The organism is Plantactinospora sp. CA-290183 (assembly GCF_050936375.1).
Taxonomy (GTDB): Bacteria; Actinomycetota; Actinomycetes; order Mycobacteriales; family Micromonosporaceae; genus Plantactinospora.
The window spans coordinates 1-53,013 of record NZ_JBNJMX010000025.1 but is presented as its reverse complement, the minus strand read 5'-3'; the positions used below and the strand labels follow the sequence as shown (position 1 = coordinate 53,013).

At 67.9% G+C, this 53,013-nt stretch carries 42 protein-coding genes and 3 pseudogenes; 18 read left to right on the top strand and 27 right to left on the bottom strand.

The features are described from left to right. Nucleotides 1-393: 393 nt before the first annotated feature. From ACQEUR_RS22575 to ACQEUR_RS22565, 3 genes are read right to left on the bottom strand one after another with little or no spacing between them, the layout of a single operon-like run. On the bottom strand, nt 394-927 hold the full coding sequence (locus ACQEUR_RS22575; protein WP_433034540.1) for a nuclear transport factor 2 family protein: 534 nt from the start codon (nt 925-927) through the stop codon (nt 394-396). Continuing rightward, nucleotides 924-1,397, bottom strand: coding sequence for an Atu4866 domain-containing protein (locus ACQEUR_RS22570; protein WP_433034538.1), 474 nt, complete (start codon nt 1,395-1,397; stop codon nt 924-926). The genes ACQEUR_RS22575 and ACQEUR_RS22570 overlap by 4 nt, the downstream gene beginning before the upstream one ends. Further along, entirely contained in the window at nt 1,394-2,248 is an 855-nt protein-coding gene (locus tag ACQEUR_RS22565; RefSeq protein WP_433034536.1) for a helix-turn-helix transcriptional regulator, read from the bottom strand. Before ACQEUR_RS22565 ends, ACQEUR_RS22570 begins: the two co-directional genes overlap by 4 nt. A 403-nt stretch (nt 2,249-2,651) precedes the next feature. Here ACQEUR_RS22565 and ACQEUR_RS22560 point away from each other — a divergent pair, with 403 nt between their 5' ends. Next, entirely contained in the window at nt 2,652-3,524 is an 873-nt protein-coding gene (locus tag ACQEUR_RS22560; protein ID WP_433034534.1) for a hypothetical protein, read from the top strand. Here ACQEUR_RS22560 and ACQEUR_RS22555 read toward each other — a convergent pair. The 5 genes from ACQEUR_RS22555 to ACQEUR_RS22535 all read right to left on the bottom strand — a co-directional run bounded on the left by ACQEUR_RS22555 (nt 3,440) and on the right by ACQEUR_RS22535 (nt 7,350). Then, on the bottom strand, nt 3,440-4,798 hold the full coding sequence (locus tag ACQEUR_RS22555) for a serine hydrolase domain-containing protein (protein WP_433034533.1): 1,359 nt from the start codon (nt 4,796-4,798) through the stop codon (nt 3,440-3,442). The two genes, ACQEUR_RS22560 and ACQEUR_RS22555, sit on opposite strands and share 85 nt — an antisense overlap. Nucleotides 4,799-5,068: 270 nt before the next feature. Further along, nucleotides 5,069-5,830, bottom strand: a complete 762-nt coding sequence (locus ACQEUR_RS22550; protein ID WP_433034531.1) for an ABC transporter permease — start codon at nt 5,828-5,830, stop codon at nt 5,069-5,071. Nucleotides 5,831-5,840: 10 nt separating this feature from the next. Next, the gene (locus tag ACQEUR_RS22545) at nt 5,841-6,647 is read right to left on the bottom strand and encodes an ABC transporter ATP-binding protein (RefSeq protein WP_433034529.1); all 807 of its coding nucleotides are present in this window, start codon (nt 6,645-6,647) and stop codon (nt 5,841-5,843) included. After that, the gene (locus ACQEUR_RS22540; RefSeq protein ID WP_433034527.1) at nt 6,647-7,018 is read right to left on the bottom strand and encodes a DUF1048 domain-containing protein; all 372 of its coding nucleotides are present in this window, start codon (nt 7,016-7,018) and stop codon (nt 6,647-6,649) included. Before ACQEUR_RS22540 ends, ACQEUR_RS22545 begins: the two co-directional genes overlap by 1 nt. Nucleotides 7,019-7,020: 2 nt before the next feature. After that, on the bottom strand, nt 7,021-7,350 hold the full coding sequence (locus tag ACQEUR_RS22535) for a PadR family transcriptional regulator (protein WP_433034525.1): 330 nt from the start codon (nt 7,348-7,350) through the stop codon (nt 7,021-7,023). Between the two features lie 173 nt (nt 7,351-7,523). Between ACQEUR_RS22535 and ACQEUR_RS22530 the strand changes: the two genes are divergently transcribed. The 5 genes and pseudogenes from ACQEUR_RS22530 to ACQEUR_RS22510 form a co-directional block, all read left to right on the top strand. Then, nucleotides 7,524-8,099, top strand: coding sequence for an EXLDI protein (locus ACQEUR_RS22530; RefSeq protein WP_433034523.1), 576 nt, complete (start codon nt 7,524-7,526; stop codon nt 8,097-8,099). Between the two features lie 256 nt (nt 8,100-8,355). Next, nucleotides 8,356-8,682 (top strand): PadR family transcriptional regulator, encoded by a 327-nt coding sequence (locus tag ACQEUR_RS22525; protein ID WP_433034521.1) that lies wholly within the window; start codon nt 8,356-8,358, stop codon nt 8,680-8,682. After that, nucleotides 8,679-9,035 carry a DUF1048 domain-containing protein gene (locus tag ACQEUR_RS22520; protein ID WP_433034519.1) on the top strand — a complete coding sequence of 119 codons (357 nt, stop codon included), beginning with the start codon at nt 8,679-8,681 and terminating at the stop codon, nt 9,033-9,035. Before ACQEUR_RS22525 ends, ACQEUR_RS22520 begins: the two co-directional genes overlap by 4 nt. 1 nt (nt 9,036) lies before the next feature. Then, on the top strand, nt 9,037-9,363 hold the full coding sequence (locus ACQEUR_RS22515) for a DUF1048 domain-containing protein (RefSeq protein ID WP_433034517.1): 327 nt from the start codon (nt 9,037-9,039) through the stop codon (nt 9,361-9,363). 919 nt (nt 9,364-10,282) lie between these two features. After that, nucleotides 10,283-11,117 (top strand): annotated as a pseudogene (locus ACQEUR_RS22510) (helix-turn-helix domain-containing protein); the annotation flags it as partial. A gap of 262 nt (nt 11,118-11,379) precedes the next feature. Here the strand turns inward: ACQEUR_RS22510 and ACQEUR_RS22505 are convergent. From ACQEUR_RS22505 to ACQEUR_RS22495, 3 genes are all read right to left on the bottom strand, one after another. Then, nucleotides 11,380-11,991, bottom strand: coding sequence for a TetR/AcrR family transcriptional regulator (locus tag ACQEUR_RS22505; RefSeq protein WP_433034515.1), 612 nt, complete (start codon nt 11,989-11,991; stop codon nt 11,380-11,382). Continuing rightward, nucleotides 11,988-12,899, bottom strand: a complete 912-nt coding sequence (locus ACQEUR_RS22500) for an alpha/beta fold hydrolase (protein WP_433034513.1) — start codon at nt 12,897-12,899, stop codon at nt 11,988-11,990. The genes ACQEUR_RS22505 and ACQEUR_RS22500 overlap by 4 nt, the downstream gene beginning before the upstream one ends. Nucleotides 12,900-13,318: 419 nt before the next feature. Beyond that, nucleotides 13,319-13,699 carry a PPOX class F420-dependent oxidoreductase gene (locus tag ACQEUR_RS22495; RefSeq protein ID WP_433034511.1) on the bottom strand — a complete coding sequence of 127 codons (381 nt, stop codon included), beginning with the start codon at nt 13,697-13,699 and terminating at the stop codon, nt 13,319-13,321. Nucleotides 13,700-13,797: 98 nt separating this feature from the next. Here ACQEUR_RS22495 and ACQEUR_RS22490 point away from each other — a divergent pair, with 98 nt between their 5' ends. Further along, nucleotides 13,798-14,256 (top strand): hypothetical protein, encoded by a 459-nt coding sequence (locus ACQEUR_RS22490; RefSeq protein ID WP_433034510.1) that lies wholly within the window; start codon nt 13,798-13,800, stop codon nt 14,254-14,256. A 195-nt stretch (nt 14,257-14,451) separates the two neighbouring features. Here the strand turns inward: ACQEUR_RS22490 and ACQEUR_RS22485 are convergent, their stop codons facing one another. Continuing rightward, nucleotides 14,452-14,913 (bottom strand): hypothetical protein, encoded by a 462-nt coding sequence (locus tag ACQEUR_RS22485; RefSeq protein ID WP_433034508.1) that lies wholly within the window; start codon nt 14,911-14,913, stop codon nt 14,452-14,454. Between the two features lie 236 nt (nt 14,914-15,149). Here ACQEUR_RS22485 and ACQEUR_RS22480 point away from each other — a divergent pair, with 236 nt between their 5' ends. The 6 genes from ACQEUR_RS22480 to ACQEUR_RS22455 all read left to right on the top strand — a co-directional run bounded on the left by ACQEUR_RS22480 (nt 15,150) and on the right by ACQEUR_RS22455 (nt 28,879). Beyond that, nucleotides 15,150-17,978: a BTAD domain-containing putative transcriptional regulator gene (locus ACQEUR_RS22480; RefSeq protein WP_433034506.1), complete on the top strand. Its 2,829-nt coding sequence runs from the start codon at nt 15,150-15,152 to the stop codon at nt 17,976-17,978. 418 nt (nt 17,979-18,396) lie between these two features. Next, a complete protein-coding gene (locus ACQEUR_RS22475; RefSeq protein ID WP_433034505.1) occupies nt 18,397-21,999 on the top strand; it encodes a phosphatidylinositol-specific phospholipase C domain-containing protein in 3,603 nt (1,200 codons plus the stop codon). Between the two features lie 1,462 nt (nt 22,000-23,461). Beyond that, a complete protein-coding gene (locus ACQEUR_RS22470) occupies nt 23,462-23,830 on the top strand; it encodes a hypothetical protein (RefSeq protein ID WP_433034503.1) in 369 nt (122 codons plus the stop codon). Nucleotides 23,831-23,892: 62 nt separating this feature from the next. Continuing rightward, a complete protein-coding gene (locus ACQEUR_RS22465; protein ID WP_433034501.1) occupies nt 23,893-24,567 on the top strand; it encodes an ABC transporter ATP-binding protein in 675 nt (224 codons plus the stop codon). Then, nucleotides 24,564-27,104 carry an FtsX-like permease family protein gene (locus ACQEUR_RS22460; protein WP_433034499.1) on the top strand — a complete coding sequence of 847 codons (2,541 nt, stop codon included), beginning with the start codon at nt 24,564-24,566 and terminating at the stop codon, nt 27,102-27,104. Before ACQEUR_RS22465 ends, ACQEUR_RS22460 begins: the two co-directional genes overlap by 4 nt. A gap of 734 nt (nt 27,105-27,838) precedes the next feature. After that, nucleotides 27,839-28,879, top strand: coding sequence for a helix-turn-helix domain-containing protein (locus ACQEUR_RS22455; RefSeq protein ID WP_433034497.1), 1,041 nt, complete (start codon nt 27,839-27,841; stop codon nt 28,877-28,879). 334 nt (nt 28,880-29,213) lie between these two features. Here ACQEUR_RS22455 and ACQEUR_RS22450 read toward each other — a convergent pair whose 3' ends face one another. From ACQEUR_RS22450 to ACQEUR_RS22410, 9 genes are all read right to left on the bottom strand, one after another. After that, entirely contained in the window at nt 29,214-30,128 is a 915-nt protein-coding gene (locus tag ACQEUR_RS22450) for an IS3 family transposase (protein WP_433034495.1), read from the bottom strand. Beyond that, complete coding sequence (locus ACQEUR_RS22445; protein WP_433024480.1) at nt 30,125-30,424, bottom strand: transposase; 300 nt, start codon at nt 30,422-30,424, stop codon at nt 30,125-30,127. The genes ACQEUR_RS22450 and ACQEUR_RS22445 overlap by 4 nt, the downstream gene beginning before the upstream one ends. A gap of 118 nt (nt 30,425-30,542) precedes the next feature. Then, the gene (locus tag ACQEUR_RS22440; protein WP_433034493.1) at nt 30,543-33,128 is read right to left on the bottom strand and encodes a hypothetical protein; all 2,586 of its coding nucleotides are present in this window, start codon (nt 33,126-33,128) and stop codon (nt 30,543-30,545) included. Between the two features lie 4 nt (nt 33,129-33,132). Next, complete coding sequence (locus ACQEUR_RS22435) at nt 33,133-34,047, bottom strand: carbohydrate ABC transporter permease (protein WP_433034491.1); 915 nt, start codon at nt 34,045-34,047, stop codon at nt 33,133-33,135. 12 nt (nt 34,048-34,059) lie between these two features. After that, a complete protein-coding gene (locus ACQEUR_RS22430) occupies nt 34,060-35,052 on the bottom strand; it encodes an ABC transporter permease (protein WP_433034489.1) in 993 nt (330 codons plus the stop codon). A 59-nt stretch (nt 35,053-35,111) separates the two neighbouring features. Further along, nucleotides 35,112-36,383 carry an extracellular solute-binding protein gene (locus ACQEUR_RS22425; protein ID WP_433034487.1) on the bottom strand — a complete coding sequence of 424 codons (1,272 nt, stop codon included), beginning with the start codon at nt 36,381-36,383 and terminating at the stop codon, nt 35,112-35,114. Nucleotides 36,384-36,678: 295 nt separating this feature from the next. Then, complete coding sequence (locus ACQEUR_RS22420; RefSeq protein WP_433034485.1) at nt 36,679-37,359, bottom strand: DUF624 domain-containing protein; 681 nt, start codon at nt 37,357-37,359, stop codon at nt 36,679-36,681. A gap of 188 nt (nt 37,360-37,547) precedes the next feature. Beyond that, the gene (locus ACQEUR_RS22415) at nt 37,548-38,069 is read right to left on the bottom strand and encodes a hypothetical protein (protein ID WP_433034483.1); all 522 of its coding nucleotides are present in this window, start codon (nt 38,067-38,069) and stop codon (nt 37,548-37,550) included. A 7-nt stretch (nt 38,070-38,076) separates the two neighbouring features. Continuing rightward, nucleotides 38,077-38,784, bottom strand: coding sequence for a DUF899 family protein (locus ACQEUR_RS22410; protein ID WP_433034481.1), 708 nt, complete (start codon nt 38,782-38,784; stop codon nt 38,077-38,079). Between the two features lie 134 nt (nt 38,785-38,918). Between ACQEUR_RS22410 and ACQEUR_RS22405 the strand changes: the two genes are divergently transcribed. Next, complete coding sequence (locus ACQEUR_RS22405) at nt 38,919-39,839, top strand: RNA polymerase subunit sigma-70 (protein WP_433034480.1); 921 nt, start codon at nt 38,919-38,921, stop codon at nt 39,837-39,839. A 17-nt stretch (nt 39,840-39,856) separates the two neighbouring features. Here ACQEUR_RS22405 and ACQEUR_RS22400 read toward each other — a convergent pair. After that, nucleotides 39,857-40,390: pseudogene (locus ACQEUR_RS22400) on the bottom strand (IS701 family transposase); the annotation flags it as partial. A 354-nt stretch (nt 40,391-40,744) separates the two neighbouring features. Continuing rightward, a complete protein-coding gene (locus ACQEUR_RS22395; protein WP_433034478.1) occupies nt 40,745-40,954 on the bottom strand; it encodes a hypothetical protein in 210 nt (69 codons plus the stop codon). A 347-nt stretch (nt 40,955-41,301) separates the two neighbouring features. On the opposite strand from ACQEUR_RS22395, the gene ACQEUR_RS22390 reads away from it, so the two are divergent. Beyond that, on the top strand, nt 41,302-42,594 hold the full coding sequence (locus ACQEUR_RS22390; protein WP_433034476.1) for a serpin family protein: 1,293 nt from the start codon (nt 41,302-41,304) through the stop codon (nt 42,592-42,594). A 188-nt stretch (nt 42,595-42,782) separates the two neighbouring features. Here ACQEUR_RS22390 and ACQEUR_RS22385 read toward each other — a convergent pair whose 3' ends face one another. Both ACQEUR_RS22385 and ACQEUR_RS22380 read right to left on the bottom strand, forming a co-directional pair. After that, nucleotides 42,783-43,418, bottom strand: coding sequence for a LuxR C-terminal-related transcriptional regulator (locus ACQEUR_RS22385; protein ID WP_433034542.1), 636 nt, complete (start codon nt 43,416-43,418; stop codon nt 42,783-42,785). 420 nt (nt 43,419-43,838) lie between these two features. Next, nucleotides 43,839-44,606: pseudogene (locus ACQEUR_RS22380) on the bottom strand (sensor domain-containing protein); the annotation flags it as partial. A gap of 180 nt (nt 44,607-44,786) precedes the next feature. Between ACQEUR_RS22380 and ACQEUR_RS22375 the strand changes: the two are divergent. Then, nucleotides 44,787-45,818, top strand: coding sequence for a fatty acid desaturase family protein (locus tag ACQEUR_RS22375; protein WP_433034474.1), 1,032 nt, complete (start codon nt 44,787-44,789; stop codon nt 45,816-45,818). Nucleotides 45,819-46,055: 237 nt separating this feature from the next. On the opposite strand, the gene ACQEUR_RS22370 is transcribed toward ACQEUR_RS22375, so the two are convergent. Next, complete coding sequence (locus ACQEUR_RS22370; RefSeq protein WP_433034472.1) at nt 46,056-49,292, bottom strand: BTAD domain-containing putative transcriptional regulator; 3,237 nt, start codon at nt 49,290-49,292, stop codon at nt 46,056-46,058. A gap of 699 nt (nt 49,293-49,991) precedes the next feature. Here ACQEUR_RS22370 and ACQEUR_RS22365 point away from each other — a divergent pair. Further along, nucleotides 49,992-50,315: a peptidoglycan-binding domain-containing protein gene (locus ACQEUR_RS22365; RefSeq protein WP_433034470.1), complete on the top strand. Its 324-nt coding sequence runs from the start codon at nt 49,992-49,994 to the stop codon at nt 50,313-50,315. Nucleotides 50,316-50,425: 110 nt separating this feature from the next. Continuing rightward, the gene (locus tag ACQEUR_RS22360; RefSeq protein ID WP_433034468.1) at nt 50,426-51,322 is read left to right on the top strand and encodes a C40 family peptidase; all 897 of its coding nucleotides are present in this window, start codon (nt 50,426-50,428) and stop codon (nt 51,320-51,322) included. 455 nt (nt 51,323-51,777) lie between these two features. On the opposite strand, the gene ACQEUR_RS22355 is transcribed toward ACQEUR_RS22360, so the two are convergent. Next, on the bottom strand, nt 51,778-52,674 hold the full coding sequence (locus ACQEUR_RS22355; protein WP_433034466.1) for a hypothetical protein: 897 nt from the start codon (nt 52,672-52,674) through the stop codon (nt 51,778-51,780). Nucleotides 52,675-53,013: the final 339 nt, after the last annotated feature.

The window sequence follows — 53,013 nt, the reverse complement described above, 5'->3', positions numbered from 1 at the left end:
CGGCGCCCGCCAGCGGCATCGCGAGCGTTGCCAGGACCAGCACCACGGCACTGAGCACGCTCAGAAGCCTGTGGCGAGCCTGGCGCCACCCACCAGGCGCCTTCGGGGGCGGACGCCGGCTGATACTGATCTGGTCGGCCTTCAAGCCATCTCCGTCCGTTGAGGTCCGTCGGGTAACGGTGCCGATCGTGGAACCTGAGTCTGCAACCGGAACAGCCCGGCGTCCTCGGAGCCGGGTGCCGACGTGATGGCGCTGGGGGCCTGGAGGGTTCACCGCCCCTCCCTCCCCGGGAGGAGGCGCGCTGGCATCGTGGTGGGAACCATCGGCACAGGTGGCGACCGAGTCGGGAACCGGAACCGCATCCCGATCCGACCACAACCGTCCCGACGCAGTCAGTCCAGATCGACGCGCTCGACCAGCTCCCGTACGGCGAGCATGTCCAGGAACGCATGGCAGCGCACAACCTGGCCGCCCCGCAGCTGCCAGACCCAGCAGTACTCGTTGTGGTACGGGATGCCGTCGATCGCCGTCGCGTCGCCCACGAAGCGGACGATCACGATGTCACCCTCGGTCCACAGATCCTGAACGGTCATCACGAGCGGCGGCACCAGCCGGTCCATGACCGGTGCCGATCCCTCGGCGAGGAACTCGGCCTTCGACGTGTAGGTGCGCCCGTTGACGATCGTCCAGTCGATGTCGTCGTGGAGGATTTCGTAGAGGTCGCCGCCCGCGTTCTGCTGCGCGAACGCCCGGAGCACGGCCGCCTTGTTCCGGCGTTCCCGGGCCGACCGGCCGGAAGCCGGCCCGCCGCCATCCTCGCGCGGTCCCGCCGAGGCGGGAGCGGTTCCGGCCAGCATCGTCAGCCCGCCGGTCAGCGCTGCCGTCATGAGTACCCGCCGGCTCTGCCCCGAAGTGCCGCTCGTCATCGTCGTCCCTCTTCCGCTCGTCGGTGCGCACCGCTGCCCTCGCGGTAGAAGACGTAACCCCCGTGGTGCAGGATGTCTCCGTCGAAGGTTCCGTCCGCGGTAAATCCGGTGTCGTCGATGTAATCGATCCTGTCGCCGATGATCCGGTAGGAACCCGTGTAGGCGCTCTGCCGGTCTCCGCGGGCCTCGTCGTAGCGGCCGCTCGGGAGTAGCTCCTGACGGATGTGCCCGTCGGAGGTCACCCACATTCCGAGGTACGGATGCGGTGACGCCCCCGCGGCCTCGGTCTGCGCTGTCCCCGGGGTCGGCGTGGGTGGTGTTCCGTTCGCGGGTGGCGCGGGATCCTGCTGCTGAGGCTGCGCGGCGTCGTCAGGAACGGCGGGTCGTCCGCTGCCCGGCCCCACGGAGCACGCGGCGAGGAGCACGGCGGCGCACGCGCCGCTGAGCACGACTCCGAGGCGGCCCCTCATGAGATCCTCCCGCGCGAGCCAGCACGGCGTTCGGGTGCCGGCGCCGCGAGCGAGCCGAGCAGGCGCAGCGCGTCGGCGGTCCGGGTGCCCTCCTGGGCGTGGTACACGACCAGTTGCTGCCCTGGCGCGGAACGCACGTCGAAGGTCTGCATGCGGAGGGTGAGTTCGCCGACCTCGGGATGCAGCAGGACCTTTGCCGCGTCGGACTTGCCTCGGGCGTCCCGTCGCCGCCACAGGTCGGTGAACTCGCGGCTGTGCTCCGTGGCCGTCCGCAGCACCTCCTGGATCCGGGGATCGCGGGGCCAGGCACCCTCGAGGAACCGCAATGCGGCGACCGCGTTCGCCGCGGCCTTTTCCCAGTCCAGGTAGAACGAGCGGGTGGACGGGTCGAGGAACACCGCAAGCAGCAGGTTCGCGCCGGGTTCGAGGTGATGGAACACCGCACGCCCCAACGTGTTCGCGGCCAGGACGTCGTAGGCCCGCCCCAGGATCAGGGCCGGCGTACGGTCCCACAGCTCAGCCATCGCCAGCAGGTGGGGGTCCGCGCGTTCGTTACTTCCCGCGCCGCGGGGCAGCGGAGTCAGCGCCGCGATCCGGTACAGGTGCAGCCGGCCGTCGTCGTCGAGCAGCAACGCGTCGCTCAGGGCGTCCAGGACCTGCGGCGACGGCCGCCGCTCCCGGCCCTGCTCCAGCCGCAGGTAGTAGTCGACGCTGATCCGGGCCAGCATCGCGACCTCTTCCCGGCGTAGTCCGGAGACGCGTCGCCGCCCACCCTCGGGCAGCCCGACGTCGCGTGGCTGCATCTGTTCGCGTCGGCCCCGCAGGTAGTCGCCCAGTTTCGAAGTGGCCATGACGACCAGGCTAGGTCTCCGGCCCGCCGCGAGCCTGGTCCCAGCGCTCCCAGGCAGACCGAGGCCCGTCGTTCACACCGGCCCGAGCAACCCTCTGCTCCCCGCGCCGAACAGGCTCGGGCGCCGTTGGGCCCGAGCAACTGGTCGAGCCTGCGCGACGAGAGCAGTGGTCTGGTGGCCCATCGCATCCTCGACCTCTGCTGGCTGCCGCAGCGCCCGCCGACGGGTGCGTCGACAGCAGGCGCCGTGGCGAGACGATCGACCTCACCGCCGCCCGAGTAACCCCCGCCGCACCTGCCGGCGACCGGAAACCGACCGTGGCATAGCCGAAGCATCCGAGGGCCGTGGGCCGCCAACACTGGCGGCTCACGGCCCCTTTTTCTTCTCCGGAAGGGCCTAACCCGTGAACACCAGCCTCGTACTCGCCCGCATCGTCTCCACGCTCGCTCCCGCGCCCGCACCGTCCTCCACGCCGCCGGTACCGTCGGCGCCGCCGTTGCCCGGACCGTCGCAGTGGCTCCTCGACACCGCCACCGCCGCCGGCGGCTGGTGCCGGGACCGGCCGTGGCTCGCGCTCGTCGGCCTGCTCATCGCCGCCGGCGGCTACGCCGCACGCACCGTCGTGGCCCGCCGCCGAAACGCCCGGATGACCCGGCACGCGCAGCTGATCACCATCAGCCCGCCGCCGGAGGTCGACCCGGACGGCGCCGCCACCTTCTGGGCCACCCTCGCCGAGATCCTGCACACCGGCTGGCGCCGCAGCCTGCGCGACGGCCGCGCGCGCCTCGCCGTGGAGTACCGGTGGAGCGGCCGGGAACTGACCATCGCGGTCTGGGCGCCGGCCACCATTGCGCACGGCTCGATCCAGGCCGCGATCCGCGGCGCCTGGCCCGGCGCGGCGTGCACCATCACCGACGCCGACCCGTCGCTGCCCCTGGACGCCCTCGACGTCGGCGGCGCGCTCGCCCCTACCCTGCCGGCCTGGTACCCGTTACAGACCGATCACGACAACGACCCGGTCAGGAGCAGCGTGTCGGCGTCATCGCGACGCCGGACACGCTGTTCAGGTTTGCGATGCCGGCGGCCTCGGCCTCGATCCGTCCGTCCTCGGCGACGCCCACCCCGGGGCCGGGATGCCGCTGCGGCCCACTCCCGCACCGTCTCCTGCGGTTCCGTCACGCCAGTTCCCCGTCATCCGAGGCAGGCTCGGACGGCCTTGGCCAGGTTCGACGCCCGTGGGTCGTCGGGCCGGAAGTTCCAGAGGTTCGTGACGTAGCCGAAGCCGACACCGGCGTCGGGGTCGGCGAAGCCGATTGATCCGCCGGAGCCCGGGTGGCCGAACGACCTGGGCCCGACCATCGGCATCGGCGGGCAGGCTCGCATGAATCCGAGCGACATGTAGAAGGAGCGGTCAGCTGGGATGATCAGCCCAGGGGGCAGTCCGTGCATCGGCGTTTCATCGGTTTGGACGGCTGTCATTCTCCTGACCGTTGACGGATTCAGCAGCCGGACTCCGTCGACGGTGCTGACCGTGGCGGCGTACATCCGGGCCAGCGAGTGTGCGTCCGCGACCATGTTCGCGGCCGGGAACTCAGCCGCCCGCCAGGCACGCGTGGTGAAGTACTCGGACGTGTTGTCCAGGGCGCCGCCGAGTTCACCGGCGCGGGCTTGGACCGATCCCGGCGCCCACATGGCGTTGACCCACGCGGTGACCGTGTCCGCGTCGAGCCCGGTCAACTCGATCATCCCGGCGATCAGCTCTTCCAGGCTGAACGGAGCGGCGTAGTGCAGCGGGGACACCCGTGCCTCGTGTTGCTGGGGCAGCCCGATCCAGGCGCTCAGTCCGAGCGGACGGGCGACCTCGTCGGCGAAGAACGTGCCGAGTGACTTGCCGGTGATCCGACGCACGACCTCTCCGACCAGGAACCCGTAAGTCACGGCGTGGTAGACGTGCTCCGTGCCGGGCCGCCACAGCGGCTTCTGTGCCTCGAGCGCACGGATGACCGGGTCCCAGGCGCACGCCTGCGCGAACGTCAGCGGTCCGTCGACGATCGGCAGACCGGCCTGGTGGGACAGCAGCCAGCGCACCGGTATCCGCTCCTTGCCGGCGGCGCCGAACTCCGGCCAGTACCGGACCACCGGGGCGTCCAGATCCAGCTCACCGCGTTGGGCCAGCAAGTGGGCGCAGATCGCGGTCGCGCCTTTCGTCGTGGACGCCACCTGCGCGACGGTGTCCCTGCGCCACGGTCGGTTCGCCGCGCGATCGGCGAGGCCGCGCCACAGGTTGACTACGGGTCGGCCGTCCACGTAGACACTGCACGCCGCGCCGACCTCGCCGGGGCTTCCCTCGAAGTTCGCGCGGAACGCGTCGGCGACCTTTCCCCAGCCGTGCTCGACACAGTCACCACCACCACGGTCGGCGGCGTTCGCGGAGGCGACACCGCCGCTGGGGAGGCCAGCGAGCGCGCCGGCTCCCAGTACGCCCGCCGCTAACACGGTCCGGCGCCGAACGTGTCCTTGTTCGGGTGTCCCGTTCGCCGTGCCTGCCATGTCGTGGTCCCTTCTGGAAATTCGAAATATCTGAAGAGGCGCGCTCATACCGACCGAAAAGCCTGTTACTGGATTGGTGTGTGCGGCAGCGGTGGTGTAATCGCGGCGGGGACTTTCGCAGCCGCGGGGAACGACGCTGAGCGGGCAGGCAACTGCGCACCGACCCTTCGTGTTCCCGGCGTCCACCCGGACGGCGAACGCCTCGCGCTGTGTGTTCCGGCCTGCTGATGACGCCACCGTGACCTGCCCAGCGGGCAGGTCACGGTGGCATTAGGAAATCTTGCGGCGGTAGATGGCCGTGGCGGAGACGTAGGTGACGATGAGAATGCCGACGCACCAGGCGAGGGCGATCCAGATGTCGCTGTCGACTGGCTGCTGCGTGAGCAGGTCGCGGATCGCGTTGACGATGGCCGTCACGGGCTGGTGCTCGGCGAAGGCGCGTACCGGGCCGGGCATGGTGTCGGTGGGTACGAATGCCGAGCTGATGAACGGCAGGAAGATGAGTGGGTAGGAGAACCCGCTCGCGCCGTCCACGGACTTCGCGGTGAGACCGGGGATGACGGCGAGCCAGGTCAGCGCGAGGGTGAACAGGGTCAGGATGCCGGCGACCGCGAGCCAGGCGAGTACTCCCGCTCCCGAGCGGAAGCCCATGAGGAGGGCGACTCCGACGACGACCACGAGGGAGATCAGGTTGGCGACCAGCGAGGTCAGCACGTGTGCCCACAGGACGGCCGACCGGGCGATCGGCATGGACTGGAATCGTTCGAAGATGCCGCCCTTCATGTCCAGGAAGAGCCGGAACGCGGTGTAGGCGATGCCGGAGGCGATCGTGATGAGCAGGATGCCGGGCAGCAAATAGTTCACGTACGAGTCTGTTCCCGTGTTGATCGCGCCGCCGAGCACGTAGACGAACAGCAGCATCATGGCGATCGGCGTGATCGCGGTCGTGATGATGGTGTCGACGCTGCGGGTGACGTGCGTCAGGGATCGTCCCAGTAGGACGGCGGTGTCGCCGAAGAAATGCTTGGTCATCATCGTTCCTTTACTTGTCCGCGCCGACGTTGCGATCCTTGGCCGCGCCGCTGGTGCCGTCGGCGCCGACGATGGCGAAGAAGACGTCCTCGAGGGTCGGCTGCTTCTCGACGTACTCGACCTTGGCGGGCGGAAGCAGTTGCTTGAGTTCGGTGAGGGTGCCGTTCACGATGATCCGACCCTCGTGGAGGATCGCGATCCGGTCGGCGAGTTGTTCGGCTTCGTCCAGGTACTGCGTCGTGAGCAGCACCGTCGTACCCTGGTTGGCAAGGTGTTTGACGGCCTGCCACACCTCGATACGTGCCTGGGGGTCGAGCCCGGTCGTCGGCTCGTCGAGGAAGATGACCGGCGGGTTCCCGATGAGGCTCATCGCGATGTCGAGGCGGCGGCGCATACCACCCGAATACGTCGACACCCTCCGCGCCCCGGCGTCGGTCAGCGCGAAACGGGCGAGCAGGTCGTCCGCGATCTTGCCCGGGTTCTTGAGGTGCCGCAGGCGGGCGACCAGGACGAGGTTCTCCCGCCCGGTGAGGATGTCGTCAACGGCCGCGAACTGCCCGGTGAGGCTGATGGACTCCCGCACGTCCGCCGACTTCGTGGCGACATCGAAACCGTTGACGCTAGCGGTCCCCGCGTCGGCCTTGAGCAGCGTGGAGAGGATCTTCACGACCGTGGTCTTGCCCGCCCCGTTCGAGCCGAGCAGGGCGAAGATGGCACCCCGCTGCACGTCGAAGTCCACACCACGCAGCACCCGCAACTGCTTGTACGACTTTTCCAGACCCTTGACGTGGATCGCCGGGGGTTGCTGTGTCGTCATCAGACTGCCCTCTCCTCTTCGGCGCGCGCGATGGCGTCGGTAAGCCGCTTCCGCGAACGGGCGGGGACGTAGCCGCCCTCCGTGTAGTTCTGGACGAACGTCTCGGCGAACTCGACGGGGTTCTCCCCGACGACCGCGCGGATCGGCGTGCCGTCCGCTGCCGCCTGCTCGAACAGGTCGGCGAGGTCCTCGAACATCGACGCAGCGCTGTCGCCGTCGGCCGGCACGAAGTGCATCAGGTACCGCTCGATCCCGTCGACCGCCGTGCGGTAGTTCGGCGGAAGCTGCTTCACCCGCGCCTTGTACTCCCGCCACCGCCGCTTGGGGCCGATCAGCTTCGAGATGAAGCCGCCCTTTTCGACATCCGACATGACTATCTGTCTCCTTCGTGGAGTTGTTCGAGCCGTTCGGTGAGGAAGCTCCAGGTCCTCCAGAACTCTTCGAGGTACTCCCGGCCCTGAGAATTGAGGGAGTACACCTTGCGCGGCGGGCCCTTCTCCGACGGGACCTTCTCCACATCGACGAGGCGCTTCTGCTCGACCCTGACGAGCAGGGCGTAGATGGTGCCCTCGGCGATGTCGGAGAAGCCCTGATCCCGCAGCCACGCCGTGATCTCGTAGCCGTACGCGGGTCGGCCGGACAGGATCGCCAGGACGATGCCTTCAAGCGTGCCCTTGAGCATCTCTGTCATCTGCTTGGCCATGGATCACCTCCCTGCGAGGTACTCGGTGATGCTGACTACCGGTAGACAGTAACACTGACTAGCGGTACCTAGCAATACCGAATAGATGGGCTGCAAGCCTGCGGGTGCGGGCCGTCTACCTGCCGTACAACCCGCGATACGGTGTACGTATGCATGTACGTAGTCATACACGTATGAGTACACTGCTGTCCAGAGGTGAGGAGCAGATGCCGAACAAGACGATCTACATCGCCGACGATGACCTGCCGTTGCTCAAGCGCGCGCAGGAGATAAGCGGCGGCAACCTGTCGGCCGCGATCGTCACGGCGCTACGCCGGCTGGTAGAGGTCGAGGAAGCTAAGCGAGCCGGGTTCGACGAGATCACCGTGAAGGTGGGCGTCGGGCGGGCCTCGGTCAAGCGCTTCCTCGGCATCGCCCTGGGCGAGTGGACCTCCTCAGAGGCGGAGGGCGAGGAGACCTACTCGCTGTTCCGTACCAGCAAGGGCCACTTCGCCGTCCACCATGCCCGCTCGGAACTGCACATCCCCGTCGGGCTCAACGCGGAGCGCAGTAAAAAGTGGTCCACCGGCTGGCGGGGTTGGATCGGTGACTGGTCGCCGGACCAGGCATGGATGCGCACACCGGCCCAGGCCACGTTCTCCGTCGTCGACACCGTCGAGGAACTCGAGGCACTGCTCCCGGCCGAGCTCTACGCGGTCGCGCGGCAAACCATCCAGGACGAGCCCGTCGTGGAGGACCTCGACATCTGACCGGACCGAGCCGACCACCCCTGTGGCGGCCAGAGCTCCACCATGCCGGAATTCAGCACGCCGAGCTGGTTGAGCTCGGCGTGGCCCCGGTTCGGGTGCTACCTGACGCACGACCGGGAGGGGTCGCCCCCTGGGCAGGTGTGAATTGCTTCGGTGGTCTGTGCTCGCCGCCTGCTGGGCATTGGTTCACTACCTCGTGGCACTTTGTAGTGGTACTCTGTGGCACGGAGTACCGAGAGACCGAAGAGGGCCGACGATGGACGACCTGACGGAGATGCTGAAGGGCACGCTTGAGGGCTGCGTGCTTGAAATCATCGGCGGCGAGGAGACCTACGGGTACGCCATCACGCGTCGGCTGAACGAACTCGGCTTCGCCGACGTGGTCGAGGGGACGGTGTACACCATCCTGCTGCGCCTGGAAAGGAACGGGCTCGTCCAGGTGACGAAACGACCGTCCGGGCTGGGCCCGCCGCGCAAGTTTTATGCGCTCAACGACGCGGGGCGCGAGGAACTCGCAACGTTCTGGGCGAAATGGGAGTACATCACAGCACGGATCGACAAGCTCAAGGAGGGCGGGAGATGAACTTCTGGGAGACCATGACAGGCAGCGATCTCACCAGGGATTGGAAGGCGTTCGAAACCCGGGCCGAGGCGTTGCCGGCCGATTACCGGGCGGCGTGGGAACAGATCAAGGTTCATCTCTTTCCCTACTCGGGCTTCACGGGTCGCAACCTGACGCCGATTCTCGACGGCGCCCTGGGGCTACTCGAAGAGACAGCGGCGGATGGGCAGCGAATTCACGACGTGCTGGGCGACGACATCGCGGGCTTCTGCGCGGCGCTGGCCGGCGGAGAAGGGAGCCGAAGCTATCGCGACCGGTGGCGCGAGCAGCTGAACAGGAACGTCGCACGGAAATTGGGCCGGCTAGGAGGCTGACGTGGGTATCCAGGACATCATCGAGGGCAAGAAGCAGTGGCGGGCGCACATGGCCCGGGTCAAGGCGCTCCCGCCGGACTACCAGATCGTCTACAAGGAGATCCAGAGGTACTTCTTCAAGGTCGGCCCGGTCGGGCTGGCTGACGGGTCCCTGCTCTCGGGGATCGTCGATTTCTTCGAGGAGGGCGTGGCGGCCGGCAAGGGAGTCCTGGAGCTCATCGGCAACGACGTGGCTGCCTTCTGCGACGACCTCATCAAGGACTCGCGCACCTACGCGGACATCTACCAGGAGTCCATCAGGCGGGAACCTGGCACGTCCGGAAAATAGCCCCCGTCGATGCGAGGCCGTGGCGGGCGCCGTCACCACCGGGACGCGTTGTCGTGCCAGTGGACGCGCGCATGGACGGCCTGGCGAGCTGAGCCGCTTGTCAGCTCCCGACAGCTCCGCGCATGGCGAAGTCGCCGTCATGGGCCATCTGCTCCCGCATCGCCCGCGGTGCGGACCCCACCGCCGCCGGGCCCGTTGTGGTCCACCCGGTCACGATGTACGCCCCCAATCGTGCTCGCTTCGATGCCGCCGGTCGGGTCACCGCGACGGGCCCTGGCCCGGGGAGTCAGTCTCGTCTGCGGCCCGCCCGCCGCGTCGGCGGGACCGGCTTGAGCCGGAGGCAGCCGGCGACCTTTGCCGTTAGACCTCCTGCGTGGCGCGGTCCCCGAGAACGCACCAGCGTCCGCTGGAGCCGTGCCGAGAGCGACAGTCCAGGCTTCGATGCGGTGACCGGCCAAGGGGCTTCCCCCTTGGCCGGGCTGTCCCGCAGCCGCAGGTTCAACTCGCCCGTCCTCCTCATGGGAGGTCCGGACCGCAGCGTACGGATTGGTTCAGGCGCCGATGCCCTGCCGGTTCGGGACCACGACCGGAGCGGTCGTGGCGACCAGCGAACGAAAGTCAGGCCGGTCGACGACCGATGCTGGCCGACCACGCCCCGTGGTGCTACTCGATCGTCCCCGCGGGGGAGAAGCATCCAGGGCTCGGCGGACACGCATCCGTCTTCAGCCGACCCGGGCGCCCAGGCCCCGTGAGCGCTTCACGGAGGCCCAACAACCTTGGCTACCGCAGGTACAAGAGCCTGTCAACGCCGGCTGAAATATGACCCCTCTTAGCGGCAGCGTTCCAGGGTGGGCATCCAGCTGGCGGGGCCTTGATCGCCCTTGCTCTGGTTGACGTTGTCGGTACCGCGGCTAGGGATCGGCTGCGTCGGGCGATGGTCGTGCTCGCCTCCGCCGGCGGCAACAGCGTGCCGGTCATCGCCGGTCTGGTCCAGGCCGACGAGGACTGCGTCCGCGGTGTCATCCACCGGTTCAAAGAAATGGGGATGCCCAGCCTGGACCCTCAGTGGGCGGGTGGCCGTCCCCGCCAGATCAGTCCTGACGACGAGCAGTTCATCGTCTCGACGGCCAACACCCGCCCGACCAAACTCGGGCAGCCGTTCACTCGGTGGAGCATTCGCAAACTCGCCGACTACCTGACAACCAAACCCGGCCGGACCGTGCTCGTGGGTCGCGAACGGCTGCGGCAGTTGCTGCGTAAGCACGAGATCACCTTCCAGCGCACGAAGACGTGGAAGGAGTCGAACGATCCGCAGCGGGAGGCGAAGCTGGCCCGGATCGAGCACGTCATGCACCACTTCCCGCAACGGGTCTTCGCGTTCGACGAGTTCGGGCCGCTGACGATCCGCCCGCAGGCCGGTTCGGGCTGGCAGCCCAAGAACCATCCGGACCGGCTCCCGGCGAACTATCACAAGCTGCACGGCGTCCGGCAGTTCCACGGCTGCTACTCGATCGGTGACGACACCATGTGGGGTGTCATCCACCACCAGAAATCCGCGGCCAACACCCGCGCCGCCCTCAGATCGATCCGTGCGAAACGACCGGACGGTGCACCGATCTATGTCATCCTTCGTGATCGCCGGATCCGACCACCCCAACCACGTCACGCTGGGCCGCCACCTGCACCGATACCTGCGCTGGCGCAACGTCAACGCCCGCCACCCCGACGTCTTGGCCGCTCCCTTGAGCTCTCGTTGGCTTGGCGCAGCTCGCCGTGCTCCCTGGCTGGCCGCCGATTCTCCTCCAGGAGGTCCGTGCTCGGGCGGTCGACACGTTCATCCGCGTCGGCCTCCGCTTGGCGGATCCAGTTGCGCAACCGTTCGCCGCTCATGGCGTAGCCGGTGGCGAGCGGGCCCGCGTTCCTGCTACCTCGTCGGCGTGCGCGCGTAGCGCGGCGGCCAGGGTGTGCGCCACACCGGACCGGTGCCGGACCGCAGCACCGCGCCATCGAGGAATCTCATTGCAGTGCTGTGCGGTGCAGCATGTCCACGACCGCGTCCGCTGCGGTGTCGATGTCGAAGGAGCGGTCGGTGAGGAACTCTGCGACGACCGCGTCGATTGCGCCGCCCAGCATGATCGCCGTGGTATGGGCGTCGAGGTTCTGCCGGTATGCCTGGGCGGTCTTGGCGGCGTCGATGAGGTCGGCCAAGGGTCGCCATCGTTCGGGTGAGCGGGGCCGGTCGGGAATGCCGGTGTCATGGTCGTCGTCGAGTGCCTCGACGATGACACGTACGTGATCGGGGTTGGCGCCCATGTACCCGATGAGTCCGCGCACGTAGGCGTCGACCTGCCCTGCCGGTGTCGTCGCCTGCGCGATCAGTGCCCCGACCTGTTCGGTGAGTCCGGCGATCACCGTGTCGTAGGCGGCGCGGATGACTGCGCGTTTGGTGGAGAAGTGGTAGATGACAGCCGCTTTGGTAATGCCGGCTGCTTCGGCGATGCGCTGCAGCGAGCAGCCCGCGTACCCGTGCTCGGCGATCAGCCGGATGGTGACGTCGACCAACTGGGCGCGGCGGGCCTGCTCGGTGAAGGTGAGCTGCCGGTCCGGCGATTGCCGGCCGGTGCTCACCGTTCCTCAGCCAGAAAGGACGCCACGTCGGCGGCGATCCGGTCGGGTTGTTCGCCGTTGACGGCATGGGTGGCGTCCTCGTAGAACAGCACGGTTGCGTCGGGAAGGTTTGCCTCGGCATTGCGCCGGGCCTGCTGTGCGTCATGCATGACCGACTCCTCGGCAATGATCACCAGTACCGGCATTTTCAGGCTGCGTAGCTGCTCGTCGGTGAACCGGGTAGGAGCCGGTAGATCCAGCGAGTAGTGCTGCATGCCCGAGCCGATCATCTCGGCGATCGGGTCGTTCTCGACCGGCGCGCCCCCCGCTGTCCAGCTGTTGAAGCTGTCACGCCACGATTGCGGCGTCCACCGTACGGACGCGGGGACCGACCGCAGGATCGTCTCGGCCGGTAGGTCGGCGAAGGTCACCGCCGGGTCGATGAGCGTCACACCGGCGATCTTCTCAGGTTGTCGGATGGCCGCGTTGGCCGCGGTCCACCCGCCGATGGAGTACCCCACGAGATGAACCCGCGGTTCGGGGAGTTGGAGCAGCACCTGGTAGAACCAACTGGCCTGGTCCTGATGGTCATCGATGGGGCGGGCCTGCACACTCATGCCCGGCTCGCCAAGCAGATCCATGATGTACACGGTACGCAGGCGCAGGAGACGGGGCAGGTTGTCGGCCCACAGCGGCGAGGCCGCTGCCCGGCCCGGCACCAGGACGAGTGGGGCGCGGTCGGGCTCAGCGCCCGCGAACCGGTACAGCCGCACGATGCCGTACGTGGTCCGGACGTCGAGCGTCGCGGTGGGCCGTGGCAGCTCGGCCATGGCCCGGTCGTACGCGGCCACGAACCGGTCTCGGCCTTCGGCTGAGGTGAAGTAACCGACGGGCGTGGTGTCACGCAGGGCCAGCCAGCCGATGAACACCAGCAGCAGGGCGACGGTGGTCGCCTTGAGCCACCAGCGAGGCCGGCGCCACCACCGGGGTCTCGGACGGCCGGTAGCAGGTGGCACGGCGATGTCCGGTGTATCCGGGCGCGCGGTGCCGACGGTGTGGTCATCGGTCATCGATCTGCTCCTTCCGGCGGACCGCGGCGCGCGATCCATGACAAGTGGGAACTTACCACCCGGTTAGGAGACCGACCACTTGGTTAGCAGAAGCTGAGGAAGTCGACGAACGACGCATCCAAGGCGCATGGAGGAAGCTTGAGGCGACGCGCTACCGGCCACCCCACACACGTAGGGTCAAGCTGCAGGCACGGCTTACCGCGGCACATCACGCCCTTCTCCAGGAAGCCGGTCTCGTCGACGATGAGTACGCCGTCGTCGGCCCCCACGCCGCCGACTCAGAACCGCACGGCAATCCCGATCACCGGAGGTCGCCGCAGACGCAGGATCCGGGCAGCCCAGTTACCCAGCCGGGACAGGACATACTTCCGGGCCAGGAGACTTCTCGCGGTCGCCGTCCCCGCCTCGTCGAGCAGCCGGGCCGTGCCCTCAGCGCTCGGAGCACCCGGCGCGATCTTGCCCCGGAGATCGCAGACCGTCACCATCACCTGGCTGTTGTTGCGAATCCGCTTGACCTTCCAGGCGCCCGCCTCGGACACGATGAACAGCTCACCACCGTCCAGGACGTGCCAGACCGGCGTGGCGACGCCCGTGCCGTCCCTGCGATAGGTGGTGAGGCTGACGTACTTGCTCCGGCCAATCTCCGCTGCGACGGTCATCGGTCGAGCCTACTGACCGGGTATAAGCCGACGCGCCGTACGACCAGCGACTTTCTGACAGCCGCGTGCTCACGTCTCACGCCGAAGGAGGCCCCATCATGGCGGCGGAGCACGACGGCCCGCAGATCGTCGGTATCGATCTGGACCGGCGTCGGTCGGTGATCGTGCGGATGACCGAGGTGGGCGAGCGGCTGGACAGCGTCCGGATCGACAACGACCCGATGGTGCTGGCGATCGAGATCGTTAGAGCCGGTGGGAGCTCGCAGGTGGTGTTGGAGGCGACCTACGGCTGGTACTGGGCAGTCGACGTGCTGCAAGATGTCGGCGCGCAGGTGCACCTGGCGCACCCGCTCGGTGTGAAGGGATTCGCCCGGCGGATGAAGAACGATCTCGGGACGCATCCGATCTGGCCGACCTGTTGCGAATGGGCCGACTGCCGCGGGCGTACATCACGCCGCCGGCAGCGAAAACACAACCTGCACCTGCGTAACCACCGTTCCGTCCGACGTCGTGGCGGCTCTCGCTCCAGTCCAGACCAGTGCAGTACCGCGCCATGATCCCCTGTTCTCGCCCGAGCTGGGTGGCGGCTCTACGGTCGGTGGCGGCCAGGGGTGTGAGGATGCTGATCGCCGTGTCAGCAGCACCGGGCTGCCGGTGCGCGTCCGCGAGTTGACGGGCGGCGTGCGGGTCCCGGGCTCCCATGCGACGCGGGCGCGGCATGGGAGCCCGGGACGGGCCGACGGCCCGTGCCATCAGGTCCAGATGACGACGACGATGATCACAACATCGGCGGGTACGCAGTACCACCAGAGTTGACCGTTGACGACCACGGGAGTGCACACCCACCGGGCTACCCGCATTCCGGAGGTCCGGGCCAAATCCTCCAGGGTGGTGGTGGGGCCAGGATTCCGCAGTTCGCCCACCCGCTTGATGCCAGTGACGTCCTCTCCGGCCGCCAACGCATCGATCTGATCGGAGGTGATCCGATTCTTCTCCGGTTGCACGGCCGTCACTCCGGACGCCGCTGGCAGCCGCTTGCCGAAGGCCTCCTCCGCCTGCTGCTGAAGTTCCTGCATCGACGTCTCCGACTGCACGCCGTTGATGACGACCAGGTTCGGTCTCGCGTCCTCCCCGGCTTGGACGGAACTGGCGGACATGGCCGGGTTGGCCAATCCGACGGTGGCGACCGTCGTCACCACCAGCGCGAGAAACATCAGTTTCTGGCGAGTCCTCATCTCGTCCCCCTCCTTGATTCGACGTCGGGTGCCCCCCGGCACCCGCTCAACACCGCCACGGCGTTGCGGTCACACCGTGACACCGGGGGTTGAGGTGGCCCTGAGGCGGCGCTGAAATGAGCAGCCTGTCCGGTGTACGACGGTGCCCACGGCGACGGCCAACCGGTAGATAGCATTCGATCCCTTAGGCGCTCAGGCCTCAGGGGGTGGGCCCTATGCAGGTACGACTTCTCGGGCCGGTCGACGCGACCGTGCGCGGCCTGGTCCGGCCGGTGTCCGGGCTGCGCCGGAGGGCGTTGCTCGCCGCCCTCGCGCTGCATCCCGGCCACACCGTGAGCGCCGATCGGCTCATCGACATCGTCTGGGACGGCGTACCTCCGTCGACTGCGTCGAACTCCCTGCAACGCCACATCTCCTACCTACGCGGAGAGCTCGGCGCACGGACGGCCATCGCGGCTCGCCCACAGGGCTACGTGCTGAACCTGCCGGACGAGGCGACCGACCTCGAGGTCGCCGAGCGTTTCATCCGGGAGAGCAGGGCTTCGCAGGACCCCGCGCAGCGGGCCTGCCGGCTACGAGCTGCCCTGGCACTGTGGCGGGGTCGACCGCTGGCCGACGTCAGCGGGCTGAGCTGGCTGGACGAGCAGGCCGAACGTCTGAGCCAGATCGAGCTGGGGGCCATCGAGGCGCTCCTCGACGCCCGCCTGGCACTGGGCGAGCACGCGTTGCTGGTAACGGAACTGGAAGGGTTGACGCGTCGCCACCCGTACCGCGAGCAGTTCCACCACCAGCTGATGCTCGCGCTGTACCGCGCCGGGCGGCAGGCCGATGCGCTGGCGGTCTGTCACCGGTTGCGGGCCACCCTGGCCGAAGACCTGGGGATCGACCCGGCACGCTCCCTGCGGGACCTCGAAGCGGCGATCCTGCGACAGGACAGCGCCCTCGACCCGCCGCCGGCACCGGTCAGCGTGCGACCCGGCACGGCGCCGGGCACGGTCCCCGCGCAACTCCCGGTGGCCGTGCCGGGTTTCGCCGGCCGTCGTCGGGAACTCGCCCGACTCGACGCGCTGCTCGCGGCGTCGGAGCCGGCAGGCCCGACCGGACCCGCCACGATGGTCATCGCCGCGCTGTCCGGCACCGCCGGGGTGGGTAAGACGGCCTTCGCCGTGCATTGGGCACACCAGGTGGCCGACCGCTTTCCCGACGGGCAGCTGTACGTCAACCTTCGCGGATTCGACGCCGACGGATCGGTGGTACCCCCGGCAACCGCGATCCGCGGCTTTCTGGACGCGTTCGGGGTGCCGGAGCAGCGGATTCCCGCCGATCTGGATGCCCAGGCCGGTCTCTACCGCAGCGTGCTGGCCGGCAAGCGGGTGCTGGTCCTACTCGACAATGCACGCGACGTCGAACAGATCCGTCCGCTGTTGCCCGCCACACCGGGGTGCCTTGTGTTGACCACCAGTCGGGACCAGCTCACCCCGCTGGTCGCGACCGAGGGTGCCTGGCCGCTGTTCCTGAACCTGCTGACCGAGGAGGAAGCGCGGGACCTGCTGACCCGCCGCCTCGGCAGGGACCGGATCGCCGCAGAGTCGGCCACCGTCGACGACATCATCGCCCGGTGCGCGCGGCTACCCCTCGCCCTGGCCGTCGTCGCCGCGCGGGCGGCCGGCCAGCCCGGCTTCCCGCTTGCCGTTCTGGCCACCGAACTGCGCGACGCCGCCGACGGCCTGGACCCCTTCCACGGCGGCGACCCGGCGACCGACGTAAGGGCGGTCTTCTCCGGGTCGTACCGCACGCTGACCAGCGGCGCCGCCCGGCTGTTCCGGCTCCTCGGCCTGCACCCCGGGCCGGATGTCGGACAGCCCGCCGCAGCCAGCCTCGCCGGCCTCTCGTCGGCGCAGGTCCGGCCACTGCTGATCGAGCTGACCCGCACCCACCTGCTCACCGAACACCGGCCCGGCCGGTACGCCTTCCACGACCTGCTCCGGTTGTACGCGAGAGAGCTGGCCGGCACCGACGACGGCGACCGGCACCGGATGTTCGATCACTACCTGCACAGCGCCGACGCCGCCGCCCGGCTGCTGGATCCACACCGGGAGCCGATCACCCGGTCCGCACCGGTCGACGGCGTGACTCCGGAGCGCTTCGCCGACCATGCACGGGCCCTCAGCTGGTACACGACGGAGAAGCCGGTGCTCCTCGCCGCCGTCGAACAGGCCGCCCGCACCGGCTTCGACCGGCACAGTTGGCAACTGGCCTGGACCCTGCTCGACTTCCTCGACATTCACGGCTACTGGCAGGACCTGACCGCCGTCCAGCGCACCGCGATGACTGCCGCCCGGCGTCTGGCCGACCGGTCCGGTCAGGCCCACGCCCACTGGGGCCTGGCCCGCAGCCAGGCCAAACTGGGCCACGCCGAGGCGGCGTACCGGCACTTCCGGCACGCCTTGGAGCTGTTCGAGCAGCTCGGCGACCGGACCAGCCAGGCGCACACCCAACTCAACCTCGGCTGGGTGCTGGATCGGCAGGGACGCTACGCCGAGGCACTGCCCCACGTTCGACAGGCGATCGCCCTCTACGAGTCCATCGGTAACCGGGCCGGGCAAGCCGACGGATTCAACGCGGTCGGCTGGTATCTGACCCATCTCGGCGACCATCGGCAGGCGCTCGGCTACTGCCGGAGAGCGGTTGTGCTGCACGTGGAGACCGGCGATGAGCACGGTGCGTCGCAGGCCTGGGACAGCCTTGGCCAGGTATACGCCAACCTCGGCGATCACATCCACGCCACCGAGTGCTACCTGCGGGCCCTCGATCTGGTCCGGCGGCTGCGCATCCGGTACAACGAGACCATCATCCTGGGCCACCTCGGCGACGCACGCCAGGCCGCTGGTGACGTCACGGGGGCCCGCCTTGCCTGGCAACGCGCCCTGACCATCCTCGATCAGCTCGACCACCCCGACGCCGATTGGATCCGGACCCAGCTTCACCAACTCGGCACGACGACGGCCCGGCCGGTCCGACAATCCGTTAGCTCGATCCCATGACTTGCCCTACGCCCAGATCGGCCCACGTATCGGCGAGTTCGTTGGGAGAACACCGTTCGCCGACCCGCAACCCTGTAGGTCTTGTACCAGGACCGGACGCGAGACAGCGACCTCATCCGCCCAGCTGATCACACTCGTCAAGCCCGTAGTCGATCAAGCTTCCGTCGAAAGCGACAGCGCCCGTTACATCAAACCCCCCGCAGCAGCGGCCGTCATGGCGGCGGGGCGCGCCCCCGTTCCAGTCGGGGGAGCGGGGGAGTACCCGGGGTCGGGTCGCAGGTCCGAATCCCCGGGCAGGCGTACATCGTCGTCATCTGACAGATGTTTCGGCGCCCTGCCGCGCCGAGACTTCAGGCAGTTCCACCTTCACCCGCTCATACGTGATCGTGCGCGCGGTCGCGCCTGCCGGAGGTCTGCCATGTCGACGACGCACCCACCATTCGTCCCACCGGATCCGGCGAAGAGGCCGGGTTCCGGATGGCCGGGACGCATCCGAAAGCCACGACTGTCGATCGCACTGCTCGTCGCGACCCTGGTCGCGACGACCGCGACGGTCGTCTCCGCGTCTACCCCGGCCTACGCCAACGACCACTACAACAGCATCGAATCCGCGTCGGAGGCGAACCGACACTGGATGTCCCGGGTGTCGGACGACGCCAGCCTGGCCGATCTGTCGATTCCCGGCACTCACGACACTCTCGCGCTGTGCGGCCACTCGGCGAGCCAGAACGGCAGCGACTGCGAGTTCATCTCGACCAGCATCACCCAGACGCAGGAACGCCACGGGTACAGCGCCGAGACCCTGGCCGTCCAACTGGACGCCGGTATCCGGTCGATCGACATCCGGGTCCGGGTGGACAAGGGTGACGCCGGTCTGACGTTCACCGTGCACCACGGCGTCTACTACCAGTGGGCCAACTTCACCGACGTGCTCACGAAGATCGAGACCTTCCTCCGGGCGAACCCGACGGAGACGGTGCTGCTGAACCTCAAGGCCGAGTGCGAGGGCAGTGGAACGAGTTGCGCCGACGCGGACGGCTTCGGCAGCACCGAGTGGCGGAGGAAGGTCTTCGACTCGTACCTCACCGGGCGCTACTACACGGGCGACCGCGAGCAGACAACGCAGGGCAAGGCGTGGGAGAGCCTGTTCTGGACGGACTCGGTCGACGGTGCCGAGCAGACGACGACGCCGACCCTCGGCGCCGTACGCGGAAAGATCGTCCTGCTCGGGTTCCGCGGACCGTCCGGGGGCATCTACGGCGGTTACGGAATCGGTCAGCTCTATCCGGCCGGCGGCTCCTACGAGAACTACGTCCAGGACGAGTACAAGGTTCACGAGATCAGCAACATCGACGACAAGTGGGAGATGGTCCGGACGCACCTGCGCAAGACCAACGGGGTGTGGGACGCCAACCGTGGCGAGCAGACCCGGCACGACCACGAGCCTGACGCGCTCTACATGAACTACACCAGCGGCACGGGTGACCTGGCCCATCCCTACACCGTCGCCGGCGGCACCCCGACGGCGACCGGGGTCAACGAGTTCCTCATCCAGTGCCTGCGCGGCAGCAACGGCCGGTGCCCGGAGTTCTATCCGGATCGGGCGGACAACTTCGGCGGCCGGGAGACCATGGACCGGCTCGGCATCGTGATGATGGACTTTCCGGGTGGGAAGCTCATCGACGAGATCGTCGCCCGGAACCCACCGGGCCGGGCCGGCGGCAGCCTCAACGGCGGTGCCGGCGACCCGATGGAGGAGCATCCCGGCGGTGACAACGGCGGCACCCGGCCGGCGGTGCCGAGCGACCACGCGCAGTGCCGCCCGGACGGGATGATCCCGACCAGCGGCACCACCGCCCAGTACTGCCGGGTCTATCAGGGCGACGGCCGGGAGTGGCTCGGTCAGGGCCGGAGCCGGCGCGTGATCGGCTATTTCAACGGCAGCCGTACCGGCGCCGACGGCAAGCCGTACTACCTGGTCAAGAACATGCCGTGGTCGCGACTGACGCACATCAACTACGCCTTCGCCTGGATCGAGGGTAACCGGATCTCGGTCGGCGCGGACGGTTCGGACAACCCGGCGACCGGGATGACCTGGACCGTGCCCGGTGCCGAGATGGACCAGAGCCTGCCGTACCGGGGGCACTTCAACCTGTTGACGAAGTACAAGCGGCTGCATCCCCGGGTGAAGACGCTGATCTCGGTCGGCGGCTGGGCGGAGAGCCGCGGCTTCTACAGCATGACCACCAACGCCGACGGCAGCACCAACCAGGCCGGGATCGACACCTTCGCCGACTCGGTGGTCGACTTTCTCGGCCGGTACGGCTTCGACGGCGTCGACATCGACTTCGAGTACCCGACCGTGCTGGACGACACCGGCAACCCGAACGACTGGAACGATGCCCGGCCCCGCCGCAAGGGGTTGCCGACGTCGTACGCGGCCCTGATGAAGACGCTGCGGGAGAAGCTGGACCGGGCGTCCGCCGCCAACGGCCGCTACTACCTGCTCAGCTCCGCCTCGTCGGCCTCCGGTTACCTGGTCCGGGGCATGGAGAACCACAAGGCGCTGCGCTACCAGGACTACACCAACCTGATGGCGTACGACTATCACGGCTCCTGGAACGAGGTGGTCGGCCCGAACGCCGCCCTGTACGACGACGGCAAGGACCCGGAGCTGAGCGAGCTGTACAGCACGCCGGAATACCAGAAGGTCGGCTACTTCAACACCGACTGGGCCTTCCACCACCTCCGTGGCGCGTTGCAGGCCGGGCGGATCAACATCGGCATCCCGTACTACAGCCGGGGCTGGCGCAACGTCACCGGTGGCAGTAACGGCATGTGGGGAAAGTCCGTCGGCAGCGACTGCCAGCCGGGAACCGGCCTGGTACGCCCCTGCGGCGACGGCGCGGTCGGCATCGACAACATCTGGCACGACACCGGCCCGGACGGCCGGGAGGTCGGCGCGGGAGTCAACCCGATGTGGCACGCCATGAACCTGGAACGCGACCTCACCCCCCGGTACGACAAGGCGGTCGGCCTCACCCCGGACAGCGACCCGAGCGACCGGCGGACCGGCACGTACGACCGGCACTGGGACGCGACCACCCGCACGGCGTGGCTGTGGAACCCGGAGAAAAAGACGTACCTCTCCATCCAGGACACCGAGGGCCTGGACCAGATCGTGGACTACGTCAACCGCAAGGGCGCGGGCGGCGTGATGATGTGGGAGCTCTCCGGCGACTACGAGTGCCCGGCCGAGGCGACCGGCGACAACCCCTGCGTGATGGGCTACACCCTCACGGACCGGCTACACGAACGGCTCCAGGGCTCCGGCGCGTACGGCGACAACCGCAGCGCCGGCAGCTCGGTACAACGCCCGGCGGCGGCCGTCGACGTGACCGTCGACCTGGTCCGGTACCCGACCGACACGGCGAGCCTGTGGCCGCTGACCCCGACCGTGCGGATCAGCAACAACACCGGGGTCACCCTCGGCGGCGGCAAGGACAACGTCGTCTCGTTCGACCTGCCGACCTCGACGCCCGCGCTGATCAAGGACGGCAACTGGCAGGCCGGTGCCCAGGGCGGCCGCTGGCAGGTGCAGGCCGGGCACACCGGCCCGAACGCCGGCACCGGGCTCTCCGGCACCTTCCACCGGATCAGCCTCGCCCTGGACTACTGCCAGATCATCCCCGCCGGGCAGAGCCTGGAGGTGCCGATCGTCTACTACACCCCGGCCACCGGACCGGTGAACACCACGGTCAAGTTGGGCAGCACCACGTACGCCTCGGTGCCGGAGCAGAACCGGGGAGCCGCGAAGGTGACCCCGGCGGCCGGCGGATGTTCCGCACCGGCCTGGGACGCCGGCAAAATCTACAACCCGGCGAGCCAGTCGGTGGAGAACATCACCGTGAAGTACGCCGGAAACGTCTGGCAGGCCAAGTGGTGGACCCAGGGCAACGTGCCGGGCACCGGGGCCAACCCGGACCTGGAGCCCTGGCGGCTGATCGGTCCCGCCGGTTAGCACCAGTTCGCGGACGCCCGTCCGGGCCCGGCCAGGGCTCGGACGGGCGGCGCCCCAAGCGGTCAGCGGTCGGCGACGCCGTCCAGCTGGCCGCCTGCCGCGAACGCAGCCCGCCGGCTGGTTGGCGACGTCGCAGCCGACGGTTTCGATCTCCGCCGGGCACTCATCGGCGACGTAGTGCCGGCTCTAAAAGCTGATGCGCGCTAATGTCTCTGACATCGGGAGGGCCGCAACGGCAGGTTTTGCCGCCGTGGCCGTTGCTCCAACCTCCGCGACTCCGCCGGTCCCGGCGAACGCCGCCGCGATGAGATCACGAACTCGTTGCTACCGGCCGGTGCGGGCGCCGAGCCCGAAGCGAACCACGAACACCCCAGCCTGGCCGGAGGGCCCGCCAACGCCGGGCTCCAGACCTCTGTCGACTGTTGGGTGCACATGCCCTCTGAGCAGGCGCACGGTGGCAGAAGTTGACAGATTCAGATGACCCGCTCGCCGCCCCCGAGCGGGCAGCGCGTCGATGCGGGAAGAGCCCTGCAGCGGACAGCGCGTCTGCCTCGCCCATCATCACCACAACGCAGCGCCGCCTTCTCGACGACAGCCTGGCACGCACGGTCAACGGGTTGGCACTGACACACAACGACCGTGAGGACGGTGTACCGCATGCTTTGTTCAGGCCTCGACGCCGCCGGGACAGGCCGCACAAAGCACCGACCGGCAGCAATACCGACGGAGGAACACATGCCACGACTACGCCAACGCGCGCCGCCGACAAGAGCGACATATCACCCGAGGAGTTCGCAACAGGGTGTAGCAACCGGGGAGGGCGCATCTCGGCTGTTCGTCAGAGTCACCGCGATCCTGGCGATTTCGATTCGGCTGGGCCGCCACCTACAGCCTGCACCCCCATCGGTAAGAAATGACGGCCACGCCGCCGTCTCGCCTGACATATCCCACGAGCAGCGACGGCGGACAGGTGTTCTGCCGGCGGTGTCGGTGACGTAGCGTTCGATCAGCCAGACCTGGTTGACTGGGGGAAATGGCAGATCGGCCGGGGCGGGCGGCACCCGGATGGTGCGGAGGGTGATCCTGCCGTGGTGTGTCGACGCCTGCGTTTATTCTGTCGCATTCCATAGTCAACTTCCTGACAGACGCCTGATTCTGTTGATGGCGACACATTCCCCATCGTCACTGCCGAAGCAAAGATCTTGTAAATGGCAGGCGATCCACCTGAAAGAAACATTAAGGCATCAACCGGCTCGCCAGTTTGCCGCCAGGCTCAATCGGTACCGACGTGATCGCTCAGTCAATGCCCCGACCCGCAAATACTACGTCCGACGTCGATACCTGGATCACCCGACGAATTTGCGATGGCGTCATCGCGTCGCGCAGGCTGAAATGAATCGAAAAGTACGGATCAGCCTGCTCGGTGAGATGCTCATGGATTCATTTACTTACGGGAGGAACAATGAACCTGAAAGCGCTAGCCATTGCGGGGATTCTCGCCGCATCCGGCATGGTGGTCGCAGTCGGACCAGCCAACGCTGCTTTGAGCGATTGCCCAACGGACAGAATGTGCGCATGGGGAAACAATGACTACCTCTGGATGCTCTACACTCGCCCACACGGTCAGTCAGGCTACCTCAACTTTGAAGGCGAAAAGAATGACGAGATGGACTCCTGGGCTAATCGCTCCGCGAGCCACACCGGCTGCATGGCCGCGAACGCGAACGGCGGCGGCTATAAGCAAACAATGGCACGAAACTCCAACGACAACGATGTCAATCCTACGAACTCGGACATAGTCAGCTCGTGGCGTACTACGGGCGGTTGCTGACCAGGCTGTAGCTTCAACCCAGTAACGACCAAACTCTGATCTCGCAACCCGTGAGTGGTGACATGTCTTTGTTGGAGCTCCGCGATGTCAGCAAGTCGTACAAGACGGCGGCCGAGGAGGTCTGGGCTGTCCGGGACGTGAGCCTGACGGCCATGGCCGGCCAGTTCGTGTGCATCCACGGCCCCAGCGGCTCCGGCAAGTCTACGCTGCTCAATCTCATCGTCGGTCTGGATCTCGCCGATACGGGCGAGATCCAGACCGACGGTGTTGACGTCGTGCGTATGGACGAGACCGCGCGGGCGAACCTCCGCCTGCGCACCATCGGCGTGGTCTTCCAAGATCATGCTCTCATTGAGGAGTTCACGGCGGCGGAGAACGTCGCACTTCCGCTTGAGGCCAGCGGCACGACCACCGCCGCAGCCCTGCGAGAAGCCGACCAACTGCTAGCCAGGGTTGGTCTGTCCGATCTCGGCAAACGCTGGCCCGGGCAGCTCAGCGGCGGCCAACGGCAGCGGGTCGGGATCGCACGCGCACTCGCTGGCGGCCGACGCATCATCGTCGCGGACGAACCAACCGGCTCCCTGGACAGCAAAACATCGGCTAACCTGTTCGAACTCATCGCCGAACTCTGCTCCGCCGGGACCTTGGCGATCGTCTGTTCGCATGACCCGCTTTGCCGCAGGTACGCCGACACTCTGCATGAAATGGTCGACGGATCCCTTCGGGACGCGTCGTGAGCGGGGAGCCGCCGGCTGGATCAGGACCGCTGATCCTCACCTTCGCGCGCCGGTTCGCGCGTTCCCGCCGGCTGCGGGTCAGTGTCGTTCCGGTGTTCGTGGCCACGGTTCTGGTGACCGGGCTGTACGTCGCATTGGTCGGTCAATCATTGACCCCGGAGCAGATCGCCCAGCGGGATATGGGGCGCTACGGCGCCTTCGCTGGATTCGGAGCCGGGGACGTGGCTCCGGGCAGCACGATCCGGGAGTCGCTGGCAACTGCCCTGCCCAGCACGTCGGACCGACAGTCCAACGTCGCCGTGATTTCGACGGACCTCGCCGTCCCGGCGGTGGCGCACAGCTCGGTCAGGTTAATCGAGATGGACTGGGCACAGGACCCATTTCCGGGGAACTATCGGATGCTGTCCGGGCGCTGGCCCGAACGGCCGGGTGAGGCGATCATCGTCAATCCCGACGCGGCGACAGGCTCCATCCCGGACCACCTCAGCCTGTATGGCGGACGCGTCAAGCTCACCGTTGTCGGCACGGTCGACGATCTCTTCACGGGTAACGTGGAGGTCTTCGCCGGGCCCGGCACCTGGGCCGGCATGGATCCTGACCTTGCCTCACTCAACACCCGCCTTCGCGCCCAACCTGTCGTCTACTGGGACGGCACCGACGTGGCCGGGACCATCGCCGCCATCGCGGAGGCGCTGCGAGCGGCGTCGGACGACCCTGCGGCAGGGGATCTTGTTGACCGGGTGCAACAGACGTATACCAGTCGTCAATCGGTTCTGTCTCAGACACGTCCCTCATGGATCGACCGATCACCAGCCGGATACACGATTCCGTCGCTGGCCCTGCCGCTGCTGTCCACACTTGCCGCGTTCGCCCTGACCCGGCGTCACGTCGCGCGGTCGGTGCGTCGGATGATATCGGTGGGCGTGCCCCGCCGAATCGCGGTCGGCGGTGTCGGTCTCGCCCAGGGTGCCTGGTGCCTGGTCGCGACGGTGGCGGGGCACATCGTCGGTCTGGCCCTGGGCGTGGTGGCCGCCCGAATCACGGCCGAGGTGCTGGCACAGCCGACCGGGCCGATACCCACCGCCGTCGGGCCCCTCGCGCGGACCATCGCCATGGTCGTTGCCGGCTGCGCCTTCGGCACCCTGCTGATCGCCCGGGCCAGGGCCGCCCGCACCGATCCGGCGAGAGGGTCGGGGCCGACCACCGCGCAAGCATCACCGACGCGGCGTGATGGCCTGGTGCGAAATGCACGCCACCTACTGGCGACGCTCGCGGTCGGTGTGGCGCTGACGCGCCTCCCCGGCCTTGACTCCCCCGCCAAGGCCATGCAGACCGCCGGAATCCTGGCGGCCGCGGTGCTGCTGATGCTGCCAGATCTGATCCCAGCGCTCCTTCGCCGATTGCCCGAGGCGAACCTGCGTGCCCGACTCAGCAAACGGCAACTCCTGGCAGACACCAGCCGGGTCACCATGCTCATCGCCGCCATCGCGATGCTGCTGGGGTTGTCCACCGGCTTCGTGTCGCTGCTGGACACGATGATGCGCACCGCCGGAGCAGAGGTCTACCCAGATGTGCTGCCCGGCCAGGTCCAGATCGCCGACAACAACACGGACGTTCAACCGGCACCGCCGACCGCAGTCAAGGCGGCGCAGACCGTACCCGCCCTACGCGACCAGACACCGGTCACCATCCACTTCCTCGCCACCACGGACGGCACAACGGTGACCCACATCATTGCCGGACAAGCCTTCGGACTCGTGCTGGCCGTGGACTCGGCTGCCGACGCCGACCGGCTCCTCCGGACGAAACTCAACGAAAGGCAGCGGGCGCTCCTGGCCCGCGGCGGAATCCTCTTCTGGGATCACCACACCCCGATCGGCGCCACCGTCGACCTTCGCCACCAGCAGACCGATACGGTCAGCGGCGTACTGGCCACCATCCCCGCCGAGGCGTTCCATGTGAACGAGGCGGCATGGAATGTAGGCACCACGGGCCTCGTCCTGACCGCGACCGCCGGCCGGCACCACCTCCCCATCACCGCCGGCACCGTCATCTTCACCGACATCAGCAGCGCCGACGCGGAGGCAGCGCAGACCGCGGTCACCGCCGCCGGAATGGATCCACGCAACGCACGAATCCATCGCACACCACCCAGACCAATCCCACCGATGGCACTCAACCTCACCGCCGTCGGCGTGGTGATCCTCGCGCTCGCCGTGACCCTGACCCTGACCCAGACCCAGACCCGCATCCTCCGGGAGCACCTCGGACACCTCATCGCGCTCGGCCTGTCCACCCGCTGGGCCCGAACAATCGTCATCCGCCAACACCTCGTCCTGACCGTCCTGGCGACCGCGATCGGGCTACTCATCGGCCTCCCAGCCGCGCTGCTGGCAGCCTGGCGGCTCCCCGGCTTCGTCCTCAGCATCCCGTGGGAACAACTGGCGATCCTGACCGCCGCTGTCTACTCATCGATCGCCGTCGCAACGGCGCTGGCCACCCGCCGGCTCACCGCCAAGGACCGGTTGACGGCGTGACCAGTGAGATCCACAAAAGCTAGAGAGCCCAACCCCTGATTCAGCTCTCCTGGCAACGCGGAAGCCCTGGCGGGACATCGGTCCTGACCAGGGCTTCCGTCTGTGGAGCGGGTGACGGGAATCGAACCCGCACTGTCAGCTTGGAAAGTACCGAAGAGTGGCCTTCATAGAAGCCGACGCCCTGGTCGCGGCGGTCTTCAGCGGCGTCCGTGATAGATATCCGCCGGAAATCGGGCTCGGTGGCGACCACGGACGAGGCTAAGCTCGCCGCTACCGGCGATCGGTACCGGGCGACGGCCGAACGGCCCGAAGCCATGTCGCCCGGCCGCCGCCCGTTCGCTGTCCTCCGTGCCTGGTCCGGGCGCGGCGAGCGTCCGCGCACCGGTCGCTACCAGAACGCCGCTACCAGCTGTTCGAATCCGTACGCGCCCCACGGGCGCGACACCGCCCAGCCATCATCTGAGGGGAGAGCTCGAAGCACCATGATCAGCCAGGTCGTCTTCCTGCGGGTGTCCGCCGGCGGACACCTCAAGCCCGAAGGACGAGCGCCGTCTCAACGACGGGGGGTGCCGCCAGGCGGACGCGAACCACGCTTTACCGATCGGTGACCATTCCGCGCCGCGGACGGGCCCGGGTCTGCTTCACTATGAAGCGATGGGCAGCGCATCGATCAACATCATATTGTGGATCGAGGCCAGTTCTCAAGGTCACTACGTCAATGCACCGCATGGGGGATGACGATGCAGACCGCTCAGACGACGGCAAGCGCGCTGGACTACCCGGCCGACGATCGAATTGACTTCTTTCGCGAGTCGATATCGACCTCGCTCGCGCCGATGGATATCCGGGCTGAACCCTCGGCCAACTTCATCGCCACGATGCGATCAGTCGATCTCGGCGCCCTCCAGCTGTCGACCTACAAATTTCCGTCACTTGAGGTGCTTCGCACCGCACGCATGATCAGACAGTCCGACCCCGACATCTACATGCTCAACCTGACTCTCCGTGGACGAGGCGCCGTTCGCCAAGATCGCCGCACCTGCATGGCCCAGCAAGGCGACCTCTGCTTCTACAACCTCTCAAGCCCGTACCAACTCAGCTATGCGGGAGAGCCCGGCGCACGCGACAAGAATACGGCAATCAGTGTCCAGATCCCCCGAGCCCTGCTACCGATTCCCATTCAAAAGGTGAAGCGGCTCTTCGCATCACCCCCGTTCCCCGGCCAAGCTGGAATCGACGCCGTGCTGTCACAACATCTACGTCAACTCGCCCAAAACGCCGACCAGCTTCGACCCGCCGACGCAACACGCCTCGGCACAATTACCCTCGACCTCATCGCGGCCACGCTCGCCCATCACCTCGACACCGAAGCGACGCTCCCACCCGAGACCCGGCAACAAGCAACCCACGCCTGCATCCTGAACTTCATCGACCGACACCTGGCCGACCCGGCGCTGACTCCATCAACGATCGCCGCCGCCCACCATATCTCCCTACGCACCCTGCACCGCCTCTTCCAGGCACAGGGCACGACCGTCACCGACTGGATCCGCCACCGCCGACTCGACCGCTGCCGACGCGACCTCACCGACCCAGCCATGAACACCCAGTCCATCCAGGCCATTGCCGCCCACTGGGGCTTCCCCGACAACGCACACTTCAGCCGAACCTTCACCGCCACCCACGGCCTGACCCCAAGCACCTACCGGCAGCACCCACACGGCGTGATACCCCTGACATCGATCGGCAATCCACCCGCCGACGCCGGAAACTGACGCCCATTGTCAACCGCCCTGACACCCTCGACCACGTTGCCGCGCTGCCCAACATTCCTGCAGTGCTCGTAGGCTGCGGGCCGCGAAGAACAGGGCGTCAAACACGTGGATCGCGAACAGATAGATCAACCGGAACGCCATGACCCTGAAGGTGCTCCAGCCTTGCAAGGGCCCAGCTCACAGCGCGTGCGACACGTACTGGCACCGTACAGGTCAAGGGGTCGTCGGTTCGAATCCGGCCGTCCCGACAGACAAAAAGCCCTGACCAACAGAAACCCTGGTCAGGGCTTTAAGTTTGTCTATGATCTTCTGCCAGTCCTTGCTGAAGTGACCCCTATCGGCCGGACACCTCGATGTCTGTCAGGGACTCTTGGTGGATCTTCTCGTAGGTGTCGGGGCTGACGTTACCCAGACGACTGTGCCTGCGGCGCGGGTTGTAGAAGCCCTCGATGTAGGAGAAGACTTCCATCTCCAGTTCGTGTCGGGATGGCCAGGCGCGGGTGTAGATGAGTTCGGTCTTCAGGGTGGCGAAGAACGTCTCGGCCATGGCGTTGTCGAAGCAGTCCGCGACCGAGCCCATCGAGGCCAGGACGCCACAGGAGCGCAGGGTGCGGCCGAACTCGAACGACGTGTACTGCGTGCCGCGATCCGAATGATGGATCACCTGCTCCGGTGCTGGTCGGCGATGCTGGATTGCCATGCCGACGGCGTCGAGGATCAGCTCGGTGCGTAGGTGATCGGTCATCGCCCACCCGACCACACGCCTGGAGTACGCGTCGACGACCACGGCAAGGTAGAGGAACCCTTCCCAGGTGCGCAGGTAGGAGATGTCCGCGACCCACAACCGGTTCGGGCCGGCGGCGGTGAACTGCCGCTGGACGAGGTCGGGCGCGGTCGCCGGCGTCGCGGACTTGCGGCGGGCTTTGCCGCGCCGACGCCGGTGGGCGCCCTCGATTCCGGCCAGGCGCATCAGCCGGGCCACGGCCTTGCGATTCCACCGGTGACCCCGATCGTGTAACTCGGCGGTGAGCCGGCGGGCGCCGTAGACGCCCCGGTGCTCCGACCACGCCCGTCTGGTCACGTCGACGCGGGCTTGGTCGTGACGTTTCCGGTCGACCACGCGTTGTCGACCGGCGCGTAGCCACTGGTAGAAGGCGCTGTGTCCGACGCCGAAAAGCCGGCAGAACAGACGGACTGGATAGGCGGTCTTCTCCGCGGCGATGAACCGGTACACGTCGGTCCGGTTCACCGCTCCGTCTCGCGTGCGAAGAAGACCGCGGCTTTTTTCAAGATCTCCTTCTCCAGCTCAAGCTGGGCGACCTGCCGCCGCAGCCGCAGTAGCTCGGCCCGCTCGTCAACACCCAGTTCGCCACGACCGGAGTTGCCGCCGTCACGTTCCTGTCGCAGCCGGTCGACCCAGTTACGCAGGGTCTCGTGGTTGACGCCCAGCTCACGACCCACATCACGGATCGTGCGGCCAGAATCCAGCACCAACGCCGCTGCCTGACGCCGGAACTCCTCGGGGTACTTACTCTGTCGAGCCAACGCGTTTCCTCCTCCTTGGCAGGATGCCAAGTCAGGAGGTGTCCGGTCTCAGGGGGTCACTTCATGCCGGAATTCCGTAGCGCGATCCGCACCACGCACTCGTGCCAGAACAGGACCGTCATCGGTACTGGGTCTGCGGAGTTGTCAGCTGCGGCCGTGCGTGGGGGACGAGGGCGAGCAGCTGGATCGCGGCGAGTCCGTACTGTGCGGCGTTGTTGGTGGACACGAACGCCGCCTCGTCGACGGGCATGAGGACCTGTGTGCCGTCGGTCCGGGTGAACTGCCATCGGGTTTCGCGCTGAAGGGCGTTGCGGTTGAGCTGATCGCCCTCGTCCAGGATGAACTTGCGCCAAGCGAGATCCGCCAGGCTCGGATCGCCCGTGCGCGCCGCGGCGTACGCGGTGAGGCGGCTGTGGGCCTGGACGAGTGAGATGCCCTCGAGTGGTTGCCCGACCTCGGACTCCTGCTGCTCCGGCGGCGCCAGATAGAGACGGCAATAGTCCAGCCAGGCCCGTTCGAACTGCGGCAGGCCGAGATCGAGATCGATGAGCTCGGCAACGATCTCCGGAAGGCCGAAGACGGCCGACAGGTGCGACACGCTGATGTCGTCGAGCGTGGTGTCGAAGCGGCCGGTCGACAGGTCGAGCCGTGCGTGACCCGTGAGGAAGCCATGCGGCAGCTTGCCGATGTCCGCCATGGTGCCGAGCAACCGGTCGCGCGCCCGCGTGTCGCCGTGCCGCTCCCACCGGGTGAGCCAGGCGGCGGCCAGGGAGCCCCAGTCGGTGCCGAGGCTGACCGACAGGGCGTGTGGGTCGGCCAGGTACGTGTCCGTGCGGATCTTGCGGTGCGGGTCGACGACGAGGAACGTCTCCTCCGGCATGGCGAGCTCGTCGAGCAGGTCACCGGTCCGTTCGTCGGCGGTCAGGTAGTAGTAGAACCGCCGGTAGGCCGCGTTGGAGATGCGCAGCTGCTTGCAGCTGCATCCCCAGTGCTGCACGTTGTGCCGCGAGCCGAGGCCTTTCCAGCGGCCGAGGTGGTAGACGTCGACCTCGCCGGTGTGCCGCGTCATCGCCTCGGCGAAGCGGAATACGTCGGCCCGGCCGGTGCGCAGGTACTGGTACCACAACCAGAGGTCGGGGGAGAGTTCCGAGTTGTCCCAGGCGTATCCGCCGATGTCGTAGCGCCAGGTGTGCCGGTCCGGGTCGTACGCGTGCATGACATCCCCGTAGTCCCAGAACCCGTACCAGCGACGTTGCTCGCGTTGGCGTACGTAGTGGTCGAAGAGAAAGTCCAGACGGTCCTCGATGTCCTGGTGCCGATGGTCGGGGTCGGGCACGCTCCAGCCGCCGAAGACGTTCGCGGCCAACAGCCGTTCGGGGGAGGCGGTCAGCAGCCCGGGGGAGGTGAGCATCGCGGCGTGCTCGGCAAGCTCGTCGTTCGACGGTGTCGTGTCGTGGACGCGCAGACTCAGCTCGTGCGTCCGCGCGATCCCATGCGGCGTTCCGTAGCCGGGTTCGTAGTCCTCGTAAGTGATTTCGAGGCCCTCGAGCTGCTTGGCGAAGGTGTCCTGGCCCAAGCCGTCGTGCCAGTACCGCAGATCCATCGCCGGGGCGCTCGGCGACCACATCCACACCGTCGCCGTTGCGACGTCGGTCGCCGCACCGCGGATGTCGAGCCGGGTCGGGTGCAGCTTCCAGAAGTCACGAAGACCGAACCCGAGACCACCCCCTGTCGCACCACCGAGGTAGCCGTATCCCGCTGACCGGGTACCGGATGGGATGGTGACCCAGGCGTGGCCGGACGCCGTCCGCTTGCGCAGCAGAAAGCCGTCGGCGCTGGTCTGGTCGAGTGTGTAGTCGTTCCAGGTGGGAATGAGATGCAGCCGGCGCGCCACCTCGTCGTTGTGGATGTCACCGACCGGACGGCCGGCGACCTGTGCCCGTCGTACCTCCGCGCCTGGGTCGCGGCGCAGACCGGTCAGGCCGCGGACCGCTTCGGTGAGGAAACCCTCCGGTCCGGCGAGCCGGAGGTGCCGGTCGTGCGGGTCGTCGCGCATCACCACGTCGGCGCTCAGCCCGAGCCCGGCTAGGAAGTCCCGGTCGGGATCGCCGTCCCAGACGAAGGTGTGCACGACGCGTACGTCCGGAGCGCCGGCGTAGAAGTACAACCGGACCTGGAAAGGCAGCCAGTCGCCGTGGCGACCGTCCAGTCGCACGACGGCACGGACCGGTCCGTCCTGCTCGACCGTGATCTGTTCGACCGCGGCGGTGATCCGCTGGCGGTCGCGCGAACCGTCGTCGTCGGGTAGGTGCTGCCGCAGGCTCACCAACCGCGCCGCCCGTACGATCTGCCGACCGCCGTACTCGATCGACGCGATGAGGTGCGGGCGGCGCAACCTCCACGTCACCGGCCCGGTGCTGACCCGGAGATCATCTCCCGAGCCTGTCACGGTGACGGACTCGGTCGGGGGGCCTGGCTGATGGCCCGTCACCACCTCGTACGACGCGGCTGGGTCGTCCTGCGGGCCGATCGCGTGGGCCGACCACTTGACTGAGCCGTCCGGCCAGGTGGCCGTGGTCCAGCTCTGCACCGGTGTGCCGTCGGCCAGCGCGAATGGAGTATCCGCGTCAACCGTGCCGCGGGCCCAGGGAAGTCCCCAGGTGGTGCCCTGCCTTCTCGGCCCGTCCAGCCACCGTACCTTCACTCCTTCACTCCTTCACCGATCCGATCAGAACGCCCTTCGCGAAGTGCTTCTGCAGGAACGGGTACACCAGAAGGATCGGCGCCGTCGCGAGCACGACGACCGCGAACTTCAGGCCCTGCAGGGGAAAGATCGCCGAGCCCTGCTGGTTCAGCACGTTCTCCGAGTCCGAGTTCGGGGCGGTGAGCTGGCGGACCAACATCTGCAGCGTCCACTTGTTCTCGTCGTTGATGTAGAGCAGCGGCGACATGTAGTCGTTCCAGATGACGACCGCGTAGAACAGCGCGAACGTCGCGATGACGGGTTTGGACAGCGGCAGCACGATCCGCCAGAAGACACCGAACTCGTTACAGCCGTCGATCCGCGCCGCCTCCTCGAGTGCCTCCGGCAGCTCCTGGAAGAAGGCCTTGACGATGAGCAGGTAGAAGGGGTTGATGGCCAACGGCAGGATCAGCGCCCAGTAGCTGTCGAGCAGGCCGAGCTCGCGGACCACCAGGTAGGTCGGGATCATGCCGCCACTGAAGACCAGCGTGAAAAGGACGAGGTTGATGACCAGGGTGCGGCCCGGCAGGTGCCGCTTCGCCAGCGGGTACGCCATCGTGAGCGTGAGTGCCACCTGGACCACCGTGCCGACCAGGGTGACCCCGATGGTGGTGAGCAGCGCGCGGAAGAACACGTCGGTCGCGAACATGTAGTCGTACGCGTCCGTCACGAACCGCTCCGGCCACAGGAAGAACGGCCGCGAGTCGATCTCGGCCTCGGTGGCGAACGATCCGGCGAGGACGTAGAGCAGCGGGAGCACGGTGATGGCCGCGAGCGACAGGAGGACGAGGATGTTGAGGGCATCGAAGACCCGGCTGCCGAACGAGTCGTAGTGTCGGATCGACGGCCTGCGGCGTGCGGTGGCCTTCACCAGTGCCATTCCGGCGCCTCCTCAGTACAGTCCGCGCTGGCCGAGGCGCTTGGCCAGCCAGTTGGAGCCGACGATCAGGAACACACCGACCACGCCCTTGAAGAGGCCGACCGCGGTGGAGTAGCTGAAGGCACCCTGGGTGATGCCGATGTAGTACACGTACGTGTCGAAAACCTCCGACGTCGAGCGGTTGAGGGACGTCGTCATCAGCCAGATCTGCTCGAACCCGGAGTCCATCAGATTGCCCGACGTGAGGATGGCCATCACCACGATCGCCGGCCGGATCGCCGGCAGCGTGATGTGCCAGAGCTGGCGCCACCGCCCGGCGCCGTCGACGCGGGCCGCCTCGTAGAGCTGCGTGTCCACGCTCGCCAGGGCAGCCAGATAGATGATCGTCCCCCAACCGGTCTGTTTCCAGAGCAGCTGCAGGATGATGATCGGTCGGAACCACTCCTCCTGGGCCACGTAGTCCGCACGTTGCCCGCCCACGACATCGTGGATGAAGCCGGCCAGCACGCCGAAGTCCGCCGAGAAGAGCAGATACGTCAGTGACGCCACGATCGTCCACGACAGGAAGTGTGGGATGTAGATCAACGACTGGACCGAGCGCTGCACGATCCGGATGCGCAACTCGTTGAGCAACAGGGCGACCACGATCGGCGCCGGGAAGACGAACACCACGGTGAGCAGGGCCAGGATCAGCGTGTTGGCCATCAGGCGACCGAAGTCCGGGCCGGTGAACAGCTCCTCGAAGTGCTTGAGACCGACCCACGGACTGCCCGAGTACCCCAGGAACGGCACGTAGTCCTTGAAGGCGATGTGCAGGCCGTACATCGGCCAGTACTTGAAGACCAGGAAGTACGCCACGCCCGGCAGCAGCATCAGGTAGAGCCAGCGATTTCGCAGCAGCATCGCGAGGCGGCGGCCCGGCGTCTTCCGGGTAGCACGCCAGACCCGTGGCCGGGTGGCCCTCGGCGTGTCCGGCGCCACGCCGGGGACCAGATCGGTGGCCACAGCGGCCTCCCGTCGGGGGCGAGAAGGGCCCGGCCCGGGGACCGGGCCCTTCGGATCCGTCACTTGGGGAGCTTGGAAACCAGGTCGTTGACCTCCTGTGCCACCTGGGTGCCGCCGCTGTCGTACCAGCGCTTGACCTCGGCTCGCAGCTGCTCCTCGCTGATCGCGCCGGACAGGTACTTGATCCGTGCGTCGGGAATGATCAGGTCCAGCGTCTGGCCCTTCTCGACGGCCGTCGGCGCGACGACCGGGAGCGCCGGGTTGTGCACCGCCGTCTTCAGGTCCTCCTGCATCAGCGTTTCCCGCTGGTCGAACAGCTTCTGCTCGATCTCGTTGTCGAACTTGAACGGGTACTGGCCGGAGCCGACGCTGGCCCGGGTGCCCAACTGGATGAAGGCCTTGTCGACGTCGTTCTGGATGACCTTGACCTGGGCGTCGTCCTGGTTGATCAGGGCGGCCTTCCCGTCCTCGAGCCGGTAGTTGCGGCCTTCGATGCCGTTGGTCAGCAGGGCCGAGCCCTCCGGGGACTGGAGCTTGTCCAGCGTCTGGAGCACCTGTTCCAACTGCTCATCGGTCCGGATCCGCTGTTTCGAGATGGCCAGGACGTCGAGGTACCCGGTGAACGGCAGGGAGAACTTCTGGCCGTCGGACCGCTTCATGTTGCCCACCATGGCGACCTTGTCGAAGTCCTTCGGGTCCTGCTGCCTGAACCGGGTGGCCAGCTCGGTGCCCTTGACGTTGACATCGATGATCATGCCGCCCTTGCCCTGGACGAACGGGTCGATCCAACTGCCGGCGTCGAGCGTGGCGAAGTCCGGGTTGACCAAGCCCTCGTCGATCCACCTTTTCATGAACCGGTTGGCCTGGTAGAACTCCTCGGTGTCGAACCCGGGCACGAGCTTGCCGTCGCGCATACCCCAACCGTTGGGCGCACCGAACCACGTTTCCATCGTGTCGTACGGGCTGCTGCTCGCGTAGTTGCCGGGCCACTTCGGGATGATCAGTCCGTACGTGTCCTTCTTGCCGTTGCCGTCCGGGTCCTGCTCGGTGAACGCCTTGGCGATCCGGTACAGGTCGTCGACCGTTTGCGGCTCCGGCAGACCGACCTTCGCCAGCCAGTCCTTCCGGTACACGACGGCCGACCGCAGCAGCGGCCGTGTGCGGTAGATGCCGTAGGTCTTGCCGTTGACCATGACGTTGCGCGCGGTCCAGCGCCGTCTGGGGGCTCGAGGTTCCGCGGTACTTGCATCGAGGCTCGCCGGCCGAGTCCCAGGAAAGGCGCCGGCGTCGGCGGCCCGGATGAACGACGGGCTCTTCTCGTTCGCGACCACCAGGTCGGGGATGCTGCAGCTGGCGCAAAAAAAAAAAACGTGACGTTGAGCTTGTCGTTGTAGTCCGCGTTGGGTACCCAGGTGACGTCGAGCTTCTTGCCGATCAGCTTCTGGACGGCTTGCCGGTGCTCTTCGCCGCCGCCGCCCGGGTCGGGCGCGGTGCCGAACAGCTTGGTCATCACGGTGATCGTGTCGAGCGAGGCCGGCTCCTCCTCGTCGCCGCAGGCGGTGACGGCCAGGGCGGTGGTCAGGGCGAGTGCGGCGACCAGTAACCGCCGTGGCCGGGACACCATCTTCATGACAGTCCTTTCGCGTGTAGACGCGCCTCGTTCTCGGCGAAGAGGCGCAGACATAGCCAGGTGTCCAGCTGGATCCAGCCGCCGACGGCGACCACGAGCTGCCAAGGAGCCGGCGTACGTCGCGGTGGCGGTGCGCACGACAAGCCTGCGAAGGTGAACAGTGCGCGCGCAGCAGGACGGAGGCGGCCGGACGAGTGAGGGCAAACAGCGAGGCTTTGGGGAAGCTGCTGGACGTTCGCAGGTTGTAGTGCACGGACATGGGCAGCAGGTACGTCGCGATCACGACCAGGGCGAGGATTGCCGCGAAGGTGGCCAGCCGGAAAGCCGTCCCTGCCGATCCGAGTGAGGCGAAGTAGAAGTAGTTGAGGACGGTCGTCCCGGCCAGGGGAAGGACCAGGAGAGAGCCACGTCTGAACTCTCGTCGGTACACGGCGACGAATGCCGGCCAGGGACCTAATCGGCACACCTATGTTCCCGCCGACAGGGCTGCGGCCGGCGGCTGCTGGGCCCCGCTGGTCGGCGGGGCCGATCCCCAGGACCACGCCGCCCGCAAGCGTGAACACCAGCCAGAGCAGGTTGAGCTCAGCCGCCCAGAAGACCTCGTCGGCTGCCTCGTAGAACCTTGTCGCCCAACCAGCCGCGGTCGCTGCGCGTGGTCGATCGGATGGAGCAAACATGGGAGACGGAACTCGTTGCTGCACGCTGGCCTGCCTCGTGGCGAGCGGTTACAGATTCAAATGTGTGAGCGACCGTAGCTTTGAATCGTCTCAAAGTCAACGCCAGGAAAGGGGTTACCTCGAGGGCTGCCGCGGACTGTCTCCCCTAGTACTCCAACGTCATTTGATCTGCCGGCTGGCCTACTCGGCTAGCTCATGAAGAAGATCATGACCGCGAGGCTTGCCCCCATGGCCAGGTGCTCCCAACGGAGCAGGTCCGTGATCGGTCGATTGCGCAGCCGGACGAGTGCGGTCGCCATCCAGCAGAGGTAAGCCGCCGTGGCGGCGCGTAGCAACACGAGCGCCGCGTCATGGCCGGTGACGGTGCCGTGGCCCGTCCGGGGCCCGGCGGCCATGTGGTGGGTAGCCATCGACTCACCGTGTTGATGCATCAGCACGGCGAGCGCCATGAGCACGGCCCCGGCCATACGGTGCCACTCCACCTCCGGGCCGCGCTCGGTCGGACCGCCGACGACGATTGCCACCGCCAAGGCCAGGAGCAGCATCGTGCCCGCGTACTGCACAACCGGTGCGGCGTCGAGGGTCACCGCGACCATGACAGCCACCATCGCACCCGCAAGCATTCGGGCTCTGCGGGAAGCGCCCGCCCGCGGCACGACGCAGCAGCAGGCTGACACCGCGGCCGACCCGAGCATGATCACCTCGATCATCAGGACGTCATCGCGGTGCGACGCCGGGGCGTGACCATTGCGCGGTGGGGCGGCCGTTGAGACGCCACGGGTGCCCGGTGACCCGCGGCCAGCCTTCAGGCGAGTTCTCCCAGTTCTCTTGCCGGCCGTACACCGTGAGGTCCAGGGCGTGGTAGGTGGTCATCAACGCCTCCACGCCCCGCCCGGTGGTCCAGTAGGTCTCGTAGACCTCGTCGCCGTCGCGCAGGTAGCACGCGATGAACCCGAAGCCGCGACCGTCGGCCAGAGCCGGGTCGGAGTCTTTCGCCGAATACCAGGGGAACCTATAGCCCATGAACTCCGCGAACGGGGCACTTTCGTCGTAGGGACCCTGGCAGAACACGGCGTAGGTGACGTCCCGAGCGTGCAGGTAGTCCAGCATCTGCATGTGACAGGTCGAGAAGGTGCACCCCTCACACTGATGCTCGTACGGTTTGCCGTCGTGCCACATGTGGAAGTAGGCGATGAGCATCCGGCGGCCCTCGAACACCTCCACCAGCGGGGTGTCCCCGCCAGGGCCCCGCACCGTCACCGTCGGCATCAGGGTCATCGGCAGCTGACGACGAGCGGCTGCGATCGCGTCTCCTTCGCGGGTATGGGCCTTCTCCCGGACCAGCAGTTCGTTGCGCTCGCGCAGCCAGGTCTCCCGGTCGACGACCGGGGGCGCGGCGGCGCTGGACGCGGGGGTTGCCGTCATGGCTATCTCCTTCGTGGAGTGGGGATCGGTCACAGGTACAGACGACCGAGTCGGCGATCGTCATCGGTGACCGATGACGGATGGGGTCCGCGGTCGTCAGTACGGTTGTGAGCACTCAGCCCCGGGGAGATCACATGTCCGACTCGCCTGACGAGCAGGCGGTCTGGCTGCAGCGCGCCTTCGACGAGCACCGGCGTGAGCTACACGTGCACTGCTACCGCCTCGCCGGGAACGTCACCGACGCGGACGACCTGGTGCAGGAGACCTTCCTACGTGCCTGGCGGGCTCGCGACCGCTTCGAGGGGCGGGCGTCGGCGCGCACCTGGTTCTACCGGATCGCCACGAACGTCTTCCTCGACAGCCGCAAGGCGGCCGGTCACCGGACGGTACCGTATGGTGACCCGCTGGAGTGGTCCACCGAGCTCGGTCCCTATCCCGACGCCCTGCTGGCCGACGATCCGCAGACCGGTCTCGCCGCCCGGGAGACCGTCGAGCTGGCCGTGATCGCAGCGCTCATGTACCTGCCGCCGCGGCAGCGGGCGGCCTTCGTGCTGCGCGACGTCTACGGCTGGACGCCGCAGGAGATCGCCGCCGCGCTCGACACCGCCGTAGCGGCCGTCAACAGCCTCCTCCAGCGGGCCCGCCACACCCTCCGGCGGCGCGCTCCGTCGGACCCGAAGGACTGGCGCCGCCCGCAGCTCACCAGCGAGGACGAAGAGATCCTGCGCCGCTACGCCAACGCGAAGGACCCGGAGACGATCCGGGCACTGCTCGCCGAGGACGTACGGATCACGATGCCGCCCGAGCCGCCGGTCGTCGGGATCGACGCGGCCGCGGAGTTCCTTGGCCGACCGCTCGACTGGCGTACGTTCCCCACCTCGGCCAACGGGCGCCCGGCACTGATCAACTATCTCCGCCGGCCCGGCAGCCCGCACTACGAGGCGTTGGTCGTCGACGTACTCCGGATCGAGAACGGGAAGATCGTAGAGAGCAACGCCTTCATCGGTGCCCGTCACGTCGCCGCCTTCAGCATGCCCGCCACGCTCGAGCCCTAGACGAGTAAGTCTCAAGCTCAGTGGCCGAGTCTGCGCTTGTAGTGGGATCGCCGGGCTCGGACTTGGGATGTTCGTCGCCAGGTGGACCAGTGCAGGGTGTGCGCTGGGGGTAGTGGCAGGGCGAGGACGAAGGCGCTGAGGAGTCGGCGGATCTCGGCGACGGTCAACGCGATGATCTCCGGGTCGGGGTCGGGCTGCTGCGCGGTGGTGGCGGCGAGGAGGGTCAGGACGGCCAGGGCGAGCATGGCCAGGGTGATGAACCGGTGCCAGCCGGTCCAGCCGCGGACCTGGTAGTGGTCAAGGCCGACCTGGCCTTTACCGGTCTGGAACAACTCCTCGATGCTCCAGCGGGAGCCGGCGACGGTCACGAGGGTGTGTAGCGGCACCGTGCGAGGTGACCAGCACAGGTAGAAGGCCAGCTCGCTGGTGGTGCGGTTGCGGCGGATGAGCAGCCACCGGTGCTCACCGGGGCTGGTGGCGGTGGTGACCCAGGCCCACAGATAGTCGCAGGGACCTTTCGCTCCCGGCCCGCAACTATGCTGCTGCCACTCACAAACCATCGATGATCAACGCGGTGGCCGTCGTCATGCTGACGCCACGCCCAACGCCGAAACCAAGTGACGTTGGAGTACTAGCTGGGTCCCCGCCCGCGGTGCGACCCGAACCGGTGCGCGAACCGCGGCAGCGGCTTGTCCGGACCCGCCCGCCACCCGACGATGTAATCGGCCAACACAAGCGCGATAGCGTGCCCAGCCCGCCACGAAGGGGCATCAGACACGAAGTGCGATCATCTGGCAGGTCGGGCGACTATCATCGATGCTGATAGCTGTCGCATCGGCACGGGCAGGACGTCGGCCATGCCGCTGACGTACCCTGACGCCAGGAACCGCAGGTACGGCTGAGTACTAGCCGGTCGCCGCCCGACGCCGGTCGTTCGCCCTCATGTGGTCGACGACCAGGAACACCACGCTGCCGAGCAGGGGAACCAGCAGGATCACGACCACCCACAGGACGCTCTGGCCGAAGCTCCACCGCCGGCCGATGACCGCGTACAGCAGGGCCGTGAGGACCAGTGCGCTCGCGGCGATCATCAGGATGACCCTCACCGTGTCCACGGTCGACCTCCTCCGCGCTCGGTACCGCCACCCTAACGCCACTTCGCCGGATCGGCGGCCACCGATCCGGGCGGGGTGCCGCGCGCCTGACCGAGCGTCAAGGTGACACGCCCTACGCCAGATCCACCCAGCACACACTCTGGCCGGCAGAAGCGACGACGCTTTACGTCTCCAACCGGATCCGCGAGATGGAAGGCCCGGATCACGCCGAGCATCGTTCGCGCCCAGCGGTCCACCGGAGCCGGCATGCGCAGCTTCTTCCGCACAGGCGGCGAACATTGCCGAACTTCTATGAATTCAGGACCTGTACCTGGCGCCTGCCCGTAGGACTGCTCTACCGTCGCTGCATGGTCTCGCGTCGATCGGTCCTGCGGGCGGTACCGCTGGCGGTCGCTGCCCTCACCGCCGCCCCAGGCCCTCCCCGCTGGCTCGGCGGGTCGTCGACGTCGACGGATCCGGTGCGCGTACCTCCCGACCCGGCTACGGCGGGGGCCGCCGCGACTGCGGTACGCGGCTTCACGGCCGACCTCTACCGCACCCTGGCGTCGATCCATCCAGGCGGCAACGTGGTGTGCGCGCCGTACTCGGTCGGGCTCGCGCTCGCGATGACCAGGGCGGGCGCCGGCTCGACCACGGCGGACGAGATGGATGCCGTGCTCCACGCGCCGTATCCGCGACCCGGCGCGCTCGACAGCGGGTTCAACACCGTCGACCAGATGCTCGCCGGCCGGTACCAGGACGGCGACGGAACCAAAAGGGCCCGACTGACCACGGCCAACGCCCTGTGGACACGGTTCGATCTGGGTCTGCGACCCGGGTTCCGGGACATCCTGGCCGGCTACTACGGCGCCGCGCCGCACCCGGTCGACTTCCGTGGTACGCCGGAGGTGGCTCGTCAGGAGATCAACACCTGGGTGTCCGACCGGACCAACGCGAAGGTCCCGGAACTGTTGGGGTCCGGCGCCGTGAGCCCCGACACCAGCCTGATCCTCACCAACACGACCTATCTCATGGCGGCCTGGCGGTACCCGTTCGCCGCGACGGCCACGGCGGTGGGGCCGTTCACCCGGGATGACGGCAGCGTCGTCGACGTCGCGATCATGCGCGCGTCGTTCAACAGGATGGGCTACCTGGAGGGGGACGGGTGGCGTGCGGTCGACGTGCCTTACGCGGGCGGCGAGCTGGCCATGGCCATCGTCATGCCGACCCGGGACGATCTCGCCGCGGTCGAGGCGAATCTCGATGTGACCTGGCTGAGCGCGTTGTTGACCGGGTTCCGGATGACCGATGTCCGGCTGCACCTGCCCCGGTGGACGTTCCGCCTGCCGGCCGAGCTGGGTGCCGCGCTGGGCAGCCTCGGCATGCCCACGGCGTTCACGCCGCGGGCCGACTTCACCGCCATGAGCACCGACCCGGCCCTGTACGTCGACGACGTGGTGCACGAGACCTTCATCGCGGTGGACGAGAAGGGTACCGAGGCCGCAGCCGCGTCGGCCGTCATCATCCCGCCGCCGTCGGTCCCGCAAGGGCCGCAGTTCTTCGTCAACCGGCCATTCCTGTACGTCATCCACGACCAGCTCACCGGCGTACCGCTGTTCATCGGCCGGGTCCACGACCCGCTGGTCACCGGCCCGCCCTGACCGGACCGGGATCGGTCGAGATCTTCGGTTGACCCGCGCTGTGAGTCGGGAAAGACTCGTCACTTCGTGTAACGAGCGAATCGCGGCATTAGCAGGCACTGCCGCCGTCCCGACAACATCGCAGCTGAGCACCGGCGACGCCAGCCGAGCCGGAACGTGTGGGTGTTCTGGTGTCCATCGACCTGCTTTCAGGGGTTGAGGTATGCGAGGACGGCGAGGACACGGCGGTTGTCGTCGTCGGAGGGTGGCATGTCTAGTTTGGTGAGAATGTTGTTGATGTGCTTGCTCACGGCTTTCTCGGTGATCCGGAGTTTGGCCGCGACCGCGGCGTTGGAGCGGCCTTCAGCCATCACGCCGAGCACCTCGCGTTCCCGGGCGGTGAGCACCGCGAGTGGCTCCCGGCGGGCGAGCAGTTGCGAGATCACTTCGGGGTCCATGGCGGTGCCGCCGCCGGCGACCCGGCGGACGGCGTCGACGAACTCGCCGACGTTCGACACGCGATCCTTGAGCAGGTAGCCGACACCGCCGTGCGGGGTGCCGAGCAGTTCGCGGGCGTACAGGGGCTCGACGTGTTGGGAGAGCATCAGGATCGGCAGGCCGGGGATCTGGGTGCGGGCCGCGATCGCGGCCTGCAACCCTTCGTCGGTGAAGGTCGGGGGAAGGCGGACGTCGATGACCGCCACTTGTGGCTTGTGTGTGATCAGGGCGGGCAGCAGCGCCGGGCCGTTGTCGACCGCTGCGACGACGTCGAAGTCGAAGGCCTGTAGGAGCCGGGTCAGCCCGTCACGGAGGAGGGCATGGTCCTCGGCGATGACAACGCGCACGGCAACTCCATGGTGATGACGGTGGGTCCCCCGGGCGGGCTGGACAGCGTGATCGTGCCATCGAACGCGGCGAGCCGGCGCCGGATCCCGCGCAGCCCGGTCCCGGCCGTGGGGTCGGCGCCTCCTGACGCCGTCGTCCGCCACCACCAGGCTGAGCCGTCCCCGGTGGTGACTCAGCCTGACCCGGGCCAGCTTCGCCCGGCTGTGCCGGACCACGTTGGCGAGCGACTCCGCCACCGCGAAGTAGGCCGCCGACTCGACCGGCGCCTCCGGCCGGCCCGGCAGGTCGGCCTCGACCGTGATCGGTACCGGGAGGCTGAGTGCCAGCGCGCGGACCGCGCCGTCGAGGCCGCGCTCGGCGAGCACCGGCGGGTGGATGCCGCGGACCAGGGCCCGCAGCTCGCCGAGGGCCGTCCCGCTGGAGTCCCGCGCCTCCGCCAGCAGTCGCTGCGCGGCGTCGGGGTCGCGGGCCATCAGCGCCTCGGCGAGCCCGATGTTCATGCTCAGCGCCACCAGCCGGGCCTGGGCGCCGTCGTGCAGGTCGCGCTCGATGCGGCGCAGCTCCGCCGCCTGGGCGTCCACGGTGTCAGCGCGGGTCACCGTCAGCTGCGTGACGCGCAGCCGGAGTTCGGTGGACCTGGTCGGCGCGAGGAAGAGCCGGGCGAAGTGTGCGTCGACGCGGCGCAGCCACGGCGCCACCCACAGGCCGCCGGCGAGGATGACGGCGCCTTGCGGCAGGCAGAGCAGCGCGTCGCTGAACGTGTCGATGGACCAGACGGCGCCGTACCCGTACCAGCCGGTGCCGAGCCAGATCCACAGCGGTGTCAGCGTCAGACCCGCGAGCCCGTACAACGGTACGACCACGCAGATCGTCCCGAGCGTGAGTCCGACGATCGCGCCGGGCACGAGCCAGGCGAGGTCGCGCCAGGTGGCCGGGTCGGTCACGGTCCACCGGAAGCGCTGCCAGCCACCGGCCACGGCCCCCGCCGGGGGCGGATGGTACGGGCGTGTCACCAGGACACCGGTCCGTGAGGCACGTCTGCGCTCAAGATCGGCGCGCATCCGAACCAGCGTCATCGTCCAGGGCACCAACGCCAGACCGAGGAACGGCACCGGAGTCAGGGCCAACGCGACAACGGACACCGCGAGCAGCGGCACGTTGGTGAACGCCAGGCCGATCCCGGCCATGCCGGCCAGCACGGAACGCGCGCCGCTGCGGGCCCACCGGCCCAACCCTTCGCCAGTCCCGGCCACGTCCACAGGTCATATTGTGCCCGCGGATCCACGGCTCAATCGTGGTGCTAGCACCTCCGCGCTGGAGGACGTAGCGCTCCTGACGATCCAGGCGCCGAGCGGTTTGATAGAAGCATGACAACCACCGTGATGCCGTCCCGGAAAGCGGCTGGCAGCGACTTCGCCGCCCTGTCGCGCCGGATCAGCGGCGAGGGGCTGATGCAGCGCCGGCCCGCCTACTACATCGCACGGCTGACCGTCGTCGCGCTCATGTTCCTCGGCGGTTGGACCGCGTTCTTCCTCATCGGCTCGTCATGGTGGCAGTTGGTGACAGCAGCGTTCCTCGCCGTCACCTTCACCCAGGTCGCGCTCGTGGCGCACGACCTGGCACACCGCCAGGTGTTCCGCACCAAACGCCCCGGCGAATTCGCCGGACGGCTGGCTGGGAACCTCGGCGTCGGAATGAGTTACGGCTGGTGGATGGACAAGCACACCCGTCATCACAACAATCCCAACCATGACGACCTCGACCCGGACGTGGCGCCCGAGGTGCTCATCTGGGCCACGGAGTCGGCCATCGGCCGGCGCGGGTTGAAGGGCTTCATCACCCGGCACCAGGCCGTGCTGTTCTTCCCGCTTCTCGCCCTGCTCGCCGCCGACCTGAAGGTGTCCAGCATCAAGGCGTTGCGCAACGGAACGGTCAAGCGCCCCCGTCTGGAATACGCACTGCTGATCCTGCACGCCGTCGGCTACCTCTCGGCACTGCTGATCGTCCTCTCGCCGCTACAGGCCATCGCCTTCCTGCTGGTACACCAGGCACTGTTCGGCGTCTACCTCGGCATGACATTCGCACCCAACCACAAAGGCATGCCGCACCCGACCGGCGAGGAGGACTTCCTCCGCAAGCAGGTGCTGACCTCCCGTAACGTCCGGGGCGGCTGGCTGACCGACGCGGCGCTGGGTGGCCTGAACTACCAGATCGAGCATCACCTGTTCCCCGGCATGCCGACCCCCAACCTGCGTAAGGCCCAGCCGATCGTGCAGGCATACTGCGCGGAAATCGGCGTCGCCTACGAACAGACCAGCCTCATCACCTCCTACCGTCAAGCCCTGCGATATCTGCACCAGGTCGGTGCACCGGCCCGCGCCGAACACGCGGCACGCTAAGCGCTGACCTGCCACCAGCCGACTTCGAAACCCCGCACCAACCCGCCGAATCCCGCCTCACCGAGGCGACGTCCCACCCCATTCAGCCGCTAGGAAAACCGGGGCGGTTCAACCGCGGCCGCCCCCGGCCATCGGGTGCGGACCGGCCCCACCCGATGCCGTGCCCGCGCGACGTGCTGCTGCCCATCGCGCGGGCACGTCCACCGACCTGGTCCGCCACCCGCCGACCGGTTCTGTTTATCGTCTCGACGCGTGCAGCGCGGCCAAGGCCGCTCTTTCGAGCAGGCGGAAACCGCAGGATCCGGCGATCGCCACGGCCTGCTCGGCGGCGTAGCTCGCCGAGACCGGGTCACCGGCGGAGAGCCGGGCGGTGGCGAAGCCGACCAGTGCCCGTGCCTCCACGAACGGGTAGGCGTTGTGCGCGATCGTCACGCAGTGCTCGAACCACTGGGCGGCGGCCGTCGCGTCTCCGAGCGCGAGGTATGCCTGGGCCGCAGTGGCCGCGGTCTGTGCCGTGGCCTTCCTGTCGCGTACCGCGATCGCCAAGTCGTGCGCCCGCCTCGCCACCTCCAGCGCGGTGGCGGCGTCGCCACGCTGGAGGTGCAGCTGACTCAGCTCGTCCAAGGTGGACATCTCGCCGCGCAGGTTCGACGTGCTCCGGTACGCCGCGAGCACGGTGGTGAGCAGTTCGGAGGCACGCGCCTCCGCACCGAGCTGACGTAGCGCGCTCGCCAGGTTGCCCCGATTGGCCAGCGCCGACGTCTCCCGGCCGGTCGCCTCGTTGATCTCCAGCGCCGCGTTGAGTAGGTCGACGGCGTCCCGCAGCTCGCCCTGGCACAGCCGCATCACCCCGAGTCCGTTGAGCGCGACCGCCCGCACGTGACCGAGCTGGTCGTCCTCGGTCAGCTCAAGCGCTCGGCGCAGCCACTCCTCCGCGTCGGTGAGCTTGCCCTGCTCCAGATAGAGCCACCCGATGTGATGGGACAGGTACGCCGCGGCCGTCGTCCAGCCGGTGGTGACCGCGAGCTGCTCGCCGGCGAGGCAGTCGGACAGCGCCTCCTCGTCCCGGGCGACCGACCACAGCGCCTGAGCGCGGCTGATCAACATCGCGGTCCGCGCGACGTCATCGCGGGCTCTGTCGGCCGCGTTCAGACCTGCCTCCGCCGCGGGCAGCGCGCCGTCGATGTGCCGGCGGATCAGGAAGTAGCCGCGGAGCTGGTCGGTGATCCGCCAGGCCAGCGAAGGGTCGGCGGACCCGGCCGCGTGCCTGACAACGGCGAGCAACGCGGGCAGCTCGACGTCCAGCCAGGCGAGCGCGTCGGCTTCGGTGGCGAAGAACGTCTCCCGCTCGGCATGCGTGTCGAGCCGGACGAGCTGCGGGTACACCCATTCCATCGCGGCCGTCACCGCGTCGGCGTACCAGCTGTACAGCCGGGCGCGTGCCGGTTCGCCCTCGGCGTCGTCGGCGAGTAGTCGGCGGGCGTACAGGCCGAGCAGGTCATGGAACCGGTAGCGGTCCCTCGTGTACTGCATCAGCATGTTCGCCTCGAGCAGGTCCTCCAGTACGCGGTCAGCCTCGGCCGCCGGCATCCCCAGCAGGACACCGGTGCCATCGGCGCCGAAGTCGTCACCCGGGTGCATGCTGCACAACCGGAACGCCCGCTGGGCCACGGTACTCAGGTCCGCGTAGCTGAGCTGGAAACTGCTGAGCATGCTCGACTCACCGGTGGACAGCTCGGTGAGTCTGCGGTTGTCGTCCTGCAGCCGGCGAGTCAGGTCGCCGATGGTCCATGCCTGCCGGGTGGCCAGCCTCGCGCTTGCGATGCGCAGCGCGAGCGGCAGCCGTGCGCAGGCCTCAGCGAGCGCGGCCGCCCCGTCGGGATCGGCGCTGGTCCGCTGCGATCCTGCGGTCGCGGCGATCAGGGCGATCGACTCCTCCGGGTTGAGCGGTTCGAGGTCGATGACACTCGCACCGGCAAGGCCAGGCATCCGGCGTCGGCTGGTAATGATCAAGTCGCTGCCGCCCGTTCCTGGCAGCAGGGGCCGGACCTGGCCGGCGCCATGTGCGTTGTCCAGGAGCACCAGCATCCGCCGGTTGGCGAGCTCGCTGCGGAACAACGCGGCCGCCTCGTTCTCGTCGGTCCCGATCTGCCTGCTCGGCACGCCGAGCGCGCGCAGGAACCGGCCGAGCACCCGCATCGGTTCCGGTGCGGTCGCGCTGGTGCCACGCAGGTCGGCGTAGAGCTGACCATCGGGATATTTGGCGCGCAACCGGTGTGCGGCGGCGAGCGCGAGAGCGGTCTTACCAACTCCGGCGATGCCGGCAACCAGCACGATTCGGGACGGGGTCGGTCCGGACTCCTGGCCCGTCCTGGCGAGCGCAGCCTCGATCCTGGCTATTTCGTCCGACCTGCCGACGAAGTCCGGTGGCGCGGCGGGTGCCTGCTGGATCGCCGTCCACCCCATCGTCCGTCCGACGTGCCGATGCTGCTGCCGGAGCACCGCGATCTGGGCGGACCGCAGCCGCTCGCCGGGATCGATGCCGAGCTGGTCGGCGAGTGCGGACCGAATCCGGTCGTACGCCGCGAGTGCCTCTGCCTGCCGGCCGCTCGCGGCCAGGGTCAGGATCAGCTCTACATGCAGCGGTTCGTCCAGCTCACGCCGATTCGCAAGCTCTCGCACCGGTTTGAGGGCCCGTTCTGGTTTGCCGAGACCGCGCGCCAGCGCGGCGAACGTCTGGACGGTGGTGGCGTACTCGGTGGCTATCGCGGTGTAGAGCGGGCTCGACGCCACCCGCTCCGCGTCGATGTCACCGCGCCACAGTGCGACGGCCTCGGCGAGCTGGTGCAACGCCTCCTCCGGCGCGTCGTACGCCGCCCGCCTGGTGAGATCGCGGAACGTCAGCAGATCCAGGTGGTCGGCGCCGACCGCGAGCCGGTACCCGGCCTGGCCGCCGACGAGCACGTTGTCGGTTCGCCCGTCGGCGGTCAGCAGCCGCCGTAACCTGGCGACGTGCGTGTGCAGCAGCCTCGCCGTGTTCTGGGCTTTGCTGTGCTGCCACAGAAGTTCGACGAGTTCGTCCTGCCCGACCGCTGCGCCGGCGCCGAGCGCGAGCCGCGCGAGCAGCGTGCGTTGGATGTCGGAGCCGAGGGATGCCTGGACGTCGCCGTGCCAGACCTCGATCGGACCGAGCACCCGGATGCGCAGCGGGCCGCCATGGACCGGACCGGCTTCGGCGCGTTGTGCACGATGGGCCTCGGCGGCGGCGTGAAGTTGCTCGACGTCGCGCCCGCTCAACCCGAGTGCGGTGGCGATGGCCTGGACCGAGTGTTGCTTCGGGCTTCTCGTCCTGCCCTGTTCCAGATCGCGGATCGCGCCCGCGCTCACGCCCGCCCGACCGGCGAGTTGCCGTTGCGTCATCCCGGCTCGGCGGCGATAGGCTCGGAGCAGTCCGCCGAGGCTTGTCGCCGTCACTCGCGCCTACACCGGGTGACCAGACCGTTGAGCTGCGATCTTCGGGGCACCAAACGATTCTAGTGCGTGCCTCGTCCGTGACGGATGATCGTGCGACCCGTCGCTTCCGGCGGTGCTCCGAAAGGCTGTCTCCTGACGATCGTCCTGCGGACGGTGGCGGCTGGTGGGTAGCCGCCCTGGAGTGTTCGTCCGGCAGGCGTTCGGCCGAAAGGGCTCAGGACCGCCCGGCGTACTGATTCCCGTGATCACAATGGCCATGACCAGGACGGACGAGGTCTCCCGGCAACCGCGGTCGTCGTAGGCGGCGATGTCGTCCTCTGGCGCGTGCGGCGGCCAGTGCGGCGGTGTGGGCGAGGTAACCGAGGAGCGGACGACCACGCGGGGCGGATGAGGGCCGACACCGCCGTCGCGGCGCTGGCCTGGCCGATCTGCGCCGGTCGGCAGGTGGCGTCGGCAGGAGATCCGCCGCCTCGGGTGGGCGGGTGTCCAGTACGGGCGGCGTACCCGGCGGTACGGGCGGAGTACGGACAGGGAAGCGCCACTGACGATGGCTACCTTTCGCCAGCCGCCAGGAGAAACCGGGCGAGCGCCGTCGGAACGACAGGGGACGTGATGAGGACGGCGGTTGCGCGGCGATCGCCGCGTCCGACAGACAACCGGTCTCGATCAGCAGCGACGACGGTGGTGTGCGCGGCACTCGTGTCGCTCGCCACGAGCGTGCTATGGCCGATGTCGTCCGCTTCGGCCGATGTCGCGACGAGCGCGGCGATGCTGTGCGATGTGGACCTCGAATACGGCGAGTCGGGAAGCTGCGTCGAGCGGTTGCAGCGGCGGCTCAACGAGTTGGGCCTCAACTGCGGCAATCAGCTCGGCACCGACGGCGTGTTCGGTGCGGCGACGCGGATGCGGGTCTTCGCGTTTCAGGGACGCAACCGGCTGACGATGACCGGGGACGTCGGGTCGGTGACCCGTTCGAGTACCTGCCGGGAGCGACCTTGGCGGTGCAGGTCGACAACGCGCTGAGCTCGGCGGACAACATTCACGCCGCCTATGACCTGTACCGGGCCCGCGGCTGGCAGCCGTGGACGTGCGGTAACGCGTGACCTTGATTTCACGATGAGAGGAATCTTGCTATGAAGGGGAAACACGTGAAAACCAGAATCACGACGTTGATGATGTCCTTCGTCGTCGCGGTCGCCGGCGCCATCTTCGTGGCGGCACCTTCGGCGTCTGCCGACGGTCTGAGCAACCCCAGTGGCACGCTCAGCGTCTCCTGCGCGGGGGCCGAGGCCTTCATTCAGGTCGACTGGAAGGCCGGCGACAAGGTGACCGTCCGCTGGCGTGTCGAGGACACCGGCACGGCGAGCGAAATCTCCCCGGTGCTCCGGATCCAGGCCCACGACGCCGACCACGGCGCCGCACCGTTCATCTTCCCCAGTGGCGACCCCTTCTTCGTCCTCCGAGGCGGCAACGGTCACCACGAGGTCGGGCTCAAGTCCGACTGGAACCCCGACAACATCCCCAATATCAACCACCTCAGGGTGAGGGTCCAGAACGGGACGACCGAGCAGGGGACCTTCTGCTTCGAGGAGAGGGAGATCTTCAACTGGACGATGATCGGTCACAAGAACGCCATGGCGAAGCTCGGCGCACCCTACGTTCTGGAGGGTGTAGGCCCAGGCTATGACTGCTCGGGCCTGGTCTACGCCTCCTACAACCCGATCGGCAACTTCCCCGGCTGGCCGGTCCGCCGCGCCGTCGACATGTGGAACTGGGCCAGGGACCACCAGTCCCCGGGGAAGTTCTACGCCAAGACGGTCGATTACCCGGACCTGAAGGTCGGTGACCTGATCTTCTACAAGACGACCAGCGAAGCCGTCGGCCACGTCGCCTTCTGGGAGGGGGACGGCCGGATCCTCGACGCTGCCGAACCGGGCACCACGGTCTCGGTCCGTGACGAAGGCGGCCTCCGCAACGTCCGCGTCGCGGCCTTCCGCATCCTCGGAGTCTCGACCGTCGCCAACGGATGACATCCGCAACAGCCGCGCCGGCAGCGCCTGGACCACCAGCTTCCACGACCCGTCCTGTCGTTCTCCAGAGCCCTCGGCCCGGCTCACCCTGTGAGGAGGTGAACGGTCCTGTCCGTCACGTCCGAGCTGCCGCGTTCGCAACGCCGCCCGACTCTGTTCGACGTGTTCGCCGGCATCTGCACCGCCGTGATCGGGCCCGCAACGGCCCAGCGGGGGTGGCCGTCGAGCACACCCCGGCCGGGCGAGCCGTGATGACCGCGGCCGCCGCACCGATCCGGGTCGACACCCTCGCCAACCTGAGCCGTCGGCGCGGACCGAATGTGTGGCACGGCGTCTCACTCGAACTCACGACGGCGTCGTGCCGACGACCCCGGGTCAGGGATCGTCGGCACCAGGCCCCGGACGAGCCCGTCCGAGTACGGCTGGTCTCGGACGGGCTCACGGAGGTTTTCCCGCTACTGGCCGTAGGCCTTCTCGGTCCAGCCGAGCGAGCCGAGCGAGCCGCCCTTGATGTCCGTGCCGACTCCGTCCGTCTTGTTGGCGTCGAAGTGCACGGAGGCCGCGCCGGCGGCGGTGATCCCGAGCAGCGGCCGACCATTGGGGTGTGCGTCACAGTATCCCGTGCTGAGGCTGGTGAAGGGTGCCCAGCCACTCGCCCGCAGCACCTTCGAGGTGATCGTCGTCGGGGTGGCCCGGTTGATCCGCCACTCCTTGAGCTCCCCGTTGGTCTTGGTACCGATCAGCACGTCCACGGCGGCGCTGCCCGTCCCGCCGCTGCGCTCGTAGGTCAGTGTGTTGACCGTGTCCCAGCCGGTGCTGGCCAGCTGCACCGGTGGCGAGAGCGTGAACACGTCGTTCACGTAGGTCTCTGTGTAGCGGTAGAGCGAACTGCCCGCCACACGGTAGAGGTACGGCGACGCCGATGCGAGGATGCGGGTGTTGGCGAACCCGATGGCGAAGTGGCCGGAGCTGAACGACATGATACGCCACTCGCCGTCGACCAACTCGCCCTGACGGCTCAGCTTGTAGAGCCGGCCGTCGGTCGGATGTGCGGCGTACTCCGTGCTGCGGAAGCTGGTGTCGTCACCGGAGGCGCCGATCTGCTGATGCGCCGTCGGCACCCAGCTCAGAATGTCGTTGGCGTAGGCCTTGGTGCTGGTCTGGCCGCCGGAGTACACGTAGGTGAGACGCTGCCCATCGGAGCGGTACGCCGCTGTGGAGACACTGCAGTCCGCGGGAACGTCACTGAGCGCCGCGCTCGCCGGCTGGGCGGGCACGACGACTCCGGTCACGGCGAAACCGGTCGCGACAGCGGTCAGCGCCCTCGCGGCGGTCACGATGGATTTGTGCATGGGGGAGTTCCTCCAGGTAGGGCAGGTTCGGGAGGGCCAGCTTCGAGCCGTCGGACGTCTCGTCCTCCGCGAACCACTGATCATTATGTTGAGCTGGACCCTTTCAGAGTCAGGTTGTCGGAGCGATGGCAACGGACGGGCCCGGCACGTCGGCCGGTCGGTGCCCGGTCTCGCGGCCGGGCCCCAGCAGGACGAGCCGAGGGTGGTCCCGCGGAGCACGGGAAAACGGTCCCGCCGGGCCTCGCACGTCGTCGCGCATCCAGGGCATGGGCGGTTCTCTCCGATGGGGCAGTACGGACGGTAGAACCGTACGTTGCTTACACAATCGCACAAGTGTGG

Coding starts and splice junctions, on each gene's coding strand:
- ACQEUR_RS22575 (WP_433034540.1), bottom strand. CDS start 927: ATGACGAGCGGCACTTCGGGGCAGAGCCGGCGGGTACTCATGACGGCA.
- ACQEUR_RS22570 (WP_433034538.1), bottom strand. CDS start 1,397: ATGAGGGGCCGCCTCGGAGTCGTGCTCAGCGGCGCGTGCGCCGCCGTG.
- ACQEUR_RS22565 (WP_433034536.1), bottom strand. CDS start 2,248: ATGGCCACTTCGAAACTGGGCGACTACCTGCGGGGCCGACGCGAACAG.
- ACQEUR_RS22555 (WP_433034533.1), bottom strand. CDS start 4,798: ATGGCAGGCACGGCGAACGGGACACCCGAACAAGGACACGTTCGGCGC.
- ACQEUR_RS22550 (WP_433034531.1), bottom strand. CDS start 5,830: ATGACCAAGCATTTCTTCGGCGACACCGCCGTCCTACTGGGACGATCC.
- ACQEUR_RS22545 (WP_433034529.1), bottom strand. CDS start 6,647: ATGACGACACAGCAACCCCCGGCGATCCACGTCAAGGGTCTGGAAAAG.
- ACQEUR_RS22540 (WP_433034527.1), bottom strand. CDS start 7,018: ATGTCGGATGTCGAAAAGGGCGGCTTCATCTCGAAGCTGATCGGCCCC.
- ACQEUR_RS22535 (WP_433034525.1), bottom strand. CDS start 7,350: ATGGCCAAGCAGATGACAGAGATGCTCAAGGGCACGCTTGAAGGCATC.
- ACQEUR_RS22530 (WP_433034523.1), top strand. CDS start 7,524: ATGAGTACACTGCTGTCCAGAGGTGAGGAGCAGATGCCGAACAAGACG.
- ACQEUR_RS22525 (WP_433034521.1), top strand. CDS start 8,356: ATGGACGACCTGACGGAGATGCTGAAGGGCACGCTTGAGGGCTGCGTG.
- ACQEUR_RS22520 (WP_433034519.1), top strand. CDS start 8,679: ATGAACTTCTGGGAGACCATGACAGGCAGCGATCTCACCAGGGATTGG.
- ACQEUR_RS22495 (WP_433034511.1), bottom strand. CDS start 13,699: ATGACCGTCGCAGCGGAGATTGGCCGGAGCAAGTACGTCAGCCTCACC.
- ACQEUR_RS22490 (WP_433034510.1), top strand. CDS start 13,798: ATGGCGGCGGAGCACGACGGCCCGCAGATCGTCGGTATCGATCTGGAC.
- ACQEUR_RS22485 (WP_433034508.1), bottom strand. CDS start 14,913: ATGTTTCTCGCGCTGGTGGTGACGACGGTCGCCACCGTCGGATTGGCC.
- ACQEUR_RS22480 (WP_433034506.1), top strand. CDS start 15,150: ATGCAGGTACGACTTCTCGGGCCGGTCGACGCGACCGTGCGCGGCCTG.
- ACQEUR_RS22475 (WP_433034505.1), top strand. CDS start 18,397: ATGTCGACGACGCACCCACCATTCGTCCCACCGGATCCGGCGAAGAGG.
- ACQEUR_RS22470 (WP_433034503.1), top strand. CDS start 23,462: ATGAACCTGAAAGCGCTAGCCATTGCGGGGATTCTCGCCGCATCCGGC.
- ACQEUR_RS22465 (WP_433034501.1), top strand. CDS start 23,893: ATGTCTTTGTTGGAGCTCCGCGATGTCAGCAAGTCGTACAAGACGGCG.
- ACQEUR_RS22455 (WP_433034497.1), top strand. CDS start 27,839: ATGACGATGCAGACCGCTCAGACGACGGCAAGCGCGCTGGACTACCCG.
- ACQEUR_RS22435 (WP_433034491.1), bottom strand. CDS start 34,047: ATGGCACTGGTGAAGGCCACCGCACGCCGCAGGCCGTCGATCCGACAC.
- ACQEUR_RS22420 (WP_433034485.1), bottom strand. CDS start 37,359: ATGTTTGCTCCATCCGATCGACCACGCGCAGCGACCGCGGCTGGTTGG.
- ACQEUR_RS22415 (WP_433034483.1), bottom strand. CDS start 38,069: ATGATCGAGGTGATCATGCTCGGGTCGGCCGCGGTGTCAGCCTGCTGC.
- ACQEUR_RS22410 (WP_433034481.1), bottom strand. CDS start 38,784: ATGACGGCAACCCCCGCGTCCAGCGCCGCCGCGCCCCCGGTCGTCGAC.
- ACQEUR_RS22405 (WP_433034480.1), top strand. CDS start 38,919: ATGTCCGACTCGCCTGACGAGCAGGCGGTCTGGCTGCAGCGCGCCTTC.
- ACQEUR_RS22390 (WP_433034476.1), top strand. CDS start 41,302: ATGGTCTCGCGTCGATCGGTCCTGCGGGCGGTACCGCTGGCGGTCGCT.
- ACQEUR_RS22375 (WP_433034474.1), top strand. CDS start 44,787: ATGACAACCACCGTGATGCCGTCCCGGAAAGCGGCTGGCAGCGACTTC.
- ACQEUR_RS22360 (WP_433034468.1), top strand. CDS start 50,426: ATGAAGGGGAAACACGTGAAAACCAGAATCACGACGTTGATGATGTCC.
- ACQEUR_RS22355 (WP_433034466.1), bottom strand. CDS start 52,674: ATGCACAAATCCATCGTGACCGCCGCGAGGGCGCTGACCGCTGTCGCG.